This window comes from Streptomyces sp. NPDC031497 (assembly GCF_055580905.1).
Genome location: NZ_JBVIKO010000009.1, coordinates 107,911 through 164,107, shown reverse-complemented (window position 1 = coordinate 164,107; position 56,197 = coordinate 107,911). Strand labels below are relative to the sequence as shown.

52 protein-coding genes and 2 pseudogenes (2 of these 54 running past the window's edge) are annotated in these 56,197 nt (G+C 71.6%); 22 read left to right on the top strand and 32 right to left on the bottom strand.

Annotated features, from left to right (window positions below):
* Positions 1-661, top strand: partial view of a SpoIIE family protein phosphatase gene (locus tag ACZ5K7_RS20750; RefSeq protein ID WP_351702666.1) — the final stretch only. The gene continues 1,418 nt to the left of window position 1, outside the view; 661 of the gene's 2,079 nt are visible here — the last part of the coding sequence; its start codon lies off the left edge, out of view; its stop codon occupies positions 659-661.
* Positions 662-729: 68 nt separating this feature from the next.
* Here ACZ5K7_RS20750 and ACZ5K7_RS20745 read toward each other — a convergent pair whose 3' ends face one another.
* Together ACZ5K7_RS20745 and ACZ5K7_RS20740 are read right to left on the bottom strand one after the other, a co-directional pair.
* Positions 730-1,515, bottom strand: a complete 786-nt coding sequence (locus tag ACZ5K7_RS20745; protein ID WP_351702669.1) for a putative protein N(5)-glutamine methyltransferase — start codon at positions 1,513-1,515, stop codon at positions 730-732.
* A 33-nt stretch (positions 1,516-1,548) separates the two neighbouring features.
* Positions 1,549-2,610, bottom strand: coding sequence for an ABC-2 transporter permease (locus ACZ5K7_RS20740; protein ID WP_468915123.1), 1,062 nt, complete (start codon positions 2,608-2,610; stop codon positions 1,549-1,551).
* Between the two features lie 141 nt (positions 2,611-2,751).
* Between ACZ5K7_RS20740 and ACZ5K7_RS20735 the strand changes: the two genes are divergently transcribed.
* Positions 2,752-3,195 carry a MarR family winged helix-turn-helix transcriptional regulator gene (locus ACZ5K7_RS20735; protein ID WP_351702675.1) on the top strand — a complete coding sequence of 148 codons (444 nt, stop codon included), beginning with the start codon at positions 2,752-2,754 and terminating at the stop codon, positions 3,193-3,195.
* Here ACZ5K7_RS20735 and ACZ5K7_RS20730 read toward each other — a convergent pair.
* Together ACZ5K7_RS20730 and ACZ5K7_RS20725 are read right to left on the bottom strand one after the other, a co-directional pair.
* Entirely contained in the window at positions 3,156-3,905 is a 750-nt protein-coding gene (locus tag ACZ5K7_RS20730) for a GNAT family N-acetyltransferase (protein ID WP_351702678.1), read from the bottom strand. The two genes, ACZ5K7_RS20735 and ACZ5K7_RS20730, sit on opposite strands and share 40 nt — an antisense overlap.
* A complete protein-coding gene (locus ACZ5K7_RS20725; protein WP_468915121.1) occupies positions 3,902-4,825 on the bottom strand; it encodes an NADP-dependent oxidoreductase in 924 nt (307 codons plus the stop codon). The genes ACZ5K7_RS20730 and ACZ5K7_RS20725 overlap by 4 nt, the downstream gene beginning before the upstream one ends.
* Before the next feature lie 404 nt (positions 4,826-5,229).
* On the opposite strand from ACZ5K7_RS20725, the gene ACZ5K7_RS20720 reads away from it, so the two are divergent.
* Both ACZ5K7_RS20720 and ACZ5K7_RS20715 read left to right on the top strand, forming a co-directional pair.
* Entirely contained in the window at positions 5,230-5,817 is a 588-nt protein-coding gene (locus tag ACZ5K7_RS20720) for an Rv1733c family protein (protein ID WP_468915119.1), read from the top strand.
* Between the two features lie 265 nt (positions 5,818-6,082).
* Entirely contained in the window at positions 6,083-7,051 is a 969-nt protein-coding gene (locus tag ACZ5K7_RS20715; protein ID WP_468915118.1) for an acetylxylan esterase, read from the top strand.
* Positions 7,052-7,762: 711 nt separating this feature from the next.
* On the opposite strand, the gene ACZ5K7_RS20710 is transcribed toward ACZ5K7_RS20715, so the two are convergent.
* Positions 7,763-8,098 carry a hypothetical protein gene (locus tag ACZ5K7_RS20710; protein WP_351703083.1) on the bottom strand — a complete coding sequence of 112 codons (336 nt, stop codon included), beginning with the start codon at positions 8,096-8,098 and terminating at the stop codon, positions 7,763-7,765.
* 234 nt (positions 8,099-8,332) lie between these two features.
* Here ACZ5K7_RS20710 and ACZ5K7_RS20705 point away from each other — a divergent pair, with 234 nt between their 5' ends.
* Complete coding sequence (locus ACZ5K7_RS20705) at positions 8,333-9,499, top strand: serine hydrolase domain-containing protein (protein WP_450972558.1); 1,167 nt, start codon at positions 8,333-8,335, stop codon at positions 9,497-9,499.
* Between the two features lie 120 nt (positions 9,500-9,619).
* Entirely contained in the window at positions 9,620-10,363 is a 744-nt protein-coding gene (locus ACZ5K7_RS20700) for a GntR family transcriptional regulator (protein WP_351702693.1), read from the top strand.
* Here the strand turns inward: ACZ5K7_RS20700 and ACZ5K7_RS20695 are convergent.
* The 6 genes from ACZ5K7_RS20695 to ACZ5K7_RS20670 all read right to left on the bottom strand — a co-directional run bounded on the left by ACZ5K7_RS20695 (position 10,333) and on the right by ACZ5K7_RS20670 (position 17,337).
* Positions 10,333-11,091, bottom strand: a complete 759-nt coding sequence (locus tag ACZ5K7_RS20695) for a class I SAM-dependent methyltransferase (protein ID WP_468915115.1) — start codon at positions 11,089-11,091, stop codon at positions 10,333-10,335. The two genes, ACZ5K7_RS20700 and ACZ5K7_RS20695, sit on opposite strands and share 31 nt — an antisense overlap.
* Positions 11,092-11,160: 69 nt before the next feature.
* The gene (locus tag ACZ5K7_RS20690; RefSeq protein ID WP_468915113.1) at positions 11,161-13,068 is read right to left on the bottom strand and encodes a hypothetical protein; all 1,908 of its coding nucleotides are present in this window, start codon (positions 13,066-13,068) and stop codon (positions 11,161-11,163) included.
* 282 nt (positions 13,069-13,350) lie between these two features.
* Positions 13,351-14,112 carry an SDR family NAD(P)-dependent oxidoreductase gene (locus tag ACZ5K7_RS20685; RefSeq protein ID WP_351702702.1) on the bottom strand — a complete coding sequence of 254 codons (762 nt, stop codon included), beginning with the start codon at positions 14,110-14,112 and terminating at the stop codon, positions 13,351-13,353.
* Positions 14,109-15,410 (bottom strand): histidinol dehydrogenase, encoded by a 1,302-nt coding sequence (gene hisD, locus ACZ5K7_RS20680; protein ID WP_468915108.1) that lies wholly within the window; start codon positions 15,408-15,410, stop codon positions 14,109-14,111. Before hisD ends, ACZ5K7_RS20685 begins: the two co-directional genes overlap by 4 nt.
* Positions 15,411-15,439: 29 nt before the next feature.
* On the bottom strand, positions 15,440-16,375 hold the full coding sequence (locus ACZ5K7_RS20675; RefSeq protein ID WP_351702708.1) for a VOC family protein: 936 nt from the start codon (positions 16,373-16,375) through the stop codon (positions 15,440-15,442).
* Positions 16,372-17,337: a fumarylacetoacetate hydrolase family protein gene (locus ACZ5K7_RS20670; protein ID WP_351702711.1), complete on the bottom strand. Its 966-nt coding sequence runs from the start codon at positions 17,335-17,337 to the stop codon at positions 16,372-16,374. Before ACZ5K7_RS20670 ends, ACZ5K7_RS20675 begins: the two co-directional genes overlap by 4 nt.
* A gap of 242 nt (positions 17,338-17,579) precedes the next feature.
* Between ACZ5K7_RS20670 and ACZ5K7_RS20665 the strand changes: the two genes are divergently transcribed.
* From ACZ5K7_RS20665 to ACZ5K7_RS20630, 8 genes are all read left to right on the top strand, one after another.
* Positions 17,580-17,885: an antibiotic biosynthesis monooxygenase family protein gene (locus tag ACZ5K7_RS20665; RefSeq protein ID WP_468915105.1), complete on the top strand. Its 306-nt coding sequence runs from the start codon at positions 17,580-17,582 to the stop codon at positions 17,883-17,885.
* 66 nt (positions 17,886-17,951) lie between these two features.
* Positions 17,952-19,076, top strand: coding sequence for an FAD-dependent monooxygenase (locus ACZ5K7_RS20660; RefSeq protein WP_468915103.1), 1,125 nt, complete (start codon positions 17,952-17,954; stop codon positions 19,074-19,076).
* A complete protein-coding gene (locus tag ACZ5K7_RS20655) occupies positions 19,073-20,077 on the top strand; it encodes an amidohydrolase family protein (RefSeq protein ID WP_468915101.1) in 1,005 nt (334 codons plus the stop codon). The genes ACZ5K7_RS20660 and ACZ5K7_RS20655 overlap by 4 nt, the downstream gene beginning before the upstream one ends.
* Positions 20,074-21,042, top strand: a complete 969-nt coding sequence (locus ACZ5K7_RS20650) for a cyclase family protein (protein WP_468915099.1) — start codon at positions 20,074-20,076, stop codon at positions 21,040-21,042. The genes ACZ5K7_RS20655 and ACZ5K7_RS20650 overlap by 4 nt, the downstream gene beginning before the upstream one ends.
* Before the next feature lie 8 nt (positions 21,043-21,050).
* Complete coding sequence (locus tag ACZ5K7_RS20645) at positions 21,051-22,457, top strand: FAD-binding oxidoreductase (protein ID WP_468915097.1); 1,407 nt, start codon at positions 21,051-21,053, stop codon at positions 22,455-22,457.
* A gap of 3 nt (positions 22,458-22,460) precedes the next feature.
* Positions 22,461-23,417 (top strand): fumarylacetoacetate hydrolase family protein, encoded by a 957-nt coding sequence (locus tag ACZ5K7_RS20640; RefSeq protein ID WP_468915095.1) that lies wholly within the window; start codon positions 22,461-22,463, stop codon positions 23,415-23,417.
* Between the two features lie 185 nt (positions 23,418-23,602).
* Positions 23,603-24,586: a LysR family transcriptional regulator gene (locus ACZ5K7_RS20635; protein ID WP_351702733.1), complete on the top strand. Its 984-nt coding sequence runs from the start codon at positions 23,603-23,605 to the stop codon at positions 24,584-24,586.
* A gap of 51 nt (positions 24,587-24,637) precedes the next feature.
* On the top strand, positions 24,638-25,408 hold the full coding sequence (locus ACZ5K7_RS20630) for an SDR family NAD(P)-dependent oxidoreductase (RefSeq protein ID WP_468915093.1): 771 nt from the start codon (positions 24,638-24,640) through the stop codon (positions 25,406-25,408).
* A gap of 3 nt (positions 25,409-25,411) precedes the next feature.
* Here the strand turns inward: ACZ5K7_RS20630 and ACZ5K7_RS20625 are convergent, their stop codons facing one another.
* The 5 genes from ACZ5K7_RS20625 to ACZ5K7_RS20605 form a co-directional block, all read right to left on the bottom strand.
* Positions 25,412-26,353, bottom strand: a complete 942-nt coding sequence (locus ACZ5K7_RS20625; RefSeq protein ID WP_351702739.1) for a hypothetical protein — start codon at positions 26,351-26,353, stop codon at positions 25,412-25,414.
* Between the two features lie 161 nt (positions 26,354-26,514).
* Positions 26,515-28,032, bottom strand: a complete 1,518-nt coding sequence (locus ACZ5K7_RS20620) for an MFS transporter (protein ID WP_468915092.1) — start codon at positions 28,030-28,032, stop codon at positions 26,515-26,517.
* 13 nt (positions 28,033-28,045) lie between these two features.
* Positions 28,046-28,468, bottom strand: a complete 423-nt coding sequence (locus tag ACZ5K7_RS20615; protein WP_351702745.1) for a VOC family protein — start codon at positions 28,466-28,468, stop codon at positions 28,046-28,048.
* A gap of 6 nt (positions 28,469-28,474) precedes the next feature.
* Positions 28,475-29,245, bottom strand: coding sequence for an SDR family NAD(P)-dependent oxidoreductase (locus ACZ5K7_RS20610; RefSeq protein ID WP_468915090.1), 771 nt, complete (start codon positions 29,243-29,245; stop codon positions 28,475-28,477).
* Between the two features lie 124 nt (positions 29,246-29,369).
* On the bottom strand, positions 29,370-30,605 hold the full coding sequence (locus tag ACZ5K7_RS20605) for a cytochrome P450 family protein (protein WP_468915089.1): 1,236 nt from the start codon (positions 30,603-30,605) through the stop codon (positions 29,370-29,372).
* 394 nt (positions 30,606-30,999) lie between these two features.
* On the opposite strand from ACZ5K7_RS20605, the gene rho reads away from it, so the two are divergent.
* Positions 31,000-32,148: a transcription termination factor Rho gene (gene rho / locus ACZ5K7_RS20600; protein WP_468915087.1), complete on the top strand. Its 1,149-nt coding sequence runs from the start codon at positions 31,000-31,002 to the stop codon at positions 32,146-32,148.
* 94 nt (positions 32,149-32,242) lie between these two features.
* Positions 32,243-33,136, top strand: a pseudogene (locus tag ACZ5K7_RS20595) (D-alanyl-D-alanine carboxypeptidase family protein); the annotation flags it as partial.
* 41 nt (positions 33,137-33,177) lie between these two features.
* Here ACZ5K7_RS20595 and ACZ5K7_RS20590 read toward each other — a convergent pair.
* The 14 genes and pseudogenes from ACZ5K7_RS20590 to ACZ5K7_RS20525 all read right to left on the bottom strand — a co-directional run bounded on the left by ACZ5K7_RS20590 (position 33,178) and on the right by ACZ5K7_RS20525 (position 49,094).
* Entirely contained in the window at positions 33,178-34,521 is a 1,344-nt protein-coding gene (locus tag ACZ5K7_RS20590) for a glycosyltransferase family 87 protein (RefSeq protein ID WP_468915085.1), read from the bottom strand.
* Positions 34,518-35,912, bottom strand: a complete 1,395-nt coding sequence (mptB, locus tag ACZ5K7_RS20585; protein ID WP_468915083.1) for a polyprenol phosphomannose-dependent alpha 1,6 mannosyltransferase MptB — start codon at positions 35,910-35,912, stop codon at positions 34,518-34,520. The genes ACZ5K7_RS20590 and mptB overlap by 4 nt, the downstream gene beginning before the upstream one ends.
* Positions 35,913-36,104: 192 nt before the next feature.
* Positions 36,105-37,034 carry a glutaminase gene (locus ACZ5K7_RS20580; RefSeq protein ID WP_351702763.1) on the bottom strand — a complete coding sequence of 310 codons (930 nt, stop codon included), beginning with the start codon at positions 37,032-37,034 and terminating at the stop codon, positions 36,105-36,107.
* Positions 37,035-37,079: 45 nt separating this feature from the next.
* A complete protein-coding gene (aspA, locus tag ACZ5K7_RS20575; RefSeq protein ID WP_468915080.1) occupies positions 37,080-38,483 on the bottom strand; it encodes an aspartate ammonia-lyase in 1,404 nt (467 codons plus the stop codon).
* Between the two features lie 133 nt (positions 38,484-38,616).
* On the bottom strand, positions 38,617-39,633 hold the full coding sequence (locus tag ACZ5K7_RS20570; RefSeq protein ID WP_351702769.1) for an asparaginase: 1,017 nt from the start codon (positions 39,631-39,633) through the stop codon (positions 38,617-38,619).
* A 43-nt stretch (positions 39,634-39,676) separates the two neighbouring features.
* The gene (locus ACZ5K7_RS20565; protein WP_468915078.1) at positions 39,677-41,116 is read right to left on the bottom strand and encodes an amino acid permease; all 1,440 of its coding nucleotides are present in this window, start codon (positions 41,114-41,116) and stop codon (positions 39,677-39,679) included.
* The gene (locus ACZ5K7_RS20560) at positions 41,113-41,790 is read right to left on the bottom strand and encodes a FadR/GntR family transcriptional regulator (RefSeq protein ID WP_351703086.1); all 678 of its coding nucleotides are present in this window, start codon (positions 41,788-41,790) and stop codon (positions 41,113-41,115) included. Before ACZ5K7_RS20560 ends, ACZ5K7_RS20565 begins: the two co-directional genes overlap by 4 nt.
* Positions 41,791-41,961: 171 nt before the next feature.
* Positions 41,962-42,798, bottom strand: coding sequence for an undecaprenyl-diphosphate phosphatase (locus ACZ5K7_RS20555; protein ID WP_351702775.1), 837 nt, complete (start codon positions 42,796-42,798; stop codon positions 41,962-41,964).
* A gap of 72 nt (positions 42,799-42,870) precedes the next feature.
* The gene (gene crcB, locus ACZ5K7_RS20550) at positions 42,871-43,245 is read right to left on the bottom strand and encodes a fluoride efflux transporter CrcB (protein WP_351702778.1); all 375 of its coding nucleotides are present in this window, start codon (positions 43,243-43,245) and stop codon (positions 42,871-42,873) included.
* A 125-nt stretch (positions 43,246-43,370) separates the two neighbouring features.
* Positions 43,371-43,814 (bottom strand): annotated as a pseudogene (crcB, locus tag ACZ5K7_RS20545) (fluoride efflux transporter CrcB); the annotation flags it as partial.
* Positions 43,815-43,883: 69 nt separating this feature from the next.
* Positions 43,884-44,837 carry an SMP-30/gluconolactonase/LRE family protein gene (locus ACZ5K7_RS20540; protein WP_450972550.1) on the bottom strand — a complete coding sequence of 318 codons (954 nt, stop codon included), beginning with the start codon at positions 44,835-44,837 and terminating at the stop codon, positions 43,884-43,886.
* A 29-nt stretch (positions 44,838-44,866) separates the two neighbouring features.
* On the bottom strand, positions 44,867-45,154 hold the full coding sequence (locus tag ACZ5K7_RS20535) for a winged helix-turn-helix domain-containing protein (protein ID WP_351702784.1): 288 nt from the start codon (positions 45,152-45,154) through the stop codon (positions 44,867-44,869).
* A gap of 212 nt (positions 45,155-45,366) precedes the next feature.
* Positions 45,367-46,926: a glycosyl hydrolase 53 family protein gene (locus ACZ5K7_RS20530; RefSeq protein ID WP_468915371.1), complete on the bottom strand. Its 1,560-nt coding sequence runs from the start codon at positions 46,924-46,926 to the stop codon at positions 45,367-45,369.
* 146 nt (positions 46,927-47,072) lie between these two features.
* A complete protein-coding gene (locus tag ACZ5K7_RS20525) occupies positions 47,073-49,094 on the bottom strand; it encodes a beta-galactosidase (RefSeq protein WP_468915075.1) in 2,022 nt (673 codons plus the stop codon).
* A gap of 245 nt (positions 49,095-49,339) precedes the next feature.
* On the opposite strand from ACZ5K7_RS20525, the gene ACZ5K7_RS20520 reads away from it, so the two are divergent.
* From ACZ5K7_RS20520 to ACZ5K7_RS20495, 6 genes are all read left to right on the top strand, one after another.
* Positions 49,340-50,659, top strand: a complete 1,320-nt coding sequence (locus ACZ5K7_RS20520) for an ABC transporter substrate-binding protein (protein ID WP_468915073.1) — start codon at positions 49,340-49,342, stop codon at positions 50,657-50,659.
* Positions 50,656-51,582, top strand: coding sequence for a carbohydrate ABC transporter permease (locus ACZ5K7_RS20515; protein WP_468915071.1), 927 nt, complete (start codon positions 50,656-50,658; stop codon positions 51,580-51,582). The genes ACZ5K7_RS20520 and ACZ5K7_RS20515 overlap by 4 nt, the downstream gene beginning before the upstream one ends.
* Positions 51,579-52,484, top strand: coding sequence for a carbohydrate ABC transporter permease (locus ACZ5K7_RS20510; protein ID WP_468915069.1), 906 nt, complete (start codon positions 51,579-51,581; stop codon positions 52,482-52,484). Before ACZ5K7_RS20515 ends, ACZ5K7_RS20510 begins: the two co-directional genes overlap by 4 nt.
* Entirely contained in the window at positions 52,481-53,515 is a 1,035-nt protein-coding gene (locus ACZ5K7_RS20505) for a LacI family DNA-binding transcriptional regulator (RefSeq protein ID WP_351702799.1), read from the top strand. The genes ACZ5K7_RS20510 and ACZ5K7_RS20505 overlap by 4 nt, the downstream gene beginning before the upstream one ends.
* A gap of 237 nt (positions 53,516-53,752) precedes the next feature.
* A complete protein-coding gene (locus ACZ5K7_RS20500; protein WP_351702802.1) occupies positions 53,753-54,103 on the top strand; it encodes a VOC family protein in 351 nt (116 codons plus the stop codon).
* 98 nt (positions 54,104-54,201) lie between these two features.
* Complete coding sequence (locus ACZ5K7_RS20495) at positions 54,202-54,603, top strand: MarR family winged helix-turn-helix transcriptional regulator (protein WP_468915067.1); 402 nt, start codon at positions 54,202-54,204, stop codon at positions 54,601-54,603.
* On the opposite strand, the gene pqqB is transcribed toward ACZ5K7_RS20495, so the two are convergent.
* A complete protein-coding gene (gene pqqB, locus ACZ5K7_RS20490; protein ID WP_468915066.1) occupies positions 54,600-55,490 on the bottom strand; it encodes a pyrroloquinoline quinone biosynthesis protein PqqB in 891 nt (296 codons plus the stop codon). The genes ACZ5K7_RS20495 and pqqB overlap by 4 nt on opposite strands.
* Before the next feature lie 62 nt (positions 55,491-55,552).
* On the bottom strand, positions 55,553-56,197 hold the 3' portion of the coding sequence (locus ACZ5K7_RS20485) for a hypothetical protein (RefSeq protein WP_450972548.1). It continues 468 nt past the right edge of the window; only the last 645 of its 1,113 coding nucleotides appear in the window; the start codon falls outside the window, past its right edge; the stop codon is at positions 55,553-55,555.

Here is a 56,197-nt window from a genome sequence, read left to right as displayed (position 1 = left end):
CCCCCGGGTCACCAACGGCCTGGAGGTCGCTTCCCGCTACCAGCCGGCCGGCGCCACCGTCGAGGTGGGCGGCGACTGGTTCGACGTCATCCCGCTGGACGGCGGCAGAACGGCCCTGGTGGTGGGCGACGTGATGGGCAGCGGCATCAACGCGGCCGCGACGATGGGCCGGTTGCGCACCGCGACCAACACGCTGGCCTCCCTCGGCCTCGACCCGGCCGTCCTGCTGGAACACCTGGACAAGACCACCTCCGGCCTCGACCACTCCATCGCGACCTGCGTGTACGCCGTGCACGACCCGCGGCTGCGGCAGTGCCGGATCGCCAACGCCGGCCATCTGCCCCCGGTCCGGGTCCGCCCCGGCCGGCCGCCGGAACTGCTCGACCTGCCCACCGGGGTCCCGCTGGGCGTCGGCGGCATCCCCTTCGCCACGACGACCGTGGACTTCGAGCCCGGCGACGAGCTGGTGTTCTACACCGACGGTCTGGTGGAGACCCGCAGCGACTCGCTGGACGAGCGGCTGGACGCCCTGCTGGCCCTCCTGGACGACCCCGCCCGCCCGCTGGAGGAGGTCTGCGACCTGCTGCTGCGGGAGCTGCACCACCCCGACAACCACGACGACGTGGCGCTGCTCATCGCGCGGGCGCTGGAACTGCCGTAGCCGCGACGATCGACGGCTGCGGGGCCGCCCGCCCGCGGGTTCGTCGAATCGGACAGCGGGGCGACGGTCTAGTCCTGGTCCCGTACGCCGATCACGACGTTGGCGTACAGCTCGTCCGAGACCGCGAGCCGGGCGGTCAGGCCGACGGCGGCGAACGCCTCGACGGCCGCTTCGGCCTGGCGTTCGCTGGTCTCGACGAGGACGCAGCCGCCGGGCGCGAGCCACTCGGGCGCCCCGGCGGCGACCCTGCGCAGCACGTCGAGGCCGTCGCCGCCACCGTCGAGGGCGACCAGCGGTTCGTGGTCGCGGGCCTCGGCGGGCAGCAGGCCCACCTCACCGCTGGGGACGTAGGGCACGTTGGCCGCGAGGATGCCGACCCGGCCGCGCAGGGCGGCGGGCAGCGCGTCGAACAGGTCGCCGAGGTGTGCGTGTCCGCCGTAGGGGGCGATGTTGTGCCGCGCGCAGTCGACCGCGGCCGGTTCGATGTCGGCGGCGTGCAGTTCGGCGTCCCCGAGGGCGGCGGCGAGGGCCGCGCCCACCGCGCCGGAGCCGCAGCACAGGTCCACGACGACGGAGGCTTCCGGGGCCTGTGCCAGGGCCTGGTCGACCAGGAACTCGGTACGGCGGCGGGGCACGAACACGCCCGGTTCCACCAGTACCCGCAGCCCGTGGAAGCCGGCCCAGCCGAGGACGTGTTCGAGGGGCTGTCCGGCGGCGCGCCGGTCCACCATCGTGGCCAGTTCGTCCGAGGTGCCGGCGGTGGCGAGGATCAGCTCCGCCTCGTCCTCGGCGAAGACGCAGCCCGCGGCGCGCAGCGCGGAGACGACGGCGGTGGTGTCGGAGAGGGAGAACATCGCGGAGAGCCTATCCGGCCGCCGGTCCGCCGGTCACACGCCTACCGTTTCCTCCGCTTCCGTCTCAGCCTCGGCCTCGGCCTCGGCCTCCGCTGTGAGCCCCGCGGGCGAGTCCGGTACGGCCATGCGTGCGGCCGGGGACTTGGCCCGCTCGTACGCCGCCGCGACCGCGGTGACCGCGAGGCCGACCAGGAGCCAGACGACCAGGGTCCACACGGTGCGGCCCAGGCCGTCGTCGCCGAAGTAGAGCAGGCTGCGGATGCCCTCGACGAAGCCGGCGCCGTTCCAGAAGGCGTGCAGGGTGCCGAAGAAGCCGTTCTGCAGCTCGGGGCGGAACAACCCGCCGGAGCTGGTGAAGTTGAGCATCACGAACAGCACCATCATGGCCAGGGTGGTCCACCGCTTCAGGAAGGTGTGCAGACCGACACCGATGAGCAGGATGCCCGCCGAGTAGAGCCAGGCCATGCCCCAGACGCCGGCCAGGTCGTGGTGGGCGAGGCGGAACACCGGTCCGGCGAGCAGCGCGCCGATGCCGCCGACCACGGCGGAGACGCCGAGCGCGAGCAGGGCGCGTATCCGCATGGGGAGCGTGCCGCCGGCCGCGCCGAGCGCGGCGACCGAGGCGTAGGAGCCGATGCTCACCGCGATGAGCAGGAAGAACAGGCCCTGCCCTGTGGGGTCGTCGGCGACCGGGCGGGCCACGTCGGTGACCTTGAGCGGGACGCCCTCCTCGGCGGCGACGGGGATGAAGACCTTCTCGACGGCGGTGGCGCCCATGTCGGAGGCGGCGCTCGCGACCAGCAGTTCCGGCGCCTTGGCGCTCGGCACATAGGCGCCGGTCACGGTACGGGACGTCAGCAGGTGGACGGCCGCGGTACGGGTCGGGACGGTACGGACGTCCAGCCGGTCACCCGCGGTGTCCTTGACGGTCTGCGCGAACACCTTCGCCTCCGGTCCGGCGCCGACCACGGCGACGGGCAGGTGGTTCGGCTCCGGGTGGACGAACGCACCCATGTATGCCAGCCCCATACCCAGGCACATCAGCAGCGGGGTGATCAGGTGCGTGAGCACGTGGCGCAGTGCCGGTGACCTCATCGCGTACGACCTCCATACCTTCCGGCCAAACTGGTTGGCTTATACAACTCACACTCAAGTTGTACTATACAACTAGAACGTCGGAGGAGGAATTCCCATGAAGGTGCAGCTGGTGCACATGCCGCCGTCGAAGGTCCTCCCATGACGGCGGCCGAGGTGGCCGTCGAGACCATCCAGCGCGAGATGACGGCCTTCGCGCGCCGCGCCCGGGCGTCCGCCGGGCGGATGCACCCGGAGCTGTCACTGGTGTCGTACACGCTCCTCGGGCATCTGGAGGAGCGCGGCGGCTGCCGGGCGACCGACCTGGCCGCGCACTACGCGCTGGACAAGTCGACGGTCAGCCGGCAGGTGGGGGCGCTGGAGCGGGCGGGGCTGGTGGAGCGGCGCCTGGACCCGGAGGACCACCGGGTCCAGGTGCTGCATCTCACGGACGCCGGGCAGGAGATCCTGGCCCAGGTCACCCGCAGTCGCCGGGCCGCGTTCCGGGAGCGGCTGGCGGCCTGGCCCGAGGAGGACCTGGTCAGGTTCGCCGGATACCTGGAGCGCTACAACGCCGGGACGTCCACGGGCACCGGCGAGGACTGACCGAACGTCTGCGGCACCCGGGCCGCGAGGAAGGCGGTACGGCGGCGCAGCCGGAAGCCGAGGGACTCGTACAGCCGGATCGCGGTGGTGTTCTCGGCGCCGGTGTGCAGGAACGGGGTCTCGCCGCGGGCCCGGATGCCGTACGCGACCGCGCGGATCAGCCGGGTCGCCAGGCCCTCGCCGCGGTACGCCGCGTCGGTGCAGACCGCGCTGATCTCCGTCCAGCCCGGCGGGTGCAGCCGCTCCCCCGCCATCGCGATCAGCCTGCCGTCACGGCGGATGCCCAGGTAGGTGCCGAGCTCGACGGTGCGGGGCAGGAACGGACCGGGCCTGGTGCGCTCGACCAGGTCGAGCATCTCGGGCACGTCGGCGGGACCGAGTCGGACCGCCTGCGGCTCCGGGACGGCGTCCATGCCCTCGTCCACCAGCTGCACGCCCGCGATGTTCATGGTGAGCTCCCAGCCGTCGGGGAGCTCACCCCGGAAGCCGGCCAGCCCGACCTCCGCACCCGGTCCGGCCAGGGCGGCGAGGTCGGCCCAGTCCTCCGGTCCGGGATCGTCGGGCAGGGCCAGCCACGGGGAGACGTCCACCGGGTAGCGCAGCACCCTTCCGCGCCGTTCGGCGAAGAGGGCGTGCGGGCCGGTGAGCGAGGCGAGGGCGGGGTTGTCCAGGACGTGCGGGGCGCCCGCGCCGGGGTTCGGGACGCTCATGCGGCGACCTCGATCACGATCTTGCCGCGCGCATGCCCGTCCTCGACGGTGCGCAGCGCCTGGCCGGCCTCGGCGAGCGGGAAGGTCCGCGAGACGTACGGGTCGAGTTCACCGCCCACGACGAGCTCGGCCACCTCGTCGAGGACGGCGGCGGTACGGGCGCGTTCGACCCGGCTGCCGCCCAGCGCGGCCACGGTGTCCGGGGCGGCGCCCGCGGTGATGAGCTTGGCGCGGTCGGCGAGCAGGCCGGCCGCCTCGGCGAGCACCTCGCCGCCGACCAGGTCGTAGACGCCGTCCACGAGCTGGGGCGCGGCGGCCCGCACCCGCTCGGCGAGGCCGGGGCCAGAGGGCACGTGCACGGCGCCGAGCGACTCCACGAAGTCCTTCTTGGCCTCGCTCGCCACGCCCACGACCCGCAGCCCCCAGGCGCGGGCGATCTGCAGGGCCGCCGCGCCGACTCCGCCGCCCGCACCGGTGACCAGCAGGGTCGCGCCCTCCGGCAGGTCCAGCTGGCGCACCCCGTCGTAGGCGGTGGCCGCGGCGACCGGCAGGGTGGCGGCGTCGGTGAAGGACAGCGCGGCGGGCTTGTGTGCCGTCACGGACGCCGTCAGCAGGGCGTACTCGGCGAACGCGCCGGCGGGCGTGTTGCCGAAGACCTCGTCGCCGACCGCGAATCCGGTGACGCCCTCGCCGATCTCCTCGACCACTCCGGCGGCCTCGCTGCCGAGGACGACCGGGAAGCGCGCCTCGCCCTCGCCCGGGCGGCGGAAGCCGTTGCGCAGCTTCCAGTCGACGGGGTTGACCCCCGCCGCCCGCACCGCGACCAGCAGCTCACCGGGGCCGGGAACGGGCCGGTCCACATCGGCGAAGGCCTCGGTCTCCGGCCCGCCGTGCCTGGTGTAGACGTACGCCTTGGGCATCGTTCTCCCTCGCTCTCTGATGCTGTCACCGGTGTCCCGCTACCGGCACTCTGCGGCAAGGACGATCGCCCGGCCGCTATTCCCGCGCCCTCGGATCGTTCATACGGCCGCAATGATCGGGGCCCTGACCTGGGCCGCATCGGGCTGATCGCGTCGCGGCAGGCCTGCCGGCCGGCCCGGCGGGGGCGTGCGGGCCGGATGCCTCGGGGCGCCGGGGCCGGGGGTGCGGCGCGCGGCGGAACCCGTGCTTCAGCCGGTGTCGCCTTCGTGGCGCCGGCAGGTGGGCCAGGTACCCCGTACGGGGTAAACAGACCGATGTGGACGCCGGCGTGCAAGGGGGGCACGCTGGGAGCTGCGGACCGGCTGTCCGGCCCTACGGCTCCCGTGGCGGCGAGGAGGTCGACATGCGTACCCGAGTGCGTGGCTGGCGCTGGCGGCACAACCCGCTGCGGCGCAGGTCCGACCTGGTGGAGGCATGGATCGCGCTGACCGTCGCGGTCCTGTTGTGCGTGGGGGCACCCCTGGTGGGGGCGGTGGCCGGGCTGTGGGCCCACGCGCAGGCGCGGTCGGTGGCGACGGTGGAGCGGGCCGAGCGGCACATGGTCCGGGCGGTGGTCGTCGGGAACACGCCGGAGCAGCTCCCGTCGGTGGAGGGCGGTGACCGGGAGCACGCCTATCAGACCGACGTCCGCTGGACCGAGCCGGGCAAGGGCACGAAGACCGCCCTGGCCCGGGTGCCGGCCGGGACCCGGGCCGGTGACACGGTGGACGTCTGGTTCGACCACCGGGGGCACGGTGTCGCCCCGCCGCCCGACGAGGTCGCCGTCTGGCAGCACACGGTCACCGTGGGCCTGTGCGGGGCGGGCGGCGCCGCGGCCGTGGTGCTGCTCGGCCACGGGATCGTCCGCCGGGTCGCGCTGCGGCACCGGCTCGCCGAGTGGGAGCAGGAGTGGGCCCGCACCGGCCCGGACTGGACCCGCGGCCGCACCTGAGGCCTCGGAGAGCCCCGCCACGCACTTCCCCTGCCCCGCCGACCGACGTCCGCAGTGACCCGACCTACTGTGACGGCGAGCCGGCCGCCCTGGATCTCCCGGCCGCCGCCTGCGAGTAGCAGTCCGGCCTCCCTGACCAGCGGATCGACGGCCGAGGGCAGGGGGCCGCGGTAGACGCTGGACGGTGCAGAGGCCTGGCGATTCGTCCGATGACCGACGTACGGTGTGATCATCCGCACGATCCCTTCGCCCAAGGCGGTTGTTGATGGCCCTGTTCGACCTTCCCCTCGACGAACTCCGCGAACACCGCAGCGCGTCGGTGGCGCCCGAGGACTTCGACGCCTTCTGGTCCAAGACGCTCCAGGAAGCCCGCGAGCACGATCTCGACGCCCGCTTCGAGCCGGTCGACACCGGGCTGTCCACGGTCGACGTGTACGACGTGACGTTCGCCGGGTTCGGCGGCCACCCGGTCAAGGGCTGGCTGCGGCTGCCGGCCGGGGCCACCGGACCACTGCCGCTGATCGTTGAGTTCATCGGCTACGGCGGCGGGCGCGGACTGGCGCACGAGAACCTCCTGTGGGCGTCGACCGGGCGGGCGCACTTCGTGATGGACACCCGCGGCCAGGGCAGCGCGTGGGGCGGCGGCGGTGGCACCGCCGACCCGGTGGGCGGTGCGCCCGCCTTCCCCGGATTCATGACACGGGGCATCGACGCGCCCGAGAACTACTACTACCGCCGGGTGTACACGGACGCGGTCCGGGCGATCGAGGCGGCTCGCTCGCACCCGCTCACCGACGCGGCGCGGACGGTGGCGCTCGGCTCCAGCCAGGGCGGCGGGATCACCATCGCGGTGGGCGGTCTGGTCCCGGACCTGGTCGCGGTGGCGCCGGACGTGCCGTTCCTGTGCGACTTCCCGCGCGCCGTCACCCTGACGGACCGTCACCCGTACCGCGAGATCGCCCTGTTCCTCAAGACGCACCGCGGCCGCTCGGCGGACGTCCAGCGGACTCTGTCCTACTTCGACGGCGTGCACTTCGCGGCGCGCGGCCGGGCCCCGGCGCTGTTCTCGGCGGCTCTGGAGGACCAGACCTGCCCGCCGTCCACGGTGTTCTCGGCCTTCAACTCCTGGGCGCACGAGGACAAGGCGATCGAGGTGTACGACTTCAACGACCACGAGGGCGGCGGTCCGTACCACGAGGCGGCGAAGCTGCGGTGGCTGCGCGCCTACGCCTGAGCAGCCGGAGGAGGCGCCGGAGAGGGACACGCGCGAGGCCGCCGGGTGGCTCGTGCGCGGAGAGGCCTGCTCTGGAGGTGGGGGATGGTCATCGCAGCGGTGTTCCTTGGCACCGGCGGACTGGTTTTCCTGGTAGTGGGTGCGTGGTTCGTCCGGCGGCAGCGGGGCAGGCGGGCGGACACCCGTGCGGGGTGGGGCAGTGTCGGGATCGGCCTGAGCCAGCTGCTCCATGGGGCGGGGTTTCTCTTCGGAGCCCGGCAGCCACTCGATCTGGTCCTCGCCCTCTCGTCCGCCGTCTGCGCCGTCGGCGGGGCCGTGCTGGTGGCGACAGCCGGCGAGTCGCTCAGGAAGCGCCGCCACCGCGGGAAGCGTCGAAAGCTGCCACCTCTGCATCCGTGACGCGTCGGGCACGGGGAGCAGGGTGTCGACCGAGGTAGCGAGACGAGGAGCAGCACCTGGTGCTGCCCGCCGAGCGTGGTCCGGATCCGCGCGACGGGCAGGTTGCGCCATGTGACGCCCACTCCGTGGGGACGGGGGCACCTGAAGCCCGGCCGTGATGACGCAGGGTGCCCCGTCCGCGCCGGCGGCCCGGCGTACGACGCTGGCCTTCTCGCGCCGCCACATCCCGGGACTCGCTTCACCACGGGCCAAGCGGACCATGCGCATGAGTCTGTGGGGAGCCGCCGGCCGGCCCGGGCGGGCACGGCGGTGTCAGCGCGTGCCGGGTGCCGGGGCAGACGGTTCGTCGAGGAAGCGAAGCAGCACGGCGGCCTCCGCGCGAAGCCGCGCGGCTCGGTCAGCGTGCGCGGGCGCGGTCAACTGCGCCGCAACCTCCAGACGCTCAGCGGCCTCGGCGCGCACGACATCCACCACACGGCGCTCGCTCAGCTCACGCCGCGCCGCTTCGGTGGCGCCGGCACCGACCGGCGACTGCTCAAGGGCCACGCCACGGAGGGCAGATTCGTCCACGGGCACCGCCTCAGCGTTGTCCAGCGCGGCAAGCGTTGCGCGCAGGGCGCTCACCGCGGCCTTGTCACGGGCACGCATCGCTTCCGGCAGTGCTTGACGCATACGAAGACGCAAAGACATGCGGTGACCCTATGGCGGCCCCCCTGCACCCACAACGCGTTATATGCGCGGCATCGGACTCACCTCCGGCTGAAGGGCATCGGGGGGTCTCTTCCTCCGCTGACCTTCCCTCCAGTCCGACCAGTCGGTACGTTCAGGGTGCCTGGGCCGCAGCGTCGCGGTCCGGGTTTTCCGGCGTACGACGGAGGGCGCATGTCCGAGCACGAGCCACCGGTCCACGGTCACTGCGAGCCGCGTTTCGCGGCGGTGCGGGAGGCTTTCGAGGAGAACTTCCGGGACCGGGAGGAGCTGGGCGCCGCCGTGGCGGTGACGGTCGGCGGCGAGACGGTCGTGGATCTGTGGGGCGGCTGGGCGGACCCGGGGCGCGGCCGGCCGTGGGAGCGGGACACCCTGGTGAACGTCTGGTCGACGACCAAGGGGCCGGTCGCCCTGTGCGCACACATCCTGGCGGACCGGGGCCTGCTCGACCTCGACGCCCCGGTGGCCGACTACTGGCCCGAGTTCGCGGCGGCGGGCAAGGAACGGGTCCTCGTCCGGCATCTGCTCTCGCACCGCGCCGGCCTGTCCGGCCTGCGGGAGCCGCACTCGCTCCAGCAGTTGTACGACTGGGAGCTGACGACCGCCCGGCTGGCGGCGACGGAGCCCTGGTGGGAGCCGGGCACTCGGTCGGGGTATCACGCGCTGACCTACGGTTTCCTGGTCGGCGAGGTGGTGCGGCGGGTGTCGGGGCTGCTGCCGGGGGCGTTCCTGGAGCGGGAGGTGACCGGGCCGCTGGGCATCGACTTCACCGTCGGGCTGCCGGAGAAGGAGGCCGGGCGGGCGGCGGTGCTGGACCATCCACGGGTCCTGTCGGACAGTGAACAGGCTGCGATCTTCAGCCAGTTGGCGCCGGCGGCGGTGGCGGCCCTGGCCAACCCGGGGGTGGGCGCGAGCGCGGCGAACACGCCGGAGTGGCGGGCGGCCGAGATCCCGGCGGCCAACGGCCACGGCACGGCCCGGGCGGTCGCCGCGCTGTACGGCGTGTTCGCGGGCCGGGGCGAGTACGGCGGCCTGCGCCTGCTGTCGCCGGAGGCGGCCGAGCGGGTGCGCGAGGGCCAGGGCAGCTGCCGTGACCTGGTGCTCGGGGCGGGTTTCGAGCACGAGACCGAGGTGGCGCTGGGCCTGTGGCTGAGCGGGGCGAACGGCTCCTACGGACCGAACCCGCGGGCCTTCGGGCACGACGGGTTCGGCGGTTCGTGCGGGCTGGCCGACCCGGAGGCGGGGATCTCGCTCGGGTACGTGATGAACCGTATGGGGCCGCGGATCGCGGATGATCCACGGAAGACGGCCCTGGTGAACGCCCTCTACGCGAGCCTGTGAGGCCGGTTCGGTTTCGGCCGAACCTGTGAGCCGCCCTTCCCTGTTGGTTTAGACCAATGCTAGATCTGGTCGCGCAATGAGCCCGCACGGCTACGTCTTGTCACCAACAGGAGGCGCGGCATGGCCCGCACCACCCCGCACGACCACTCCGAGAGCGAAGAGCAGCCCCTGTACGGGCGGATCGCGGCACAGCTCCTCGGCGAGCTGCGCGACGGCACCATCCCGCCGGGCGAACGGCTGCCCGGGGAACGGCAGTTGGCACAGCACTTCGGCGTCAGCCGGGAGACTGTCCGGCAGGCGCTGGAGGTGCTGCGCCACAGCGGTCTGGTCGCCACCGACCGGCGGGGCAGTCACGCCACGCTGCGCGGCCGGCCGGTGGAGAGCCCGGTCTCCCTGGCGTTCCCGGTGGGAGCAGGGACCACGGAGCACGGCGCGGTCGACCGGGCCACCGTGACCTGGGAGGAACCACCGCCGGAGCACGCGGCGGCCCTGGGCCTCGCCCCGCACCGGCCGACCCTGGTCCACCGCTACGAATCCGCCTTCCCCGACGGCCGCGCCCTGCGCACCGCCGTGACCTCCTTCTCGGCCGTCGCCCTGACCGAGGTCGAGGAACTGGGCCGCTACCGGGACCGGGCCGACGGCACGGCCGCCGCCCAACTGCGCCGGGCCTACGACTGGATGCGCAAGGCCGGCCTCACCCTGCACCACCGGGACTCGATCAGCCAGATCGCGAACGCGGCCTCGGTCCTGGTGACCCGCCGGGTGCACGACCAGTACGCCCGCCCGCTGGAGATCACCGACCTCGTGGTGGACGCCCAGCAGGACACGCTGGTCTACGAGTTCACGGTCCCGGCCGCGGGCTGACCCGCACCGGCCTTCCTGGCCACGACGAGCCGGGCGCGCGGGCTGCCGTCGTCACGCCGGCCGAACTCGGGCAGCCCGCGCAGCTCCACCGAGAACCCCGCCCGCTCCAACTCCCCCAGCACGGACCCGAGTCGGAAGGCCCGGTAGTACATGACGAACGGCGGCCGCCACACCGCGTTGCGCACCCGCATCACGGCGTCGAAGCCGAGCAGCGCCCAGAATCCGAGGCCGGTGGGGCGGGACGGGGCCAGCACCGGGAAGGCGAAGGTGCCGTCCGGCCGCAGTACCGAGTGCACCTGGCCGAAGAGACCGGGCAGTTCCCGGGGCAGGAAGTGCCCGAACGCCCCGAAGCTGACCACCAGGTCGAAGGCGGGCCCGAACGGCAGGGCCCGGGCGTCGGCGCGTACCCAGTGGACGGCCGGCCCGTCGGGCGCGGGCAGGCGCCGGGCGACGTCGAGCATGCCTGCGCTGAAGTCGACGCCGGTGACGCTGCTCCGGCACGCCCGGGTCAGCACGTCCAGACCGGCGCCGGTGCCGCAGCACAGGTCGAGGCCGTCCGTGAACGGACCGAGCGGGGTGAGCGCCTTGGCGACCGCCTCCAGGACCGGGTCCGGGGTCCGGAAGGGGGTGTGGTCGAACTTGGGGGCCAGCAGGTCGTAGCCGCGCTCGACCGAGGACAGGGCCTGGACGGTGAGTTCGCGGAGGCTCGGGCCATCGGGGCTGAACATCCGGCCAGCTTACGGGAGCGACCGGCGCAGGCGCGGACCCTCCCAGGGCCGCGCCTGCGCCGCCCGGTGTCAGGCCACGGTGAGCGTCAGGGCGCCCGTATAGGTGGAGCCGGCGGTGAGGGCGGTCTCGGTGCCGTCCACCGTCAGCTTCACCGTCCTGCCGCGCGGCGCCCGCACGGCCGCATCGGCCGCGAGGGTGAGGCTGGTCAGGTACGAGGTGCCGGTGACCGTCCAGGTCGAGCCGCTGTTCAGCCGGACGACGACGCCGTTGTTGACGGCGGCCCGCACGGTGTTGGTGACGATGCCCAGCTCGTAGAAGGTGGACGAGTCGATCGAGGACACCCGGTGCTTGGCCCTGGTCGCCGAGATGACGCCCTCGACGCTGGAGTCCTCGAAGGCGAGGACCATGTTCTTGCCGCCCCGCATGCCGTTGTAGAAGTCGCCCTTCAGCCCGATGGAGCTGAAGGTCGCGGCGCCGTCGGTGGAGTGGACGGCGGTGACGTCGAAGGAGGAGTCCTTGACCGGGTCGGTGGTGGGCTCGGTGTAGACGCCGATGTTCATCATCTTGCCGTTGACGTTGACCGGGCCCGGGTCGTCCAGCTCGATCATCTGGAGGATGACTCCGTCGCGCGGGTTGAGCCGGGCGCCCTGCGAACCGTCGACCGAGATCGTCGTCTGCTGGCCCTTGTTGAGGAAGGTGGCCCGCTCGGAGTTGACGACGGTGCCGCCGTCCAGGGTGAGTTGGCCGGCGCCGAAGAACATGTAGCCGAAGTGACCGGAGTTCACGACCGTGCTGCGCACCGGCACGCTCGCCAACTCCGCCTTCGACAGGCCGAGTTCCAGTTCGGTGTTGAGCGCGGCGACCGCCTCGCGGGTGCTGTCGCCGTAGTGCACGACGGCGGCCGGTCCGGCGATGATCGTCGCATAGGAGCCGACGTCGAAGCGGGAGCCGAGCACGCGGACGGTGGCGTCGCCGATGGCGTAGGTGCCGTAGCCGTAGTCGCCGGTGTTGCCGACATGGCTGTTGATCGCGGTCAGCTTCAGCCCGCTGCCGCCCTCCACCGACAGCGCACCCCAAGTCTCCGAGAAGACGGTCGAGTTGAGGTAAGTGGCGATGCTGTTCTTGCCGATGAGGTTGGTGGCGCGGACGTTGCCGTCGAGGCCGAGCATCCAGGGCACGGACTCCATGTACGGGGTCTCGACCGTGGCCTGGTAGTCGGCGGGCAGCACGCCGTTGCGGGCGCGCAGGAAGGAGTCCTTGACGAGGACGTTGGCGCCGTTGTCGGCGATGACGGTGGTGCGGACCACGCCCTTGTTGCCGATCCGGGCGCCGTCCACGACCAGCCTGGTCGAGGAGCCGTCGCCGACCACGGCCGCGCCGTATCCGGCGAAGTCCGAACGGCCGTTGCCGGTCAGGGAGATGGTGGGACTCTGCAGGGTGTAGCTGCCACTTTCGACGTAGACGCCGTTGAAGCACTCGCCCGTGGAGGTGATCGACACGTTCCGGGCGGCGGCGTCGGTGACCTTGCCACCGCGGACGGCGGACAGCACGGACTTCGCCGAGTCGACCCCGTCGGGGCCGACGTAGAGGGCCTGCCGGAAGGGGAAGGTGAGCGTCTGGTAGGTGACGTCGTTGGACTCGGCGACCGTGAGGACGACGTCGCCGCGGTAGGTGCCGGCCTGGATGAGGGTCGCGGTGCCGCCGGTCGCGGTGAGCAGTTGGCCGGTCTCCACGCCGTCGACGGTGAGGCTGATGTCGTACCCGTCCGGGGCGGCGATCCTGCCGCCGTCGCCGATGGTCAGCAGGCTGAGCCTGGTGGTCGCGGCGAGTTCGTAGGTCTCCCCCGCACCGACGGAGAGCGTGCCGCCCGACGCCTTCGGCACGGCGGTGGCGGTGCCGGAGGCGACCGGAACGAGCACGGCCGCCGTTGTGGCGGAACCGGCGATCAGAAAGGAGCGTCGGGATGTCAGCGTCATTGCAGGCCTTTCCACGGGTGGAGTGCGCCGTCGCGCAGAGTCACGAGTCGCCCGTCGAGACCGAGGCGACGAAGGCACTTGAGGTGTGCAGGTGGGAGTGAAGCAGCCTGCGGAAACCTGGGACAGGCCTGGCACACACGCATCCCGGAACCCGATGCCTTCGATCGTCCCGCTCGCTTGACAGCGATGACACAGAGTGGCCGCAGTCCATGGTGGTGGGGACGCACGAAGGCGAGGCGGACGGCCCGCGCACCGTCCACCTCGCCGTGTTTCCCCGGGTGCTTACGCCGGTGCGACCATCCCCGCCGACAGATCGATGTCCGCCCCGCACAGTCCGGGCATCGCGAGCATCGCCACCAGGGCGCGGGCGACCTCGTCCTCCTCGACCAGCCGGCCGAGCGCGGCCCGGGAGACGAAGTCGCGTTCCGCCTCCTCGACGGTGGCGCCGGTGAGTTCGGCGGTGAGCCGGAAGTTGCGGTCCATACGGGGTCCCCGGACCGGGCCCGGGGAGAGGGAGTTGACCGCGACGCCGAGCGGCCCCACCTCGCCCGCGAGGGTCCGGGTGAGGCCGATCAGGGCCATCTTGGAGGCGGTGTACGGCGTGCGGTGGAGCAGCGGTCGCTTGCCGCTGACCGAGGCGACGTTGACGATGTCACCGCGTCCGGCGGCCAGCATGGGCGGCAGGAAGGCCCGGCACATGAGATAGACGCCGCGGACGTTGGCCGCGAACACGTCGTCCCACTCGTCGGGTTCGATGTCGACGAGCGGCCGCACCGGTCCCGCCACCCCGGCGTTGTTGACGAGCAACGACACGTCCTCGTCGCCGAGTTGACGGGCCAGGGTGCGCACGGACGCCGGGTCGGAGACGTCGCACACCGCTGTGCGGGCCGCCTCACCCGCCTTGGCCGCCGCCTCGGCGAGGGCCTGCTCGTTCCGGCCGACGAGGACCACCCGGGCACCGGCGTCGGCGAGCGCCAGCGCGAACGCCCGCCCCAGCGGGCCTCCGCCGCCGGTGATCAGGGCCGTCCGGCCGTCCAGGCTCACCCTTCGTTCCAGGGCAGTTCGTCGCCCGCGGCCTTCGCGGCCCGTACGTCGCCGGAGCGGGCGTGGCCCTCGAACAGCTCGACCCGGGAGGCGCGTCCGCACAGCCGACCGAGCAGGGCCTGCGAGGCGGTGTCGGTGACCTCCTGGTAGGTGACCGTCTTCAGGTACTTCCCCACCCACAGGCCGCCGGTGTAGCGGGCGGCACCACGTGTGGGCAGCACATGGTTCGTGCCGATCACCTTGTCGCCGAACGACACACAGGTGCCCTCGCCCAGGAACAGGGCGCCGTACTGGGTCATCTTCTCCAGGGCCAGGCGCGGCTCGGCGGTGAGCACCTCCACGTGCTCGAAGGCGAACGCGTCGGCGAGGGCGTAGAGCTCGTCGAGGGTGTCGACGACATGGACCTGGCCGTGGTCGCGCCAGGCGGGCCCGGCGTAGTCGCGGGTGGGCATGGAGGGCAGGATCCGCTCGACCTCGGCGATGCTCTTCTCGGCGACCTCACGGGAGGTGGTGACGAGCACGGCCGGGGAGTCCGGGCCGTGCTCGGCCTGGGAGAGCAGGTCGACCGCGCAGACGAACGGGTCCGCCTGCGCGTCGGCGAGGACCAGGATCTCGGTGGGCCCGGCGAACAGGTCGATGCCGATCTCGCCGAACAGCTGGCGCTTGGCCTCGGCCACATAGGCGTTGCCGGGTCCGGCGATCAGGTTGACCGGGTCCATGGTGTCGGTGCCCACGGCCATCGCGGCCACCGCCTGGACCCCGCCGAGCAGCCAGATCTCGTCGGCGCCCGCGAGGTGCATGGCGGCGACGGTGGCGGCGGGGATCTCCCCGTGGATGGGCGGGGTGCAGGCGACCACGCGCGGTACGCCCGCCACCTTGGCGGTGACGATGGTCATGTGGGCGGAGGCGGTGAGCGGGTAGCGGCCGCCGGGGATGTAGGCGCCGGCCGCCTGCACGGGGATGTGTTTCTGCCCGAGCCGTACGCCCGGCAGCGTCTCCACCTCGAACTCGCCCACAGAGGCCAGCTGGTGGCGGGCGAAGCCACGGACCTGTTCCTGGACGAACGTGATGTCGTCGATGACCTGCCGGGGCACCGAGGCGACGATCTTCTCGACCTCCTCGGCGCTCAGCCGGAAGGAACCGGGACTCCACTGGTCGAACTTCTCGGAGTACGCGCGGACGGCCGCGTCACCGCGTTCGCGGATGTCCGCGATGACGCCGGCCACGGTGGTGCGCACCTGGTCGAGGGAGGCGGCCACCTCGGCCTCGGGCACGGCGTGCTTCAGGATCTCTGCCACAACTACGGCCTTTCTCAGGAGGATCGGGGTTACACCGGGGGCGCTTCGAAGAGCACGTCGGGGTCGTTGAACTGCTCCTTGGCGACCGACTCGCTCATCGGGTCGGCGGTGCCCCACTGGTCCTGGGTGACCGGGTCGGCCACGTCGTGCCGGCCGGGGTGCCACAGGTCCTCTTCGAGGACGGCGAGTTCGGTGGTGTACTCGACGGTGTTGCCGTGCGGGTCGTGGAAGTACGAGAAGGTGTTGTCGCCCGCCAGGTGCCGTCCCGGCCCCCAGGTGAGCCGGGTTCCGGCGCGCAGCGCACGCCCGGTGCCGCGCATGTACTCCTCCACACCCCGCATCTCGAACGAGGCGTGGTGCAGTGACACATGGGGCCCGCGCGCGATGGCGAAGGAGTGGTGCAGGGGGCTGCACCGCAGGAAGTACATGAGGTCACCCATGTGCGTGGAGTACAGGGTGTCGGTGAGCCGGAAGCCCAGGTGCCGGACGTAGAAGTCGCGCAGTCCCTCCGGGTCCTGGGAGTTGACCACACAGTGCGACAGCCGCACCGGGACGGCCTCGCGCTCCTCGATTCTGCGGTGGCTGCGGGTGGCCACGTCGGCCGAGACCTCGACGACCCGCCCGTCAGGGTCGAAGAAGCGCAGCCCGTAGCCGCCGCCGGGGGTGTCCAGCGACCGGGGTTCGTGGACGATCCGCACTCCGGCGCGGCCGAGCCGTACGGCCAGTTCGTCCACCGCCGCCGGGGACACCGCGCCGAAGGCGACGAGGTCCATCCGCTTCCGTTCGTCCTTGCGGATGCGGACGATGTACTGCTCGGGGCTGCCCTCGGCGGCGAAGAACGCGATCCCGTTGTCGTTCGCCACCTCGGTCAGGCCCCAGGTGGTGCCGTAGAAGGCGCGCTGGGTGGCGAAGTCCGGTACGGCCAGGTCGACATGGCGCAGATGGCTGACGGGCTGGAAGCTCATGGGTGGCTCCTGACGGTGTTGCGCTGACGGCCGAGGCCGGTGATCTCCGCCTCGATCACGTCTCCGGGCTTGAGGAAGACCCCCCAGTGCGCGCCGTTGCCGGCCGGGGAGCCGGTGAGCAGCAGGTCGCCGGGGCGCAGGGTGGTGGTCGTGGAGGCGTAGGCGATCAGCCGCGGGATGTCGAAGATCATGTCCTTGGTGGACTCGTCCTGCCGGACCACCCCGTTGTGCCGCAGCGTGATCCGCAGGTCGCCCGGGTCGCCGACGAAGTCCGCGGGGACCAGGAAGGGCCCGGTCGGCAGGAAGGTGTCGGCGTTCTTGGCGGTGAACCAGTCGGTGCCGATGGCCTTGAGGTCGGGCCGGTAGAGCCGGTCACGGGTCGTCAGGTCGTTGCTGATCGTGTACCCGGCGACGTACGACATCGCCTCCTCGGCCGGGATGTCCTTCCCCGACCTGCCGATGACCAGGGCGAGTTCGAGTTCCCAGTCGTGCTGGTCGCCGAGCGCGGGGAGCACGATGTCGTCGTAGGGGCCGCACAGCGCGCGTGGTGATCCGAGGAAGAGGTACGGGACTCCGGCGCGGATCCGCTCGTCCATCATCTTCTCGGCGTCGGCGCGGGCCTCCTGCGGGGTGGCGCCGTGCACGCTCTCCTTCTCGGCGGCGACCAGATCGACCACGTGTTTGCGGTAGTTGGCGCCGCTCTGCAGGATCTGGCCCGGCTCGATCGGTGTCAGGACCCGCAGCGCGGCCAGGTCGTGCCAGACACCGTCGGCGTCGGCGGCCAGTTCGTGGAGCCGGGGCAGCCAGCTGTCCCAGTCCTCGACCAGCGCGCGTACCGACGCCACCGGGCCGGAGAGGTCGCGGACCCGCGCGCCGGCGACCAGCCCGGGGAAGGCGGCCGCGCCGTCGCTGAAGGTGCCGAGCGCGAAGGGGCCGGCAGGGGAGGGAAAAGGTTCGGGCACGGGCGGCTCTCCTCGTACGGGTGCGGGCTCGCCTTCGACGCTAGGCACCGCGCACGGTCGGCGGAAATGGCCGTTGGCGATGGCTGCCATCGCCTGCGGTTCCGCCCCCTGCCCGCACTGACGTGCGGTGCCGCCATCGTCGTACGGGATGGATGCCGTCCCCCTTGCCGATGCCTCGATCCGTTGACCCTGCACGGACCGCCGACCAGGCTCGATGCCACCCCGAACCCGAGGAGGACACCGTGGTGGTCGAGCATGCGGAGCTGACCGTCGAGGAAGGCCGGGAGGCCGAATTCACGGAGGTCTTCGGCAAGGCCCGCGAGGTGCTCGCCCAGGCCGGGGGTTTCCGCTGGGCGGAGCTGCTGCGCTGCGACGAACGGCCGCGGACCTTCCTGCTGCTGGTCGGCTGGGAGTCGGTCGAGGCGCACACGGCAGGCTTCCGGGAGTCGGAGCTGTTCGCGCGCTGGCGGGCGCTGGTCGGCCCGTTCTTCGCGGCGCCGCCGGCCGTCGAGCACTACCACGAGCTGGGCCCGCGCTTCATCGGCTGACAGCCGCAGGCCGCTTCCCCCTGCCTTTCACATTTGAGGTCTTTCTACGTTGAGCAAGGATCGCCCATGCCCGTTCACAAGGTGCTCGTCGTCGGCGGCGGCATCACCGGAAGCGTGCTGTGTCTCGCGCTCGCCCAGCGCGGTGTCGAGGTGGAGCTGGCCGAGATCTCGCCCCGGTGGTTCGGGGTGGGCCATGGCATCACCATCCAGGGCAACGCGCTCAAGGCACTGCGTGCGGTCGGCGTGCTCGACCGGGTGCTGGCCCGGGCGGTGCCGTTCGACCTCATGCGGCTGCGCCGGGCGGACGGCGGTCTGATCACCGAGCTGGAGACCCCGCACACCGGCGGCGCGGACCTGCCGTCCACGGCGGGCGCGCTCCGCGCGGACCTGCAGAACGCGCTGTGCGACGCGGTGTACGCGCACGGCGTCACGGTTCGCCTGGGCCTGAGCGTCGAGCGCCTCGTCCCCTCCCCCGATCACATCGATGTCACCTTCACCGACGGCTCCGCCGGCCGCTACGACCTGGTGGTCGGCGCGGACGGCATCAACTCGGCGATGCGCGCCCTCATCGGCATCACCACGAAGCCCTGGCCTGTCGGTATGTCGATCTTCCGGGTGGTGGCTCGGCGGCCCGCCGAGATGGACTGCGCCGAGGTGTATTACGGCGGCCCGCGCTACAAGGCGGGTTACAGCCCGATATCCGGCGACCAGTGCTACGCCTACCTCCTCGACGAGAACCTCGACGCCTCCCTGATCGGCCCGCGCGCCTCGCTGGACCTGCTGCGCGAGCGCGGCGCCGGGTACGGCGGCACCTGGGGGAGGATCATCGCCTCGCTGCCGGACGACACGGCGGTGGACTACCGCTGGATCGAGGCGGTGCTGGTCGACGAGGACTGGCACCGGGGCCGGGCGATGGTGATCGGCGACGCGGCGCACGCCTGTCCGCCGCTGATCGCGCAGGGCGCCGCGATGTGCATGGAGGACGCGGTGCTGCTGGCCGAGCTGGTCACCGCCGACGAGCCGGTGGACCGGGCCCTGGCCCGGTTCATGGCCCGGCGGCTGCCGCGGGTGCGGATGGTGCTGGACAACTCCCTGCGGCTCGCCGAGTGGGAGATCCACCCGGAGACCCCCGGCGCCGACCCGGCGCGGATCATGTCGGAGACGCTCTCCTCGCTGACGGTGGCGGCATGAGCACGCCCGTCGTCGACTTCCACGGCCATCTCGCGGTCCCCGGGGCCGACGCCCTGGTGGCCGGCACCGAGGGCTTCGCGGCCGAGCTGGCCGCCGAGCAGCGCGCCCACTCCCCCGCGTCGCTGGCCGCCAACCGGGCTCAACTCCTGCGACTGGCACCGAAGTTGACGGATGTCGGCGCTCGTCTGGCCGACCTGGACGCGATGGGTGTCGACGTCCAGGTGGTCGGCCCGATGCCCATGCACCACTACTGGGCCGGCCCCGATCTGGCAGTACGGCTGGCCCGGACCGTCAACGAGTCGGTGGCCGCGCACTGCGCCGCCGCGCCCGAGCGGCTGCACGGCCTGGGCACGGTACCGCTCCAGCACCCGGACCTCGCGGTCGCCCTGCTGGACGAGGCGGTCACCGAGCTGGGCCTGTACGGCGTCAGCGTCTCCACCACCGTGGCGGGCCGCGAGCTGGCCGACCCCGCGCACGACGAAGTCTGGCTGAAGGCCGAGGAGTTGGGTGCGGTGGTCTTCGTACACCCCTGGGGCTGCTCGCTCGGCGAGCGGCTCGCCACGCACTACCTCGGCAACACGGTCGGCCAGCCCGCCGAGACCACGGTCGCGCTCTCCCGGCTGATCTTCACCGGGGTCCTGGACCGCTTCCCGCGGCTGAAGCTGGTGGCCGCGCACGGCGGCGGTTATCTGCCGACGTACATCGGCCGCTCCGACCACGCCTGGCGGGTACGGCCGGACGCGCGCGGCTGCGCCGGACCGCCCAGCTCCTATCTGCGCCGGATGTGGTTCGACGCCCTGGTCTACACCCCGCGCGCGCTGCGCCATCTGGTCGAGGAGGTGGGCGCGGACCGGGTGGTGCTCGGCACCGACCACCCCTTCGACATGGGGGTGACGGACCCGGTGGCCCGCCTGGACGCGGCCGGTCTCGACCCGGTCGCGCGGGACGCGATCGCCGGGGGCAACGCCCTGGAACTGCTGCTGAAAGGACACGTCCGATGACCGTCGGTCCCATCGAGGAAGAGCTCGCCAAGGCCCGCGCCCTGTACCGCAACTGGGGCCGCTGGGGCGAGGACGACGTGCTGGGCACACTCAACTTCGTCGACGACGCGATCCGCGCGCACGCCGCCGGTCTGGTCCGGCGGGGCCGTTCCTTCTCGCTGGCGCAGGAGTTCAACGAGTCGGGCCCACAGCGCGGCTTCCGGGGCCGGATCAACCCGGTGCACTACATGCGGGACACCGGCTCCGACGCGGCGGCCGGCACCCAGGGCTTCCCGCACGGTTTCGGCGGCGCCGACGACCATGTGCTGATGCCGCTCCAGGCCTCCACGCAGTGGGACGGGCTGGGCCACATCTACGACAACAAGCTGGCCTGGAACGGCCGTCCGTGCACGATCGTCAACGGCGACGGCGACTCCGTGACCGGTATCGAGCACATGCGGGACGCCTTCACCGGCCGCGGGGTGCTGCTCGACGTCGGCCGGGCGGCCGGCGACGCGCGCGGTGAACTCCCGGACGGCTTCCCGATCCTGGAGGAGCACCTGCGCACCGCCATCGAGGCGCAGGGCGCCACGTCGAGTGCGCGCCGGGGTGACATCGTGCTCGTCCGCACCGGGCAACTGGGCCGGGTGCGGCGGCTCGGCGAGTGGGGCGGGTACGCGGCGGGGGACGCGCCCGGCCTGTCCTTCACCACCCTCGGCTGGCTGCACCGCACGGAGATCGCGGCCATCGCCTCCGACACCTGGGGCCTTGAGGTGCGGCCGTACGAGTTCGCCGAGCCGGCGATGTCGCCGCTGCACCAGATCGCCATCCCCAACATGGGTCTGCCGCTCGGCGAGATGTGGGACCTGGAGGCCCTGGCGGAGGACTGCGCGGCCGACGGTGTCTACGAGTTCCTGCTGGTCGCGGCACCGCTGCCGGTGACCGGCGCGGTCGGCGCCCCCGTCAACCCCATCGCGGTCAAGTGAGCCGCCCGGTGACCGCGATCAGCCGGGGGACGATCCCCGGCCCCCCGGACGAGAACCGCTTCTCCGGCACCCTCCACCTCCCCGGTGACGAGGACTTCGAGGAGGCCGTGTACCGGCGGGTCTTCAACGCCCGCCGCCCGGCCGACCGCACCCCCGCGGCCGTGCTCAAGGCGGCCACCGAACAGGATGTCGTCGAGGGCGTACGGCTCGCCCTGGAGCGTGGCTGGCAGGTCGCCGTGCGCTCCGGCGGGCACAGCTGGGCCGCGTGGTCGGTGCGCCGGGACGCGCTGCTGATCGACCTCGGCGGCTTCCGCGAGATGGCGTACGACCCGCGGACCGGGATCGTCACGGCCACCCCCAGCGTCAAAGGCGGCGACGAACTCAACCCGTATCTCAGTGAGTTCGGGCGGTTCTTCAACGGCGGGCACTGTCCGTCGGTGGGCATCGGCGGTTTTCTGCTCCAGGGCGGGCAGGGCTGGAACGCGCGCGGCTGGGGCTGGGCGGCCGAGAACATCGTGGCGATCGACGTCGTCACGGCGGAGGGCGAGCTGGTCCGGGCCGACGAGGTGCGGCACAGCGACCTGTTCTGGGCGGCACGTGGTGCGGGCCCGGGTTTCTTCGGGGTCGTGACCCGTTTCCATCTGCGCACCCGCCCGCTCCCCGGGCATCTGGCGCACACCGTGCACGCCTACCCGCTGGACCTCTTCGACGAGGTCATGACCTGGTTGCACGACACCCATCACGCGGTCTCCGAGCTGGTGGAGATCGTCGCTCTCACCCAGACCCCGCCCGATCTCGACGGACCGGTGCTGCTGGTGACGGGTGTGGCGATGACGGAGACCCCTCAGGAGGCGGCCGAGGCGCTCGCGCCCCTGCACGCGGGCCCGTACGCCGACCGGGCCCTGTTCCGGGTCGAGGCCGAACCCACCTCCTTCGCCGAGCAGTTGGCCGGGCAGCGCACCGCCAACCCGGAGGGCCACCGCTACTTCGTCGACAACGCGTGGCTGACCGGCACCGCGGAGGAGGTCGTCCCGGCGATCCGCAAGGCGTTCACCGAGCACCCCACCCGGGGGACCTTCACCATCTGGTTCTCCATGGCCCCGCTGCGCCAACTGCCCGACATGGCCTTCTCGTTGCAGTCGGAGATCTACTGCGCGAGCTATGTCGTCCACGACGAACCGGGGCGGGACGCGGAGCTGCGCGGCTGGCTGGACGAGGCGATGGCGGCGATGGAGCCGGTGACCGCCGGCCAGTACCTGGGTGACTCCGACTTCACGGTGCGGCAGGTGAGGTTCATGGGCGACGAGCAGTGGCGGCGGCTGAACGAGATCCGGGCCGCCCGTGATCCCAAAGGCGTGTTCGCCGGCTATCTGAGCGCCGGGACCGTCACCAACACCAACCACTGGGAGCAGTGAGCCATGCGTTTCGCGACATACGAGCACGAGGGCGAGGAGCGCGCCGGTGTGGTGCGGGACGGGGTGATCCACCCGCTGCCCGAGGGGGTGAGCGTCCTCACGCTCGTCGAGGCCGGCGTGCTGTACGCGGCCGGCGTCGAAGCCCTGGACTCCCCCAGTGGGCCTACGGTGGACCGGGTACGGCTGCTGCCGCCGCTGAAGCCGCCCTCGATCCGGGACTTCGTCGGGTTCGAGGCGCACATCGAGGGCGTGTCGAAGTCGCTGGACGGTCTGGAGCGGGTGCCCGAGGAGTGGTACCGGGCGCCCAACTTCTACTTCACCAACCCGCATGCCGCCTACGGCGCGCACGACGACGTGCCGGTCCCGGCGGGCTGCTCGGTGCTGGACTTCGAGCTGGAGGTCGGCGCGGTCATCGGCCGCAGCGGCCGCGACCTCACCCCCGAGCAGGCCGGGGACCACATCGTCGGCTATCTGGTCTTCAACGACTGGTCGGCCCGTGACCTGCAGAAACCGGAGAAAAACCTCGGCCTCGGCTTCTCCAAGGGCAAGGACTTCGCCCACACGCTCGGACCCTACCTGGTCACCGCCGACGAGGTGGAGGACCGGCGCGATGCGGACGGCTTCCTCGACCTGGAGATGACGGTCGCCCTGAACGGGGAACTGATCGGCCGGGACACCCTCGCCAACGTCTCCTGGACCTTCGAGGAGATGATCGCCTACGCCAGCCGGGACGCCTGGGTACGGCCCGGTGACATCCTCGGCTCGGGCACCTGCGGCTGGGGCTCGCTGGCGGAGTTCTGGGGCCGGCTCGGGGAGCGCACCCCGCTCCCGCTGAAGCCCGGCGACGAGGTGACGCTGAGCGTCGAGGGGCTCGGCACGGTGTCCAACCGGATCGTGCCCGGGCGGGCGGACGCCTACCTTCCGCGGGCCCGCAAGAGGGGCCGCACGCCGCGGCCCTAGCACCCGAAGCTGTGGGGGGCCTGTGGTGCGCGCAGGCCCCCCCACCTGGGGGTATCCGGTGCCCGGATGGCTGGCATCGCATCTTCCTGAGAGTCGCCCCGACCCCCTTCCTCGACGGCCGTCCGCTGGTTAACCTCCCGTTTCACCGAAGCTTCAATGACGTGGCCGGCCGGAAGGGGACACCCGTGGGTCTCGGAGCGATCGATCTCAATCTTCTGGTGGCACTGGAAGCGCTCCTGGAGGAGAAGAACGTCACCCACGCGGGGGTACGGCTGTCCACCAGCCAGTCCGCGATGAGCGGCTCGCTGGCCCGGCTGCGCCGGCACTTCAACGACGAGCTGCTGATCCGGGTCGGCCGGGAGTACGAGCTGACACCCCTCGCGGAACGGCTGCTGCCGGTCGTCCAGGGCTCGCTGCAGAAGGCCGAGGAGGCGCTGTCACTGACCCGGCACTTCGATCCGGGACGCAGCCGTCAGCGCTTCTCCGTGGTCATGTCGGACTACGTGATGACGGTGTTCGTGGAGCCGCTGCTGCGGGTCATCGCGGCCGAGGCGCCGGGCGTCCGGATCGACTTCCACCCGATCGTCGACGGCCAGCTGGAGACCGAGACGCATCTGCGCTGCCACGACCTGATGATCGTGCCGCTCGGCTACCAGCTCCCCGGGGTCAGCGAGGCCGTGATGCACGACCGGTTCGTGTGCCTCGTCGACCCGGACAACCCGCGCCTGGTGGACGGCCGGCTCACCCTGCGGGACCTCGCGGAGATGCCGCACGCGGCCTGCGCCATCGGCAAGAGCCACACCCCCGCCGAGCGCCAGCTGGAGACCCTCGGGATCACCCCGAAGGTCCAGGTCAGCACGCCCGGGTTCAGCGTGCTGCCGTTCCTGGTGAGCGGCACGGATCTGGTGGCGATGGTCCCGGAACGGCTGGCGAGGCGGTACGAGGGCTTCGCGCGCTGTGCGGTCGTACCGGCGCCGTTCCCGGACGTGCCGCTGGTGGAGGCCATGTACTGGCACCACAACCGGCACGCCGACCCGGCCCACCGCTGGCTGCGGGACACGGTCCGCAAGGTCGGGGCCGCGCTGGGCGAGGAGCCCCCGCACGAGATCGCCGACGTGGATGCCAGCCATCCCGAGAGCGCGTTTCCGCAGCTGTCCGCGGCTTCCTAGCGTGGACGGGAGGACATCCCGCACGCACCCTCGGAGGACATCGTGGAAGCCGTGAGCCGCACGCGCCTGGCGGGCCGTACCGTCGTCGTCACCGGAGCCGCACAGGGCCAGGGAGCCGCGGAGGCGGCCGCGGCCGCCCGGGAGGGCGCCACGGTGATCGCGACCGACGTGCTGGACGAGGCCGGCGAGAAGCACGCCGCGGCCCTGCGCGCCGACGGCCTCGACGTCCGCTACGTCCACCTGGACGTCACCTCACCTGACGACTGGGCGGCCCTGGCGGCCTCCCTGGGGACCCTGCACGGCCTCGTGAACAACGCGGGCATCCCGATGCGGGCCCGGCTCGGCCAGGTCGAACTCGCCGACTGGAACCGGGCGTTCGCCGTGAACACCACCGGCGCCCTGCTCGGCATCCAGGCCCTGGCCCCGCTGATGCCGGCCGGCTCCTCGATCGTGAACGTCGGCTCGGTCGCCGGGCTCACCGCCCATCACGCGGTCGCGTACACGACCAGCAAGTGGGCGCTGCGGGGCCTGTCCAAGGTGGCGGCCCTGGAGCTGGCCCCACGGGGCATCCGTACGAACGTGATCCACCCCGGGTACATCGAGACCCCGCTGATGGCCACCGCCAGCCCGGTGTTCGTCGCCGCCCACCTCGCCATGACGCCCCAGGGCCGCCCGGGCACGGTCGACGAGGTGGCGCCGCTGGTCGTCTATCTCCTCTCGGACGAGGCGTCGTACGTCAACGGCGCGGAGATCACCGTCGACGGCGGTTACTCGGCGCACGGCCCGGTGAAGGCGATCACCGACGCCCTCGACCGGGGCTGAGCGTCAGCTTTTGAGCTGCTCCAGCGTGGACCTGGTGTCCGTCTTCAGCCAGTCCGTCACGTCGTCGAGGGTCGGCGGGTCGGTGTCGCTGTCGTACGAGGAGAAGTACGCGCTGTAGTACATGGTGTACGTCATCCAGCCGTCCCGCACCGCGAGCGTGGCGTAGCGCGAGCCGCTGGTGGTGGAGCCGTTGCTGGTGTCCTGGGTGACCAGGTAGGCCTCCTCGCCGATGCCGCTCACCGGGCTCACGTCGTAGTCCGTGTGGCTGTCGCCGTACTTCTTCCAGGTGGCCGTGAACTCCGGCCCCGGGTCGGTCTTCTTGTGCAGGTCGACCGTCATGGTGAGATAGGCGTCCCCGTAGCTGGAGCCGGTCTTCTTGAGACTGAGACTGCAGTAACTCTCGTCCAGCGCCGGGTCCTTCAGTACGTTCTTCGTCGGGGACGAGTCGTCGACGGGGTACTCGTCCTTGAACGACGAGTAGTCCGCGCCGGAGCAGAGGTTCGCCGGCGCCTGGTAGCCGCGCAGATCAGCGCGGGTGCCGAAGCCGCCGGTCAGGAAGATGCCGCCCGCCCAGGCGGCGGAGGCGACCACCGCGCCCACGACGGCCCACAGCACGGCTCTCCCGGCCGCGTTCCCGCCCGCCGACGGCGGTGCGACCGGGGGCGGGTAGCCGTAACCGGGCTGTACGGCATAGGGGTTGCCCTGCTGCGTGCCTTGTTGCGGGGGTGGCGCGGGCTGGTTGACGAGAGTCGGCTGGGCGTAGGGGTTCTGCGGGGGCGGCGACTGCGGGTTCGGATACGGGTACGCGGTCGGCGGGGGCTGCTGGGGCGCTACCGCGGGCGACTGGTCCGGCTGCTGCGGTGGCTGCTGGGGCTGCTGGGGCTGCTGAGGAGTCGACGGCGGTTGCTGCGGCGAGGACGGCGGCTGCTGCGGTGGCGTGGACATGTCGTGAAGATAAGGCATTCCCCGACATCAAGTCCCCTCCCGGCCATGACCGTTATGGATTGCGGACATCCGTTGCCTTTCCACGACCCGCTGGGACCGTGGGAGTTGACGACACGTCGGAGGGCCGGGGCAGAGGCCCCGGCCCTCCGACGTGTCCGCGGTCAGGCGGACGCGGGCTGCACCGGCAGCTGGGCCCCCGCTCGCGCGGTGTTCTTGCGGACCAGCAGCAGGGTGACCAGCGCGCCGAGCAGCGAGGCGCAGCCGCAGATCACCACGCCCAGGGCCATGCCGTGCGCGAGGGCGTCCTGCGCGGCGGCCCTGGCGCTGTCGCTGCCCGCGTTGACCACCGCGAGCGGACCGGCGGCGGCCTCCATGCCCGCGTCGGCACCGCTCAGCTTGCCGACCAGCGCCGAGGAGGCCGCGCTCATCGCAATGGTGCTGATCACGGCGGGCCCGAGGCCCTGGCCGAACTCGCGGACCAGGCTGGTCGCACCGCTGGCCATGCCGGTCATCTCGATCGGTACGGCGTTCACGGCGGCCGACGTCAGCGAGGAGACCACGCAGATGAAGCCGATGCCGAGCAGCAGGACCGGTCCGATGAAGGCGGCGAGGTCGGTGGTGGTGATGGGCAGCGCGGCGATCCAGAACTGGCCGGCGGCCATCGGCAGCAGACCGCCCATCAGCAGCCGGCGCGGCTCGACCCGGGTGAGCATCCGGCTGAGCACGGGTGCGAGGAGCAGCGGGATCAGCTGGAGGATCACGAACGGCATGCCGGCGCGCAGCGCGCTGAGGTGCATCACCGCGCCGAGCCGGATGGAGACGCAGTAGGCGGTGCCGATGAAGCCGAACATGCCGGTCAGCGCGACCACCGCGGCCGCCGCGAACGACGGGATCTTCAGCAGTTCCAGGTTGAACATCGGGGACTCGGCGCGGTTCTCCGCGACCACGAAGCCGACCAGTGCGACGGCGGCGAGCACCAGCGCGAAGACGATCGAGGGGCTGCTCCAGCCGCGGTCGCCGCCCTCGATGATGCCCCACAGCAGGGCGGTGAGGCCGACGGCGACAGTGATCTGCCCCGGCCAGTCCAGGGCCCGGCCCTCGGGCGCCTTGGAGTCGGTGACCAGGGCCCAGCAGGAGACGCCGACCGCGATGCCGAGGACGACCGGCGGTACGAACGCCCAGCGGAAGTCGGCGACCGTGGCGAGGATGCCGGAGGAGAGCGGGCCCAGGGCGGAGGCGAGGGAAATGCTCAGTGCCCAGATCGAGACCGCCTTGGCGCGGTCCTTCTCCCCGGGGGTCGCGGCCGCGATCACGGCGAGGGAGCTGGGGAACAGGGCGGCGGCGCCGACACCGGCGAGGGCCTGTCCGATCCAGAGCATGGTGATGTTCTGCGAGGTGGCGTTGAGGAGTTCACCGACCGCCAGCACGAATCCGCCGAACACCAGCAGCCGCTTACGGCCGAACAGGTCGCCCACCACTCCGAAATTCAGTTCCAGAATCGCGGTGGGGAGAATGAAGGCCGAGGTGACCCAGGCGACCTGCGATCCCGAGGCCCCGAACGCGGTCTGTATTTCCCCGTTGATGGGCGAGGGAACGGTAATGCACAGCTGCGCGGCGGCAACTGCCAGACAACAGGCCACGAGCGTGCCCACGTCCAGTTTTCTCACAGCGTTGGTCATTCCGTACTCCATCTCACGGGTCAACAGTGGTGCCGCGTTCTATGAGTTCGATGAGATTTCCCTCGGGGTCCTTGACCCAGGCCATCCGCACCCCCGGTTCGGGGGACGGGCCGGGTTTCAGCACCTCGCCCGCCCCGTGGGCCACCAGGGCGGTGTACACGGGGGCGAGTTCGGGGGTGGTGACCGCGAAGTGCCCGTACCCCTCGGTGAGGGCGGCGGTCATCGGGTCCGGTGCCCTGAGGCCGGGCGCGGACCCGGGCCTGGCGAGGAGTTCGATCCGCCAGCCGTCCGGGTGTTCCAGGACGACACCGGTCAGGCCGGGTCCGTCGAGACGGAACTCGAAGACGGTCTTCAGGCCGAAGGCCGTCCGGTACCAGGAGAGTTGGGCGGGCAGGTCGCGTACGTTGACGCCCACGTGGTCCAGCCGTGCGCGCATCGGCGCTCAGCCCGCCATCGCACTGTCGCCGCCGTCGACCATGAGGTTGGCGCCGTTGACGAAGGCCGCCTCGTCCGAGCAGAGGAAGGCCGCGGCACGGGCGATGTCCTCGGGCTGCCCGATCCGGCCGACCGGGATCCGCGCCTCCAGCTGGGCCTTCGGGCCGTCCGGGTCGTCGAGGAAGGGGGCGGTGGCCGAGGTGCGCGTCATGCCGGGGGCGATGGTGTTGACGCGGATGCGGTGCGGGGCGCCGGCCGCGCACAGGTGCCTGCTCATGGCCAGCACCCCGCCCTTGGCGGCGCCGTGCGGCACCATCGGCATGAAGGGCGCGCCGCGCACGGCGGCCACCGAGGCGACGTTCAGGACGGCCCCGCCGCCGCGCGCGACCAGGTGCGGCCAGGCGGCCCGGGTACAGAAGTAGGGGATGTCCAGCTCGTTCCTGATGGTGAAGTACCAGTCCTCGGCCGGCATCGTCTCGAAGGGGCCGTTCCGCAGTGCGGAGGCGTTGTTGTAGAGGATGTCGATCCCGCCGAACTCCGCGATCCCGGCCTCGATCCACTCCCGTGCCCCGGTCTCGGTGGAAAGGTCGACCGGTGCCAGTGAACGCATCGCTCCGCCGGCCTTCTCGACGAGTTCCACGGTTTCGGCGGCGCTCTTCTCGTCGATGTCACAGCCGAATACGGTGGCGCCCTCAGCCGCGAATACCTGTGCCGCGGCCCGGCCGATTCCAGCCCCCGTTCCACTGATGAAAGCGATTTTCCCGGCCAGTCGACCCATGATTGCCAAGTCCCTTGTCCCGTGCCGCCGAAGTGCGGTGGTGGCAGCGTAGGTAGGGCTTATGGCCAGAACAAGAAATGCGTCGGGGAAGGGCCATCGGGGGTTCGTATGGCTGGTATGCGGCTCAGGCGCCCAGGCGGACCGGGAGGGCGCGGACGCTGTTGCCGACGAAACTTGCTTCCCGGGCGAGGCCGTTCTCGGGCACGGCGAGGTCCAGGGCGGGGAAGCGGTCGAAGAGCCGCTCCAGGGCCACCGTGGCCTCCAGCCGGGCCAGCGGGGCGCCCAGGCAGTAGTGGGCGCCGTGGCCGAGGGAGAGGCTGCGGACGGCGTCGGGGCGGGCAGGCCGGGTGACGTCGAACCGGTCGGCGTCCGGGCCGTGCGCGGCCGGGTCGCGCCCTGCGGCGGAGTAGCCGGCCAGGACCGGGGTGCCGGCGGGGATCAGCGTGCCACCGACCCTCAGGTCCCGCACGGGGTAGCGGAACGGGAAGTAGCTGACCGGCGCGTCCCAGCGCAGCGTCTCCTCCACCACGTCCGCCCAGCTCGCCTCGCCCCTGCGCACCAGGTCGAGCTGGTCGCGGTGGCCGCACAGGGCGCGCACGGCGTTGGTGATCAGGTTGAGGGTGGTCTCGTGCCCGGCGATGATCATCAGCACCAGGGTGCCGATCAGCTCGTCCTGCCCGAGCCGGTCGCCGTCCTCGTCGCGGGCGGCGATCAGGGCGCTGGTGAGGTCGTCGCCGGGACGCTCGGCGCGGGCCGCGGCCACGGCGGCGAGGACGGCGACCAGGTCCCGGTTGGCGGCGACGGCCTCGGCCGGTCCGATGTCGGTGGCCACGACCTGGCTGGACAGATGGTGCAGTCGGTTGAGGAACTCGGCTTCGACGCCCAGGAGTTCACCGATCACGCCCATGGGCAGCGGCAGTGCGAAGTGCCGGCGCAGATCGGCGACCCCAGCCACCGCGGCCCGCTCCAGACCGTCGAGCAGCGATGCGGTCAACCCCTCGATCCGGGGCCGCAGTTCCTCGACCCGTCGGGGTGTGAAGGCCCGGCTGACCAGTCCGCGCAGCCTGCGGTGGTCGTCCCCGTCGGCGGTGGTCATGCCCCGTACGGTGGCGAAGGTCAGCAGCGGCCAGCCGGCGGGGATCCGGCCCTCCCGCAGCTCGGTGAAGTGCCGTGCGTTCTTCGCGACTTCGGGGTGCTGGAGGAACTCCCTGAGCGTCTCGTGCCCGAGTACGGCCATGCCCTCGACACCGCCGGGCAGGACGACCGGCGCCACGGAGCCGCGCGCCAGCAGCCGGGCGTTGTCGGCGTGCGGGCAGCCGCCGGCGGGGTTCAGGCGGTGCGGCACGGGCGAGGTCTCCACCGGGGCTCCTGACGGGCGCGGTACGCGGGCAGGGCCGATCGTAGGCGCACCCGGGCCGCCGGGATGCGGGGTTCCCGGCCACTCGGGTCCGGGGAGCGTCCGGGAATATCGGCGACCGGTGCCATGTTGACGATCGCAGAGCACCGGGTATAGTGCGAACAGCACCTGTCGTCGCCCCCCATTGGGGCGCCGGTGCCGGGTTCTCTCTCCTCCAGCCACTTCGGCCGTCGCTTTCGACTGGCCCGTCGGCTTCTTCGCACCACCTCGTGACCAGGGCTTTCCGTGCCTTCCCGAGGTGTCGTTCCCGCCGCCCGGAGGCCTGTGTGCACGCCTCCCGCTCGCGGCCCACTCCCCCCTTCTCTTCTGTCTTCCGTCCTCGAAAGGACCACCTCTCATGACCACCACACTCGAACCCCCCGTACAGCAGCAGGACCGGAACGCCGTCCGGCCCGTCACCGGTGTCCTGGACATCGACGCGGGCGGGAAGGGGCAGCTGCGGGCCCCGAGCTGCCTGTCCTCCCCGGCCGACCCGCAGGTCTCCGCCGCGCTGATCCGCCGTCACGGCCTGCGCAAGGGCGACCTCGTCGAGGGCGTCCGGGGCAACCAGCGCACCCTGACCGAGGTCACGCGCGTCAACGGCCGTACGCCCGAAGAGCTGCGCGGCCGACGTCACTTCCGCGAGCTGACCCCGCTGCACCCGCACGAGCGGATCCGCCTCGAACACCCCGCCTCGGGGCTCGCCGGCCGGGTCACCGACCTGCTCGCCCCCCTCGGTAAGGGGCAGCGCGGGCTGATCGTGGCCCCGCCGAAGACCGGCAAGACGGTACTGCTCCAGCAGTACGCGGCCGCCGTCGCCGGCAACCACCCGGAGTGCCACCTCATGGTGCTGCTGCTCGACGAGCGCCCCGAGGAAGTCACCGACATGCGGCGCTCGGTCCACGGCGAGGTGTACGCCTCTACCTTCGACCGGCCCGCCAAGGAGCACATCGCCCTCGCCGAACTCGTCGTCGAGCGGGCCAAGCGGCTCGTCGAGGACGGCCGGGACGTCGTCATCCTCCTGGACTCCCTGACCCGGCTGTGCCGGGCGCACAACAACGCGGCCGCCTCCAACGGCCGTACCCTCAGCGGCGGCGTCGACGCCGCCGCGGTGCTCGGTCCCAAGCGGTTCTTCGGCGCCGCCCGCAAGGCCGAGGAGGGCGGCTCGCTCACCATCCTCGCCACCGTCCTGGTGGACACCGGCTCCCGTGCCGACGGCTACTACTTCGAGGAGCTGAAGGGCACCGGCAACATGGAGCTGCGGCTGGACCGCGAGCTGGCCTCCCGGCGGGTCTTCCCGGCCGTGGACATCGCCCCCTCCAGCACCCGCCGCGAGGAACTCCTGCTCACCCCGGCCGAGTTGACCACCGTACGCGGTCTGCGCCGGGCCCTGCAGAGCCGCGAGGGGATCCCCTCCGGCCTGGAGACACTCCTTGAGCGGATGCGTGAGACGCCGGACAACGCCACCTTCCTGCGCCGCGTCCAGCCGACCCTGCCGACGGGCTGACACCGGAGCCGTGCGTGCGGCATCCGGGTTGCACAGGGCGTCCATCCGGCCCAGGCTGCGCGCCGGACGCCGACTCCCTTCCTACGTTGATCGTATGACGATCGGATTCTCTGACCGATTCCCTCGCCGGGCGGCGGTGTCGACCTGCGCCCTCTGTGTGGCGGGCCTGCTGGCGCTGACGTCCGGTACGGCCGCCGCCGGCACCGGGGCGCTGGACCCGGCCCCGCCCCCGAGGGCGGTGGTGCCCGGGCCGTCCCTGCTCTACCACTCCGGCACCCAGGTACGGCCGCACCCCGGGGCGCCGGAGGTCCCGGACGTCTCCGCGCTCTCCTGGCTGGTCGCCGACGCGGACAGCGGCCAGGTGCTCGCGGCGAACGAGGCGCATCGCGAGCTGCCGCCGGCCAGCACGCTGAAGACCCTGTTCGCGCTCACCGTGCTGCCGGTCCTGCCGGCCGGTCTGGAGCACCGGGTGACGCCCGCGGAGCTGGCGGACGTCGGCGAGGGCAGCAGCCTGGTCGGCGTCGAGGAGGGCCACACCTACCGGGTGGCCGATCTGTGGCGCGGGGTCTTCCTCAGCTCCGGAAACGACGCCGTGCACGTCCTGGCCGCGCTCAACGGGGGCTGGCAGCGCACCGTCACCCGGATGCAGGCCAAGGCGCGCGCCCTGGGCGCTCTCGACACGCATGTCGAGTCCCCCGACGGCTACGACGCGCCGGGGCAGGTCTCCTCGGCGTTCGACCTGGCGGTGTTCGGCCGGACCGGGCTGCGCAACCGCGAATTCGCCCGCTACTGCTCCACCGCCGCGGCCCGCTTCCCGGCCGGCGACGGCTGGTCGTTCGGCATCGAGAACACCAACCGGCTGCTCACCGGCCTGGACGGTGTGCCGCGCTATCCCGGCCTGATCGGGATCAAGAACGGCTACACCACCAACGCCGGCAACACCCTGGTCGCCGCCGCCCGGCGGGGCGGGCGCACCCTCGTCGTGACGGTGATGAACCCCCAGGACGGCGGCGTGTACGACGAGGCCCGTCAGCTGCTCGACTGGGGGTTCGAGGCGGCCGGACGGGTCGACCCGGTGGGCTCGCTGGACGCCCTGCGGGCCAAACCGCGCCCCCAGCCGGGGCCGAGCACCGTGCCGATGGCGGCGGCCACCGCGCCGGAGGACGACTCCGGCTGGTCCGACACCGCCATGGCCGCGGGCTTCGCGGTACTCGGCGTGGGCGCCGTGACCCTCGCGATGCGGCTCAGGGGCGACCGCTCCGCGCGGGACTGACCGGTCGGCAGGCCCAGCAGCAGCCCCAGGGTGATCCAGGTGTAGAGGTTGCTGCCGAGGAACCCGTCGATCCCCGAAGCGTCGTCGAACCACAGCCACACCACGCTGGTGCACATCACCGCGTAGAGGGCGCCCGCGATCCGCGGGTACCCCGCGCGGGCCAGCAGCGCGAACGCGGGCAGCGCCCACACCAGGTGGTGCACCCAGGTGATCGGGCTGACCAGGCAGGCGGCGAGCCCGGTGAGCGCGAAGGCGGCCGTCCAGTCCCCGGCCGCCACCGCCTTGCGGGTCCGCCACGCCCACACGGCCAGGGTGAGCAGCACGACCGTCGCCCACAGCGGCTTGTCCGGATGGCCGAGCCGGGCCAGTACGCCCTGCAGCGACTGGTTCGACACGTAGTCGAGCCGGCCGACCCGGCTGGTGTCCCAGAGCGCCTGCGTCCAGTAGAAACGGGACGCCTTCGGGTCGGCCCAGGCGGCGAGCCCGGTGGCGGCGAGCGCCACGGCCGTGGCGACACCGGCCGCACGCCACCTGCGGCCGAGCAGCAGCATGCCGATGAACAGCGCGGGCGTGAGCTTGATCGCGGCGGCGAGCCCGATGCCGACCCCGGCCCAGCGACCCCGCCCACTGCGCAGCAGACAGCAGTCCGCGAGCACCAGGGCGAGCAGGATCAGGTTCACCTGGCCGAAGCTGAAGGTGTCCCGCAGCGGCTCGAACAGCGCCAGCGCGCACAGGGCCAGCGCCCAGCGGTACCAGCCCCAGCGCCGCCAGCCAGGCCCGGCCAGGATGCGCAGCACGAAGGCCAGCGCGGCCAGGTTGACCAGCAGCGAAACCGCGATGGCCAGATGCAGCCCCACCAGCGCCATGGGCAGCATGCCGACGGCGGCGAACGGCGGATAGGTGAAGCCGTACGTCGTCCCGGGCACCCGGTAGTCGTAGATCCGCCCGCCGTGGTGCACCCAGGTGTGCACGGTGCCGTAGTAGACGCGCAGGTCGAACCAGTCGCGCAGCAGCGGCACGGTGGCCGTGAACACGGTCACGGCGGCGACGAGGACCAGGACGAGCAGCAGTCTCCCCCGGTCGGTAAGCGGTCCTCTCATGCCGTACGTCCCACGGCCGGGGCCTGCGCGGCCTGGTGGGCCTGCCACAGCACGACCACGCCCAGCACCCCGCCGGAGACGGCGAGGACCAGCTGGCCGATGTCGGCGGGGCCGCCGCTGGGCAGCACGGCGAGCGCGAGCACGCCGGTGACGGCGGCCACCCGGTGCCGTACCGAGGTGCTGGGCGCCGCTGCCGCTATCAGGAACAGGCCCCAGATCGCGTACCAGGGCCGGATCGCCGGTCCGAAGGCGGCGACCGCGGCCAGGCTCAGGCCGAGGGCGTAGACCGGGCGGGGCCGCAGCCGGACCCATATCAGCAGCACGGTCACCGCGGTGAGCGCGAGCCCGAGCAGATGCCAGGCCGGCACGGCCAGCGGCGCCAGATCGCTGCCGAGGTGTTCCAGGAGCGCGCCGGTGGCCCGGCCGAGCAGGCTGCTGAGTGCCCAGTTGTGCGCGGAGACGGGCGTGTCGAGCGCCCTTATCCACCCGTATCCGGTCCCGGCGACGGTGGTCGCGACCACCGTCGTGGCGCCGGACGCGGCCGCCGTCAGCAGGGCGGCGCCCACCGGACTGCGGCCCTTGCGCGCCTGTACGACGATGATCGCGAGCAGCCCCAGTGCGGCCGGTGCCTTCACCAGTGCCGCCAGCGTGACGAGCACGGCTCCGAGGAGCGGCCAGCGGCCGAGCGCCGCGACCAGGCCGAGGCCCAGCAGACCGAGCATGATCGCGTCGTTGTGGGCGCCCGCGACCAGGTGCAGCAGCACCAGGGGGTTGAGGGCGCCGAGCCAGAGCGCGGCGGCCGGGTCGGCGCCGCTGTGCCGGGCGAGCCTGGGCAGCGCGGCCGCCATCAGGCCGACGCCGAGCAGGGCGACCAGCCGCATCCCGAAGAGCCCGGCCGGGAGTTCGCCCCGGGTCAGGCCGGACAGCAGCGAGGCCACGCCCATGAAAGCGGGGCCGTACGGTGCGGCGGTGTTCTGCCAGACCGGGGCGACCTCGTCTGCCAGCGGGCCGCCGAGCTGCGCGGGTCCCGCCGTGTAGACGTCCATGTGCGCGTCGACCATCGCACCCTGCGCGAGGTAGCTGTACACGTCCCGGCTGAACAGCGGGGGCGCGAGCAGCAGCGGGGCCGCCCAGACGGCGAGGACCAGCAACAGCTGGCGGGGGGTGGGCGGTTCGCCACCGCGCACGAGGCGGCCCAGCAGCAGCCATGCCGCGATGAGCAGCACGACTCCGAAGTAGACCCCGACCAGGCCGAACGCCGCCTGCACCGAGCTGGGCGCGAGCAGGTCCTCCACGGGGAGGGCGCCTGCGGTCTCACCTCCCAGGGCGAGGAACGCGGTACCGGCCAGGCCTAGTACCTGGCAGCGGCGAAGATCGACGGGAAAAGCCATGGCCAACACTGGCTCAGCGTGTCAATTGCGGGTGGCCAGAAAGCGACGGGGCGTTTTCTTGGGAGCGGCCTGCTTGTTACCTGTGAGTGGTGCGTCGCCGGGTGCGGGTCCGTCGTGGCAGTTCGCGCCCGCGCGGCGGAACCGCGCATCGATACCGCCCCGCGCCCCTGAAGGGGGCGCCACAGTCCCGGCCTAGAAGACCGACAGGCCCGTCAAAGTGGTGAATCTGTCCAGCGCCGCCACTCCCGCCACCGAGTTGCCCCGCTCGTCCAGGCCCGGGCTCCACACGCACAGCGCACAACGACCCGGCACCACGGCGATGATGCCACCCCCTACCCCGCTCTTCCCCGGCAGCCCCACCCGGTACGCGAAGTCGCCCGCCGCGTCGTACGTGCCGCAGGTGAGCATCACCGCGTTGACCTGCTTCGCCTGGCTGCGGGTGAGCAGACGGCTGCCGTCGGCCCGGATGCCGTGGCGGGCCAGGAACGTGGTCGCCAGGGCGAGGTCGGCACAGGACGCGGCGACGGAGCACTGGCGGAAGTACTGGTCGAGGAGGACCGGGATCTCGTTGTCGATGTTGCCGTAGGAGGCCATGAAGTGGGCCAGGGCGGCGTTGCGGTCTCCGTGCTGGGACTCGGAGGCGGCCACCCCCCGGTCGAAGTCCAGGGCGGCATTGCCGCTCTCGGCCCGCAGAAAGGCGAGGAGTTCGCCGGCCGCGTCTCCGGTACGGGTCTGGAGGCGGTCGGTGACGACGAGGGCGCCCGCGTTGATGAAGGGGTTGCGCGGGATGCCGTTCTCGTACTCCAGCTGGACCAGGGAGTTGAAAGGGTTGCCGGAGGGTTCGCGGCCGACGTGCTCCCAGAGTTCGTCGCCCTCACGGCCCAGGTCGAGGGCGAGGGTGAAGACCTTGGTGATGGACTGCGTGGAGAACGGCTGCCGCCAGTCGCCTACGCCGTAGACCGTGCCGTCCAGCTCGGCCACGGCCATGCCGAAGCTGCGCGGGTCGCAGGCGGCGAGCGCCGGTATGTAGTCGGCGGGCCGCCCGCGGCCGGGCGTCCGCTCGATCTCCTCCGCGATCCGCTCCAGGACCGGCAGAAAGGCCGGGGACGACGTCACTGTCATGATCACTATTGTGCCTCCGTGCCGGTCCTGGCGCGTACTCGCAGGTCAGACGAGGGGCGAACCGCTGCCGGCGACGACCTCGGGACGCAGCAGGTCGGCGAGTCGCTCGGCCGGCAACAGTCCCTTCTCCAGGACGAGTTCCGCTACGCCCCGGCCGGTGACGAGGGCCTCCTTGGCGATGTCGGTGGCCGCCGTGTACCCGATGTACGGGTTGAGGGCGGTGACCAGGCCGATGGAGTTCTCGACCGTCGCCCGCAGCACCTCGGTGTTGGCCGTGATGCCGTCGACGCAGCGCTCGGCCAGCGTCAGGCAGGCGTTCCGCAGATGCGTGATGCTCTCCGACAGGGAGTGCAGGATGATCGGCTCGAACGCGTTGAGCTGGAGCTGCCCGGCCTCGGCGGCCATGGTGATGGCGACGTCGTTGCCGATGACCTCGAAGGCGACCTGGTTGACGACCTCGGGGATGACCGGGTTGACCTTGCCGGGCATGATCGACGAGCCGGCCTGCACGGGCGGCAGGTTGATCTCTCCCAGCCCCGCGCGCGGCCCGGAGGACAGCAGCCGCAGGTCGTTGCAGCTCTTGCTGAGCTTGACCGCGATCCGCTTCAGCACGCCGGACATCTGCACGAACGCACCGCAGTCCTGGGTGGCCTCCACCAGGTTGGCGGCGGTGACCAGGGGCAGCCCGGTGATCCCGGCGAGGTGCCGGCGGGCCGACTCGGCGTATCCGGCGGGTGCGTTGAGGCCGGTGCCGATGGCGGTGGCACCCAGGTTGATCTCATGGATCAACTCGACGGCCTCGTCAAGACGGGAGCGATCCTCGTCAATCATGACGGCAAAGGTGGAGAACTCCTGACCGAGCGTCATGGGAACCGCGTCCTGCAACTGTGTACGGCCCATCTTGAGCACGTCACGGAACTCGACGGCCTTACGGCCGAAGGCGTCCTGGAGTACAGCCATCGCCTTGAGCAGTCCGCGCACCGCGAAGACCGTCGCTATCTTGACGGCGGTCGGGTAGACGTCGTTGGTCGACTGACCGAGGTTGACGTCCTCGTTGGGGTGCAGGTACTGGTACTGACCCTTCCCGTGCCCCATCAACTCCAGCGCCCGGTTGGCGACGACCTCGTTGGCGTTCATGTTCGTCGAGGTCCCGGCACCGCCCTGGATGACATCCACGACGAACTGGTCGTGCAGCTTGCCGTCCCGGATCTCCCGGCAGGCGGCGACGATGGCGGCCGCCTTCGCGGGCGCCAGCAGCCCCAGCTCCTCGTTGGCGAGGGCCGCGGCCTCCTTGACGGCGGCCAGGGCGTCGATCAGGTGCGGGTAGGCGGAGATCGGCGTCCCGGTGATGGGGAAGTTCTCCGTGGCACGCAGTGTGTGCACACCCCAGTAGGCGTCGAGGGGAACATCACGGTCACCGAGCAGATCGTGTTCACTACGAACAGTCATGTCCTCTTCCAAAAGAGTGAGGGTAAGGCGCCCCGTAAGGGGCGCGGGGCTGTATCGATATGCGGCTCCGCCGCGTGGGCGCGACCAGCCACACCCGGCCCGCAGCCGCCGAAGGACAAGTCCACGCAGGCGACTAGGCGCAGGCCGGAACCCCGACAGGCTCCAGCGAGCGAACAGGCCGCACGCACCCGACCTCACGGCCCCCGCCGAGCAACGCCTCGCCCTGGAACTCCGTGAGCAGAGCAGGGTCGACCCCGGCCCGCGCCAACGCCGCCGCCGTCACCGGAATCCGCGCCCGGTTCGCCCCGTCGGCGATCTTCACGGCCACGGCCCGCCCGTCCGGCAGCGCCGCGACCTCGACGCCCTCGAAGCCGTCCTTGGCCAGCAGCCCCGGCACGGCCGCCATCAGCGCGGCCACGTCGCGCCCCGCGCCGGACGCCATCTCGGCGTGCTCCCGCATCGCGTCGGCGACCCGCGCCTCCGGCGTCCCCGGCGCGGCGGTCACGATCCGCGACACCGCCCGGGCCAGCCCGTGCAGGGAGAGGGAGAACAACGGCGCGCCGCAGCCGTCCACGGTGGTCCGCGCGATGCGCTGCCCGGACAGGTCCTCGACGATCTCGGCGATCGCCTGCTGGAGCGGGTGCTCCGGCTCCAGATAGTCCGCGAGGGACCAGTCGTTCAGCTGCGCGGTCCACAGCATCGCCGCGTGCTTGCCCGAGCAGTTCTGGGCGAGCCGGGACGGCTGCCGGCCCTCGCGGATCCAGGTGTCCCGGACCGCGGGGTCGTACGGCAGGTCGGGGACGTTGCGCAGGTCGTCCTCGGTGAGGCCGGCGAGGTCGAGGATCCGCCGGGTGCCGGCGAGGTGGCGTTCCTCCCCGGAGTGGCTGGCGGCGGCCAGCGAGAGCAGCTCGCCGTCGAGCGGCAGCCCGGCCCGCAGCATGGCCACGGCCTGGACGGGCTTGACGGCCGAACGCGGGTAGAACGCGGCCTCGATGTCGCCGAGCTGGAACTGGACCTCGCCGTCGGCGCCGAGGACGACGACGGAGCCGTAGTGGATGCCCTCGACGACCCCGCCGCGTATGAGGTGGGCGACGGGGGCGTGGAGGGGTTCACGGACGACGGGTGCGGCCGCGGGGGAACTGCTGTACATCACTGCCTGGTCTCGGGTGAGTCGGGACGGACCGGTACGCGGTTCACGCGTCGGCTCCGGCGGACGGACGCGCGAGTCGGCCGCGGATGGCGTACCAGCCGGCGACCAGCGCGGCGACGATCAGCGGCAGGCACAGCACGGTGGTGCGTCCGGCGCCGCCGTCGGCGTACATGAGGACCAGGACGGCGGCCAGGAAGGCCAGCGTCACGATCTCGGTCCAGGGGGAGCCCGGCAGTCGGTAGCCGGGGCGGGTGAGTTCGCCCTTCTGGGTCTTCTGCCAGAAGAGCAGGTGACAGAGCATGATCATGCCCCAGGTGGCGAGGATGCCGATCGCCGCGAAGTTGAGGACGATCTCGAACGCGTCGGCGGGGACCACGAAGTTGAGGCCCACACCGAGCACACAGATGCCGCTGGTCAGCAGGATTCCGCCGTACGGCACCTGGGTGCGGCTCATCTTCGCGGTGAACCTGGGGGCGGAGCCGTTGACGGCCATGGAGCGCAGGATGCGTCCGGTCGAGTAGAGACCGGAGTTGAGGGAGGACATGGCGGCGGTGAGGACGACGAGGTTCATCACGCCGCCGGCCGCCGGGATGCCGACGTGGGAGAGGACGGTGACGAAGGGGCTCTGGCCCGCCGTGTACTTGTTCCAGGGCAGCAGCATCGACAGCAGGACGACCGAGCCGACGTAGAACAGGCCGACCCGCCACATGATCGAGTTGATCGCCTTGGGCATGATCTTCTCGGGGTTCTCGGTCTCGCCCGCGGCGACGCCGACCAGTTCGACCGACGCGTAGGCGAAGACGACGCCCTGGATGATCAGCAGCATGGGCAGCAGGCCGTTGGGGAAGACGCCGCCGTTGTCGGTGATCAGGGAGGGGCCGGGGGCGGCGCCGTCCACGGGGTGCTGGGTGACCAGCAGGAAGATGCCGATGCACATGAAGATCACCAGCGCGCTGACCTTGACGATCGCGAACCAGAACTCCAGTTCGCCGAAGATCTTGACCGAGATGAGATTGACGGTCAGCACGACAGCGAGGGCGATCAATGCGATCAACCATTGCGGGATGTCGGAGAACATCCCCCAGTAGTGCGTGTAGGTGGCCACCGCGGTGATGTCGGCGATGCCGGTGGTCGCCCAGTTCAGGAAGTACATCCAGCCCGCGGTGTACGCGCCCTTCTCGCCCAGGAACTCACGGGCGTACGACACGAAGGCGCCGGAGGACGGGCGGTACAGGACGAGTTCGCCGAGGGCGCGTACGACGAGGAAGGCGAAGATCCCGCAGACCGCGTACGCGACGAAGAGGGAGGGGCCGGCGTCGGCGAGGCGGCCGCCGGCGCCGAGGAAGAGGCCGGTGCCTATGGCGCCGCCGATGGCGATCATGTTGACGTGGCGGTGCTTCAGCGACTTGCTGTAGCCGTGGTCGCCGGCGTCGACGTGACGGGACGAGGGGCGCGTCTCGTCTTTGAGGTGCTGTTCGCTCACGCCTCGGTTCCGCCTTCCGTGTGCTCGTCCGTGCGCGCGGGGCGCACGATGTGGGTGAGGGTCGTCTCGACGCGGTCCAGGTGGTGGCTCATGGCGTCCACGGCGTCGGGTTCGGAACCGTCGATCAGTGCCTCGACGATGGCCCGGTGCTCCCGGTTGGACTGCTCGCGGCGGCCGCCCAGCTCGTTGAGGAAGGCCGACTGACGCGCCAGTGCGTCCCGGATCTCCTCGATGACCCGGCGGAAGACCGGGTTCTGGGCGGCCTCGGCCACGGCGAGGTGGAAGAGGGTGTCCATCGCCACCCACGCGGTGGTGTCCGTCTCCCGCTCCATGCGGTCGAGCAGATGGGCCAGGTGGTCCAGGTTCTCCGGAGTGCGGCGCAGCGCCGCGTACCCGGCGACCGGGATCTCGATGTGCCGGCGCACTTCGAGCAGGTCGCTGGCCGCGTAGTCGCCGAAGGTGGGGTCCTCGACGGCGTTCGCGACCACGAAGGTGCCCTTGCCGGTCTTGGAGACGGTCAGGCCCATCGTCTGCAGGGCCCGCAGGGCCTCGCGCAGGACGGGCCTGCTGACCTCCAGGGTGCGGCACAGCTCCGCCTCGGAGGGGAGCTTGTCGCCCACGGGGTACTCGCCGCGCTCGATGGCGCCGCGCAGATGCGCCAGGACCGCCTCCATGGCACTCACACGCCGCGGAGGCTGTCCGGCTGTCCGGCTGTCTGACAGGTTCACGAGTGAGATGTTCCGGGTTGCGGGACTGGACTGTCAAGGTTTCCGGAAAGGAAACATTCACGGGGTGCGACACCTGAATGGACAGGCGTCACACCCCGTGGCGGAGCGATGACAGGGTCAGGCGCTGATCGTGTCGGTGGCGAGCAGCCCGAAGAGGGTCAGGCCGATGACGATCCGGTAGATCACGAACGCGTTGAAGGAGTGCTTGGCGACGAACTTCAGCAGCCAGGCGATGGAGGCGTAGGCGACCACGAAGGAGACGACCGTGCCGACGACCAGCGGCGCGGCGCCGACGCCCGCGCCGAGGGCGTCCTTGAGCTCGTAGAGGCCGGCGCCGGTCAGGGCCGGGATACCGAGGAAGAAGGAGAGGCGGGTGGCGGCGACCCGGTCGAGGTCCCGGATGAGCGCGGTGGACATGGTGGCGCCGGAGCGGGAGAAGCCGGGGAAGAGCAGGGCGAGGATCTGGGAGGAGCCGACCCACATCGCGTCCGCGAAGGAGGTGTCGTCCTCGCCGCGCTTGTGGCGGCCCATCTGGTCGGCCGCCCACATCACAGCGGAGCCGAGGATCAGCGAGCCGGCCACCACCCAGAGCGAGGCGAGCGGGCCGTCGATCAGCGGCTTGGCGGCGAGGCCCACCAGGACGATCGGGATGGTCGCGGCGATCACCCACCAGGCGAACTTGTAGTCGTGGTGGTAGCGCTCCTCCTTGTTGACCAGCCCCCGGCCCCAGGCGGAGACGATCCGCCGGATGTCCTTGAAGAAGTACACCAGCACGGCGGCGATGGCGCCGACCTGGATGACGGCCGAGAACCCGACGACGGACTGGTCGTCGACGGGGATGTTCATGAGCCCCTCGGTGATCTTGAGGTGGCCGGTGGAAGACACCGGGAGGAACTCGGTCACCCCCTCGACAACCCCGAGGATGGCGGCCTGACCGACGGAGATGGCGCTCATGGGATCCAGTTCTGCAGAGTTTGGTCGACAGTGCTGTAGACAGTCTTACAACGCGCGGGTGTGAGGCAAGTCCTAGGCCCACACCGCCTGGGCGATCGCCACTCCGGCGAAGGCCGCCCCGAGCCCCGCCGCCACGCTCGCGACGACGTTGGCCGCAGCGTAGAGCCCGGCACCGGTCTCGGTCAGCCGCAGGGTCTCGTAGGAGAACGTCGAGTACGTCGTCAGCGCCCCGCACAGCCCGGTGCCCAGCAGCAACTGGAGGTGGGGGCTCGCCGCCCCCGCCGAGGCCGCGCCGGTCAGCAGTCCGAGGATCAGGCAGCCGACGACGTTCACCACGAACGTACCCCAGGGAAAGACGGAGTCGTGCCCGGCCTGCACGGCGCGGTCGGTGAGGTAGCGCAGCGGAGCACCGACGACGGCGCCGGCGACGACCAGCAGCCAGTTCACAACGACTTCTTACCCTTCGCGTCCGTTTTGTTGGATTCCGCGTCCCGGCCCACGTACCGGACGACCTCGCAGTCGTCCAGGGTGACGAGGCCCTCGGTCACCTCCGTGCAGAGGGGCGTGCGGGTGAGGACACGGCGGGTCGCGGTGGCCGCGCACCACACCGCGGCGAGGGCCGCGCACAGGGTCGCGGCGAGGTAGGCCAGGCCCGTGACGGGCCGGCCGTGGTCGATCAGTTTCTGGATGTCGACGGCATAGGTGGAGAAGGTGGTGAAGCCGCCGAGGACACCGGTGCCGAAGAAGGGGCGGACGAGGCGATGGGCGGGCAGTCCTTCGGTGATCAGGATCAGGAACGCGCCGATCACCGCGCAGCCGACGACGTTCGTCCAGAAGGTCGCCCAGGGGAATCCGCCCGCTGCCGTGGGCAGCGCCAGGGCGAGTGCGTAGCGGGTCACCGCCCCGATCGCGCCGCCGGCGGCGACCACCGCGACGACCGGTGCCTGAGCACGCCATTCCGGCCGCCGCCCGGGGCTCGGCTGGACACGGAGGCTCTCGGCTTCCGGGGCTGTCATGGGTCGTAGGTCTCCTGTTCGGCACCGCCCCGACGAGTGCCCCAGGGTACCGCCGGGTCTACCCGGCGGTCACTTCGCGGTGGGGGCCGCGCAGACCGCGACGCCCGGCTCCCAGACGCTGCCGAGGACCAGGTGGCGGCCGGTCACACAGACGCTGGTGGCCATGCGGAAGCCGGATCGGTGGCGGGCGAGGTGGTGGACGACTCTGCCCTGGTCGTCGAGGGCCGTCACGGCGATGGTGCCGGCCGGGCGGTAGGGGGCGTGTACGGCGGCTCGCGCGGCTGCCCGGCGGACGGCGGGCGGGGTCCGGTGGAAGAGGTCGAGCGGCGGATTGCGCGGGCCGGCCAGGGCCACCCAGGTCAGCTCGCCGTCCCGCCACATGTTGTCTGGCATGCCGGGGAGCTCGGCGAAGAACTCGGCGCGGCCGGCCCGCGGGCCGGTGAGCCAGTAGCGGGTGAGACGGTACGCGCCGGTCTCGGCGACGATCAGGAAGGTGCCGTCGCCGCTCACGGCCAGCCCGTTGGCGAACTGGAGCCCGTCGCAGGCCACTTCGGCGCTGCGGGCGCCCGGCGCGAGGCGCAGCAGGCGGCCGGTGCCGCTGTGCTCGACGATGTCACCGATCCACCGGTCCAGCGGGAAGCGGCGGCTGGAGGTGGTGAAGTACACGGTGCCGTCGGGCAGGGCGACCACATTGCTGGCGAACCGCAGCGGCTCTCCCTCGACCGAGTCGGCGAGGACGCGGACGGCGCCGTCGGCGAGGCCGACGCGCAGCAGGCCGCGCTCCGCGTCGCAGACCAGCAGGTCGCCGTCCGGGAGGAGTTCGAGGCCCAGGGGGCGGCCGCCGGTCCGGGCCAGCTCGCGGACCCGGGCGGTGTCCGGGTCGCCGAGCCCGTCCAGGCGCAGGATGCGGCCGTCCTCGACGCCGGTGAGGACCCCGCCGTCCGGGTCCGTCACCACGTCCTCCGGGCCGCGGCCGCCGATGGCGACGTAGTGGAGCGGGACGAGGCGCGCGGGTCGGTCCATGAACCCCATGGTGACAGGCGTGACCGTTCTCACCATCCCTTCTCGAACATCCGGGCCACCTCGGCGATCCGGATCTCGTCACGCCGGTAGTAGGTGCGGTGCCGGATACGCCGGGTGCGCAGCAGCCCGAGCCGGGTCAGCATGCCCAGATGGGTGCCGGCGACCTTGCGGGAGACGCCGAGTTTGACCGCGACGGCCCGGACGGTGACGCCGTTCTCGGTGAGGTCCACGTGACGCTGGGGCGGGAAGTGGGCCGCCGGATCCTTGAGCCAGTCCAGAATGTCCAGGCGGCTCACGCTCTGGGAGTTCCTCAGCATCCGACCGGCCTCCGTCCGTCCCCTGCCTCCTCGTAGTTCGTTTTTCCCACTGTTCCGCAGCCGAAGCCCCCACGTCAGGGACTCGATGACCGTTGTCCGAGACCGAACGGCCGTACGCAATCGGCCGAAGGGGGCCTTGCCCTCGCGACCTGCCCCGGACGGCGGAGGGTCCCGGCCGTCCCCTAACGGCCGGGACCCTCGTCAGTGGTGGTTCAGCGGTGACTGAACCACGCCATGGAGGAGAGCGCCTTGTCGTCGTAGCCGAACAGGGCCTGGTTCTCCCAGCCGTTTCCGGAGCCGGCGTCGGTCGGGTCCCAGCCGTTGCCGGTGACGGCGGTCCAGGTCGCCTCCCAGTAGAAGACACCGAGGCCACGGCCGTTCGGGACGGCCTCGACGATGTTCGCGACGGCGTTCATCCAGGCCAGCTGGCCGGCCGCGGTGGCCGGGTAGCCGGTGACCAGTTCGCCGCTGGTGTCGATCTGGTTCTCCAGCGAGTCGTCCTGGGCGAGGGTGAACGGGTAGGCGGTCTCGGCGATGTAGACAGGCTTGCCGTAGCGGGAGGCCGCGTCGTCGAGGGTGGTCTGGGCGGCGGCGAGCGAGCCGTGCCAGTAGCCGTAGTACGACAGCCCGATCACGTCGTAGTTGATGCCGTAGGTCTTGGCGTTGTCGAACCACCAGCGGACCGTGGCGTCGTCGCCCGCGTTGGCCAGGTGCAGGGCGACCAGCGTGCCGGAGGAGACCGCCTTGGCCGCGCTGTAGCCGGAGTTGATGAGGCCGGCGAGCTGGGACCAGTTGTCGGTGGAGCCCTCGGACCAGAGCATGCCACCGTTGATCTCGTTGCCGACCTGGACCATGTCGGCGGTGGTGCCCTGCGCCTTCAGCGCGTTGAGGACGTCGTACGTGTGGTTGTAGACGTCGGTCTTGAGCTGGCTGTAGGAGTGGCCGGACCAGGCGGCGGGCTTGGTCTGCTTGCCCGGGTCGGCCCAGCTGTCCGAGTAGTGGAAGTCGACCAGCAGTTTCATGCCGGCCGCCTTGACGCGCTTGGCCATGGCCAGGACGTGCGCCTTGTCGTTGTAGCCGTCGGCCGGGTTGACCCAGACCTTCAGGCGCGCGTAGTTCATCCCGGCGCTCTTGAGGATGGTGACCGCGTCCCCGGTGGTGCCGGAGCTGGTCTTGTAGACCCCGCCCTTGGCCTCGCTCTTGGCGAGGGACGAGATGTCGGCGCCCTTGATGGCCAGGCCCGTCGAGCCGGAGGCGAAGGTCAGGTCGTCGACGTTGATCCAGTTGCCCGCGTTGGCATCGGAGTTGATGCTGATGGTGCACTGGTTGCCGGTGACCGCGATCGAGGTGACGATCCGCACCCAGCTGCTGGTGGAGACCGGCAGGTCGGTCCGCTGCTCCGAACTGCCACAGTTCTTCAGGGATATGTAGGCGGAGTTCTGCCCGCCGCTGGAGCGGACCCAGGCGGTGAGGGTGTACGTGCCGTTGGTGAGGCCGGAGAGGTACTGGTACGTCTCCACCTTGTAGGCGGCGGCCGAGTAGTGGCTCAGGCGGTAACTGCCGCTGTGGCCGCCGGACTCGGTGTAGGAAGCGCCCGTGGAGCCGTACTCCGACCAGCCGGCGGGTGCGGCCACACCGGCACCGTCCGACTCGAAGCCGCCGTTGGTGAGGCTGCTCGCGGCCTGGGCGGTCTGTGCGGGAAGGGCGGTGAGGGCGAGCCCGGCCAGCAGCGGCAGCAGCAGGGCTCTGATGGTGCGTCTGGGATGGAACATCATCGTCCGTCGTCCCTTCGACGTGACTGGGGAGGGGTGTCCTCCGGCGGGGCCGGAGGAGCCCCTCCGCCCACGGCTCTCGTGGCACTCGCGGGCGGAGGGGAGTCTCGGCGGACCGGGTGCGGCGGCCCGGTCCGCGGCCGGGCTCAGCCGTCGAGCCGTACGACCCGGACGGCGCCCGCGGGGACCGCCAGGCGGCCCGCGGCGCGTTCGCCCGTCAGCAGCTCGGTGCCGTGTGCCTCCAGCGGCACCTTGGCGTCGGTGGCAGTGTGGTTGATGGCGAACAGGAAGGTGCCGTGGTCGCCGGTGCGGCGGACCACCTCGACATCACGGGGCAGGTCGGCGCGGGGCGCGATCCGGGCGTCCTCGGCGGCCCGGCCGAGCAGGGCGTCCAGGCCGTGCGCGTCCAGGCGGGTCGACACGTACCAGGCGGTGCCCTCGCCCAGCCGGTGCCGGGTGACGGCCGGGTGGCCGGCGGTGAGGCCGTCGCCGTAGGTCCAGACGGTCTCGGCGGCGCCCGGGACGACGAACTCGGTCCACACGTCGCCGGTCAGCTCGGAGCCGTCGGGGCCGGTGAGGCGCACCCGCTGTCCCTGGAGGAGGGGCGAGAACTCCTCGATGGTGAGACCGAGGGCGTCGCGCAGTGGGCCCGGGTAGGCGCCCTCGTGCACGGCGTCGTGTTCGTCGACGATCCCGGAGAAGTACGAGACGACCAGGGTGCCGCCGTTCTCGACGTACTCCTTGAGGTTGTTCCCGGCCGCCTCCGTCATCAGGTAGAGGGCCGGTACGACGACAAGAGGATAGGCCGACAAGTCGCTTTCCGGGTGGGCGAAGTCGACCGTGAGGTGGCGGTCGTAGAGGGCCTCGTAGAAGGCGTCGGCACGCTCGCGCGGGTCGTGGTCCTCGCTGGGGCGCCACTGGAGGTTCTGCGCCCACCAGGACTGCCAGTCCCACAGGACGGCCGCGTCGGCCTCGGTGCGGGCGCCCTGGATCTGGGCCAACGAGTCGAGGGAGGCGCCCAGTTCGACGACCTCGCGCCACACCCGGGTCCCGGTGCCGCCGTGCGGGAGCATCGCGGAGTGGAACTTCTCGGCACCGCGCCGGGACTGCCGCCACTGGAAGAACATCGCGCCGTCGGAGCCGCGGGCCACATGGGCCAGGGAGTTGCGGGCCATCTGGCCGGGCGCCTTGGCCGGATTGCGCGGCTGCCAGTTGACACCCGAGGTGGAGTGCTCGAGCAGCAGCCAGGGCGCGCCGCCGGCGACGGAGCGGGTGAGGTCGGCGGCCATCGCGAGGTTGACGTGGGTGCGGCGGCCGTCGGTGATCAGGTAGTGGTCGTTGGTGACCAGGTCGACCTCGCGGCCCCAGGCCCAGTAGTCCATGGAGTCGCACTGGCTGAGGGCGGTCATGAAGTTGGTGGTCACCGGGACGCCGGGCGACAGGCGGTGCAGGATGTCCCGCTCCGCACGGAAGTTCTCGCGGATGGTGGCGTCGGTGAACCGCTTGTAGTCGAGGGCCTGGCCCGGGTTGCCGACGGTCGGGGTGGCGCGCGGCGGGTTGATCTGCGCCAGGTCGGTGTAGTGCTGGCCCCAGAAGGCCGTGCCCCAGGCCTCGTTCACCGCGTCGACCGTGCCGTGGGTGTCGGCGAGCCAGCGCCGGAAGTGGGCGGCGCAGGAGTCGCAGTAGCAGGCCGAGACGGGCACGCCGTACTCGTTGTGGACGTGCCACATCGCCAGGGCCGGGTGGTCGCCGTAGCGCTCGGCGAGGCGGCTGGTGATGTTCGCCGCCGCCGCGCGGTAGTCGGCGTTGCTGTGGCAGATGGCGCCGCGTGAGCCGAACTCGTAGCGCACGCCCTCCGCGGTCACCGGCAGGGCCTCGGGGTGGGCCCGGTAGAGCCAGGCGGGCGGCACCACCGTGGGGGTGCCCAGGTCGACGCGGATGCCGTTCTCGTGCAGCAGGCCGAGGACCCGGTCGAGCCAGCCGAAGTCGTACTCCCCCGGCGCCGGCTCCAGCAGGGCCCAGGAGAAGATCCCGACGCTCACCATCGTGACCCCGGCCTCGCGCATCAGCCGGACGTCCTCCTGCCAGACGCTTTCCGGCCACTGCTCGGGGTTGTAGTCCCCGCCGAAGGCGAGCCCGGTGAGGCCCCTGGGGGTGGTGTCCGGCATGGATCTCTCCCGTTTAATCGATCATTTGGGAACGTGCACACACATCGATCGCGGCACGAGCCCAACATAACCGCACAGCAACAACCATTGACAAGTGTCCGGGATGTTTCTCTACTGTGAACGCTCACAGAGCATGACACGGACTCGCGACGGGCGATGTTCGGGTCTGTGCTGTCCGGAAAGCTCACGCATCTGCATGGCAAGGTCCCCGCGTCCGGTGGGGGCCCAGGTCAGGGGAGAGATCCATGCCGCACACGAAGCGCCGCCGCCTCGTGACAACCGCCGTCGCCGTCTCGCTCGGCGCCACCGCCCTCGCCGCCTGCGGCTCGTCCGACGACGACAGCAAGGCCGACTCCGGTCCGGTCTCGCTGACGTACTGGGCCTGGGCGCCCGGTATGGACAAGGTCGTCGACCTGTGGAACAAGGGCGAGGGCAAGAAGGAGCAGATCACCGTCACGGTGAAGAAGCAGGCGTCCGGCGACACGCTGGTCACCAAGATCCTCACCGCGCACAAGGCGAAGAACGGGCCCGACCTGGTGCAGGCCGAGTACCAGGCGCTGCCGACGCTGGTCAGCAACGACGCCGTCGCCGACATATCGAAGAGCGTCGGTGACGCCAAGTCCAAGTTCGCGGACGGTGTCTGGCAGCAGGTCACACTGGGGACGGACGCGGTGTACGCGGTGCCGCAGGACATCGGCCCGATGATGTTCTACTACCGCGCGGACCTCTTCAAGAAGTACGGCCTGACCGTCCCCACCACCTGGGACGAGTTCGCCAAGACCGCCCGCGCGCTGAAGAAGAAGGCGCCGGGCACCGACCTGACCACGTTCTCCGCCAACGACTCCGGCCTGTTCGCGGGCCTCGCCCAGCAGGCCGGCGCCAAGTGGTGGACCACCTCCGGCGACAAGTGGAAGGTCGCCATCAACGACGCGGCCACCCAGAAGGTGGCCAAGTTCTGGGGCGGCCTGGTCAAGGAGGGCGCCATCGACAACCAGCCGATGTACACCCCGGCCTGGAACAAGGCGCTGAACACCGGCAAGCAGATCGCCTGGGTCTCCGCGGTGTGGGCGCCGGGCACGCTCACCACGGCCGCTCCGGACACCAAGGGCAAGTGGGCGATGGCCCCGCTCCCCCAGTGGTCCGCGTCCGAGGACGTCACCGGCAGCTGGGGCGGCTCCTCCACCGCCGTCACCACCGACTCCAAGCACCAGGAGGCCGCCGCCAAGTTCGCCGCCTGGCTGAACACCGACGGCGACGCGCTCAACGCACTGGCCAAGGAGAGCGGCATCTACCCGGCGTCCACCTCGGCCCAGCTCAGCGGCGCCTTCACCAACCCGCCGGAGTACTTCTCCAACCAGGCCGACTTCTACACCGAGGCCGCCAAGATCGCCAAGACCACAGCGCCCTCCGCGTGGGGCCCGAACGTGAACGTCGCCTACACGTCGTTCAACGACGCGTTCGGCGCCGCCGCCAAGAACAAGTCGGACTTCGGGGCCGCCCTGGACACCATGCAGGAGGCCACGGTCGCCGACATGAAGAAGCAGGGCTTCGAGGTCTCTCAGTGACCAGCCCCACCGGCCGGAAGGCGTACGGGGTCAAGGGGGCCCCGTACGCCTTCCTTCTCCCCGCAACGATCCTCTTCGCGCTGTTCTTCGCGCTGCCCATCGGATACGCGGTCTGGCTCAGCTTCCGCAAGGTGCACGTCTCCGGCCTCGGCCTGGGGGCGGGCGCCCGCAGCGAGGTGTGGGCGGGACTGGGGAACTACCGGGACGCCCTCACCGACAACGAGTTCTGGGCCGGCGCGCTGCGCGTCGTCGGCTACGGCTGCATCGTCGTCCCGGTGATGCTGGGCCTCGCCCTGCTGTTCGCCCTGATGCTCGACACCGAGCGGGTCCGGCTTGCCCCCTTCACCCGGCTCGCGATCTTCCTGCCGTACGCCATCCCCGGCGTGGTGGCCGCGCTGCTCTGGGGCTTCCTGTACCTGCCGGACGTCAGCCCCTTCTACTACGTGCTCGAAAAGCTCCACCTGCCGCAGCCGAACCTGCTGGACGGCGGGCCGCTCTACCTGGCCCTGTCCAACATCGCGGTCTGGGGCGGCACCGGCTTCAACATGATCGTCATCTACACCTCGCTCAGGTCCATCCCGGCCGAGGTCCACGAGGCGGCCAAGCTGGACGGCGCCACCCCGTGGCAGACCGCCCTGAAGATCAAGATCCCGATGGTGGCGCCCTCGCTCGTGCTGACCTTCTTCTTCTCGATCATCGCGACGCTCCAGGTCTTCAACGAGCCGACCACCCTCAAGCCCCTCACCAACTCGGTCAACACGACCTGGAGTCCGCTGATGAAGGTGTACGAGGACGCCTTCCGCAAGGGCGACATCTACTCGGCGGCGGCCGAGGCGACCCTGATCGCCCTCGCCACGCTGGTGCTGTCCTTCGGGTTCCTGCGGGCCGCGAACCGCCGCAACAAGCAGGAGGCAGCCCAGTGAGTTCTCTTGCCGTCCGCAAGGCCGCCCCGGCCGCGGGTACGACTCCGGGTACCGCCCAGGGTCCGCCGCGGCGCCGCCGTATCGCCCTGATCCCGACGCTCACGCTCCTCCTCGGCGCGATCTACACGCTCCTCCCGGTGGCCTGGGTGGTGATCGCGTCCACCAAGTCCGGCAGCGAGCTGTTCTCCACCTTCACCTTCCTGCCCGGCACCGGCTTCCTGGACAACCTCAAGGACCTCGGCGCCTACCGCGAGGGCATCTACTGGAACTGGATGGGCAACTCCGCCCTGTACGCCGGTCTGGGCGCCCTGCTGTCGACCTGTGTGTCCGCCTTCAGCGGCTACGCGCTCGCCACCTACCGCTTCCCGGGCCGCGAGTCGATCTTCAACGTGCTGCTGACCGGCGTGCTGATGCCCCCGGTCATCCTGGCCATCCCGCAGTACCTGCTGCTGGCCAAGGCCGATCTCACGGACTCCTACTGGTCCGTGCTGCTGCCGCAGATCCTCTCCCCGTACGGCGTCTACCTCTCGCGGATCTACGCGGCCGCGGCCGTGCCGGCCGACGTGGTCGAGGCCGGACGGATGGACGGGGCCGGCGAGTGGCGGATCTTCACCCGGATCGCGATGCCGATGATGATCCCCGGCATGGTCACGGTGTTCCTGTTCCAGTTCGTGGCCGTCTGGAACAACTTCCTGCTGCCGTACATCATGCTGAGCGACGACGAGAAGTTCCCGCTCACGCTCGGCCTTTACACGCTCCTGGAGCAGGGCGCCAACACCCCGGCGCTGTACACCCTGGTGATCACCGGGGCGTTCCTGGCCGTGCTGCCGCTGATCGCGCTGTTCCTGGTCATTCAGCGGTTCTGGAGCCTTGACCTGCTGTCCGGGGCCGTAAAGTCATGACCATGGGCAGTAATGCGGGGGGCCGGCGCAGACCGCCGACGATTCATGACGTGGCGCGCGAGGCGGGCGTCTCACGGGGAACCGTCTCGCGCGTGCTCAACGGCGGGCACTACGTCAGCCCCGCCGCGCAGGAGGCGGTGAACGACGCCATCCGCCGCACCGGGTACGTCGTGAACCGGCACGCCCGTTCACTGATCACCGGACGTTCGGACTCGGTCGGCTTCCTGCTGACGGAGCCCCAGGAGAGGTTCTTCGAGGACCCCAACTTCAACGTGCTGCTGAGCGGTTGCACACAGGCGCTGGCCGGACACGACATCCCGCTGCTGCTGATGCTGGCGGGCACGAAGGACGAACGGCGCCGCATCACGCGGTACATCAGCGCCGGGCACGTCGACGGGGTGCTGCTGGTGTCCAGTCACTCGGGCGACCCGGTCGCCGAGGAGCTGCGGGCGGCGGGCGTGCCGCTGGTCGCCTGCGGCAAGCCCATCGGCCTCGGCTCGAAGGTGAGTTACGTGGCCGCCGACGACCGGGACGGGGCCCGGGACATGGTCCGGCATCTGCTGTCGCTGGGCCGCCGCCGGATCGGCATGATCACCGGTCCGCTGGACACCCCCGGGGGTGTCGAGCGGCTCGCCGGGTACAAGGAGGTCCTCACCGAGGCGGGCGTCGAGATCGACGAGTCGCTGATCGTGTCCGGGGACTACAGCCGGGCCAGCGGCGAGGCCGGTGCCGAGCGACTGCTCGCGCAGGCCCCGGACCTGGACGCCGTGTTCGTGGCCTCCGACCTGATGGCCCAGGGCGTGCTGACGGTGCTGCAACGCGCCGGCAAGCGGGTCCCGGATGACATCGCTGTCGGCGGTTTCGACGACTCCCCGGTGGCGACCACGGTGTCGCCGGCGCTCACCACGATCCGCCAGCCCTGGGACCGGATCAGCACCGAGATGGTCCGCGTCCTGCTCGCCCAGATAGGCGGCGAGGACCCGGCGGCGGTGATCCTGCCGACGGAACTGGTGCGGCGCGAGTCGACGTGAGCCGGGCGCGGTCCGCAGGTCCCAGGGCCTGCCGTCGGGCGTCCGCTGCCGCCGCGTGGGCTTGTCGCGCCCACGCGGCGGCAGCCGCGTGTCAGACGGAGCCCCGCGCCCCTTTGGGTGCTTTCGCCAAAGACCGCGACCGGTCAGGATCGAAGAAGCCGCGGCGGCCTCCCCCGTCCTAGCGTGGGCTCACCGGCCGAAACGCGCCGGTTCCCAGACCCGAGGAGCGAGAAGACCATGACCGCAGGCATCCAGACGATCATCTACCCCGTGAAGGACGCGGCGCGGGCCAAGGCCCTGTTCACCGCCCTGCTGGGCGTCGAGCCGTTCGCCGACGAGCCGTACTACGTCGGGTACAAGGCCGCCGGACAGGACGTCGGCCTGGACCCGAACGGGCATGCCCAGGGGCTGACCGGGCCGACGCCGTTCTGGCACGTCACCGATCTGCGGGAGCGGCTCGCGGCGCTGCTGGCGGCGGGTGCGGAGCTGGTCCAGGACGCCCGGGACGTCGGCAACGGCCGGCTGGTCGCCTCCGTGAAGGACGCCGACGGGAACATGGTGGGGCTGCTCCAGGACCCGGTGGCCTGACCGTCGCACCGCCCCTCTGGTGCGGCCCTCGGAAGACTGCTTGCACCCGCACTAGTTGCACACTCAACGATTGGCCGGATCGGTGCTACGGTGCGGGTATGGCAGTCAAGACGGCCGAGGCCCGGCTGGAGGAACGCTGGCGGGACATCCTGTCGGTGCACGCGCGCACGATGTGCGAGATCGACCGGGTGCTGCACCCGCACGGGCTGGGCGCGAGCGACTTCGAGGTGCTCGACCTGCTGGCCACCGAGTCGCCGGCCGAGGGTGACCACTGCCGGGTGCAGAACCTGGTGGGACGGGTGCATCTCAGCCAGAGCGCGCTGTCCCGGCTGATCGGGCGGCTGGAGAAGGACGGCCTGGTGGAGCGGTCGGTGTGCGTGGAGGACCGGCGGGGCGTGTGGGTCGCGCTCACCGCCAGGGGCCGCGCCCGGCACGCCGAGGCACGGCCGCTGCAGCGGGCCGCGCTGGAACGGATGCTCGAAGGTCCGGCCGCCGGCTAGAGCGCGAACTCGATGCCGTCCGGCAGGACTTCGATGCCCTCCTCGGCCAGCTGGGCTCGGGCCCGCGAGGCCGGGTCGACCAGGGGGTTCGTGTTGTTGAGGTGGGTGTAGATCCGGCGGGTACGGGGATGCCGGGCCAGGGCGGCGAGGCTGCCGTGCCGGCCGGAGACCGGGAGATGGCCCATGGCGGTCTGCCCCGGTCCGGAGCGGACTGTGGAGCCCATCTCGTCGGCGGTGAAGAAGGTGCCGTCCAGCAGGACGCAGTCGGCCTCCGCGCACAGCTCGTCGAGCGCGTCGCTCCAGGCGCCGACGCAGGGCGCGTAGACCAGGACTCCCCCGGTGGCCAGGTCCTCGACGCGGTACGCCGTGACCCAGCGGCCGTCGGCCGCCGCGAGCCCGGCCGGGACGTACTTCGGGGCCTTGGCGCTCACCGGGTGCGCGGTCACGACCAGGCCGCCGGACAGCACGAAGCCGCCGTCGGCCAGGCTGTCGGCCCACTCCCAGGGGGCATAGCGGTCGAGGGCGGCGCGGGCCGGGGCCAGCACCGTCCGCACGGGCGGGGTCGCGTACACCTTCAGGTCCGGTGCCCCGCGCAGCACGCTCAGACCCGTGACGTGGTCGGCCTCGGCGTCGGTGAGCAGCACTCCGCGCACCGGGGTCTCCCGGGGGCCCGGACCCGGCCAGAGCACCGCGGTGGCGGTGAGCTGGGCGCGGATGTCCGGGGAGGCGTTGAGCAGCCACCAGTCCCGGCCGTTGCCGGTCAGAGCGACGCACTCCTGGGTACGGGAGGGCAGCTTGCCGTCCCGGGCGGCGGCGCACAGCGCGCAGGCGCAGTTCCACTGCGGGAATCCGCCATCGGCGGCGGTGCCCAGCAGGACGACCCTCACGACGATCCGCCCCTCTCGGTCTCCCCGACCCCTGCTGGGATCTTCCCTCAGGATGGGCCGCGCTACCCGTCGCCGGGGCGAACTTCCGGCCGTCCTTCGGGGGGCTGCCGGTCCACCGGGCGCATCGGCGGGATCGGTTCCGACGGGAAGTCGCGCCCGCCGGTCCACAGCGCCGGTACGGCGTCGCACCGGCGGCACAGTTCGTAGGCCACGGCCTCGTAGTTGACCCGCCAGCCGTGGAAGTGCGGCCAGGCCTCCCTGGTGCCGCGCTCCGCGCGGAAGCCGGTCTTCTCCAGCATGGTCACGGCCGCCTCGAACTCGCCGTACGTCAGGTCGATCGGGGCGTCCGGGGGCGGGTCGGAGTCGAAGGTCGCCCGTACCGAGGCGGCGATGTCGCGCAGGGCGGTGAACCCGGCGCGCAGCACCAGGCGGGCCTCCGGCGGGGCGGCGCGCGGGGTGAGCGCGAGCTGCAGGGCGGCCGCGTCCATGACGGCGATCAGGCCGACCAGCCAGCTGCGGTAGGGGCGGGGCGAGCGGAACGCCAGCAGCACCGGATAGGTGGCGTGGCTCTCCCCCATGTCCGCGGCCAGCCGCTCCCAGTCCCGGTACAGCTGGGGCAGCGCGACCTCGGTGTCGACCAGCCACTGCCGGGCCAGGATCTCCGGGCCCCAGGCGGGCTCGCCGGCCCGGGACTGCAGGAGGGTGAC

Bases quoted from the DNA above. Each gene is read 5' to 3' on its own strand.
- ACZ5K7_RS20745 (WP_351702669.1), bottom strand. From the start codon at position 1,515: ATGTTCTCCCTCTCCGACACCACCGCCGTCGTCTCCGCGCTGCGCGCC.
- ACZ5K7_RS20740 (WP_468915123.1), bottom strand. From the start codon at position 2,610: ATGAGGTCACCGGCACTGCGCCACGTGCTCACGCACCTGATCACCCCG.
- ACZ5K7_RS20735 (WP_351702675.1), top strand. From the start codon at position 2,752: ATGACGGCGGCCGAGGTGGCCGTCGAGACCATCCAGCGCGAGATGACG.
- ACZ5K7_RS20730 (WP_351702678.1), bottom strand. From the start codon at position 3,905: ATGAGCGTCCCGAACCCCGGCGCGGGCGCCCCGCACGTCCTGGACAAC.
- ACZ5K7_RS20725 (WP_468915121.1), bottom strand. From the start codon at position 4,825: ATGCCCAAGGCGTACGTCTACACCAGGCACGGCGGGCCGGAGACCGAG.
- ACZ5K7_RS20720 (WP_468915119.1), top strand. From the start codon at position 5,230: ATGCGTACCCGAGTGCGTGGCTGGCGCTGGCGGCACAACCCGCTGCGG.
- ACZ5K7_RS20715 (WP_468915118.1), top strand. From the start codon at position 6,083: ATGGCCCTGTTCGACCTTCCCCTCGACGAACTCCGCGAACACCGCAGC.
- ACZ5K7_RS20710 (WP_351703083.1), bottom strand. From the start codon at position 8,098: ATGCGTGCCCGTGACAAGGCCGCGGTGAGCGCCCTGCGCGCAACGCTT.
- ACZ5K7_RS20705 (WP_450972558.1), top strand. From the start codon at position 8,333: ATGTCCGAGCACGAGCCACCGGTCCACGGTCACTGCGAGCCGCGTTTC.
- ACZ5K7_RS20700 (WP_351702693.1), top strand. From the start codon at position 9,620: ATGGCCCGCACCACCCCGCACGACCACTCCGAGAGCGAAGAGCAGCCC.
- ACZ5K7_RS20695 (WP_468915115.1), bottom strand. From the start codon at position 11,091: ATGTTCAGCCCCGATGGCCCGAGCCTCCGCGAACTCACCGTCCAGGCC.
- ACZ5K7_RS20690 (WP_468915113.1), bottom strand. From the start codon at position 13,068: ATGACGCTGACATCCCGACGCTCCTTTCTGATCGCCGGTTCCGCCACA.
- ACZ5K7_RS20675 (WP_351702708.1), bottom strand. From the start codon at position 16,375: ATGAGCTTCCAGCCCGTCAGCCATCTGCGCCATGTCGACCTGGCCGTA.
- ACZ5K7_RS20660 (WP_468915103.1), top strand. From the start codon at position 17,952: ATGCCCGTTCACAAGGTGCTCGTCGTCGGCGGCGGCATCACCGGAAGC.
- ACZ5K7_RS20655 (WP_468915101.1), top strand. From the start codon at position 19,073: ATGAGCACGCCCGTCGTCGACTTCCACGGCCATCTCGCGGTCCCCGGG.
- ACZ5K7_RS20650 (WP_468915099.1), top strand. From the start codon at position 20,074: ATGACCGTCGGTCCCATCGAGGAAGAGCTCGCCAAGGCCCGCGCCCTG.
- ACZ5K7_RS20640 (WP_468915095.1), top strand. From the start codon at position 22,461: ATGCGTTTCGCGACATACGAGCACGAGGGCGAGGAGCGCGCCGGTGTG.
- ACZ5K7_RS20625 (WP_351702739.1), bottom strand. From the start codon at position 26,353: ATGTCCACGCCACCGCAGCAGCCGCCGTCCTCGCCGCAGCAACCGCCG.
- ACZ5K7_RS20620 (WP_468915092.1), bottom strand. From the start codon at position 28,032: ATGACCAACGCTGTGAGAAAACTGGACGTGGGCACGCTCGTGGCCTGT.
- ACZ5K7_RS20615 (WP_351702745.1), bottom strand. From the start codon at position 28,468: ATGCGCGCACGGCTGGACCACGTGGGCGTCAACGTACGCGACCTGCCC.
- ACZ5K7_RS20610 (WP_468915090.1), bottom strand. From the start codon at position 29,245: ATGGGTCGACTGGCCGGGAAAATCGCTTTCATCAGTGGAACGGGGGCT.
- rho (WP_468915087.1), top strand. From the start codon at position 31,000: ATGACCACCACACTCGAACCCCCCGTACAGCAGCAGGACCGGAACGCC.
- ACZ5K7_RS20590 (WP_468915085.1), bottom strand. From the start codon at position 34,521: ATGAGAGGACCGCTTACCGACCGGGGGAGACTGCTGCTCGTCCTGGTC.
- mptB (WP_468915083.1), bottom strand. From the start codon at position 35,912: ATGGCTTTTCCCGTCGATCTTCGCCGCTGCCAGGTACTAGGCCTGGCC.
- ACZ5K7_RS20580 (WP_351702763.1), bottom strand. From the start codon at position 37,034: ATGACAGTGACGTCGTCCCCGGCCTTTCTGCCGGTCCTGGAGCGGATC.
- aspA (WP_468915080.1), bottom strand. From the start codon at position 38,483: ATGACTGTTCGTAGTGAACACGATCTGCTCGGTGACCGTGATGTTCCC.
- ACZ5K7_RS20570 (WP_351702769.1), bottom strand. From the start codon at position 39,633: ATGTACAGCAGTTCCCCCGCGGCCGCACCCGTCGTCCGTGAACCCCTC.
- ACZ5K7_RS20560 (WP_351703086.1), bottom strand. From the start codon at position 41,790: ATGGAGGCGGTCCTGGCGCATCTGCGCGGCGCCATCGAGCGCGGCGAG.
- ACZ5K7_RS20555 (WP_351702775.1), bottom strand. From the start codon at position 42,798: ATGAGCGCCATCTCCGTCGGTCAGGCCGCCATCCTCGGGGTTGTCGAG.
- ACZ5K7_RS20540 (WP_450972550.1), bottom strand. From the start codon at position 44,837: ATGGACCGACCCGCGCGCCTCGTCCCGCTCCACTACGTCGCCATCGGC.
- ACZ5K7_RS20535 (WP_351702784.1), bottom strand. From the start codon at position 45,154: ATGCTGAGGAACTCCCAGAGCGTGAGCCGCCTGGACATTCTGGACTGG.
- ACZ5K7_RS20530 (WP_468915371.1), bottom strand. From the start codon at position 46,926: ATGTTCCATCCCAGACGCACCATCAGAGCCCTGCTGCTGCCGCTGCTG.
- ACZ5K7_RS20525 (WP_468915075.1), bottom strand. From the start codon at position 49,094: ATGCCGGACACCACCCCCAGGGGCCTCACCGGGCTCGCCTTCGGCGGG.
- ACZ5K7_RS20520 (WP_468915073.1), top strand. From the start codon at position 49,340: ATGCCGCACACGAAGCGCCGCCGCCTCGTGACAACCGCCGTCGCCGTC.
- ACZ5K7_RS20505 (WP_351702799.1), top strand. From the start codon at position 52,481: ATGACCATGGGCAGTAATGCGGGGGGCCGGCGCAGACCGCCGACGATT.
- ACZ5K7_RS20500 (WP_351702802.1), top strand. From the start codon at position 53,753: ATGACCGCAGGCATCCAGACGATCATCTACCCCGTGAAGGACGCGGCG.
- ACZ5K7_RS20495 (WP_468915067.1), top strand. From the start codon at position 54,202: ATGGCAGTCAAGACGGCCGAGGCCCGGCTGGAGGAACGCTGGCGGGAC.